General features: G+C 63.9%; 45 protein-coding genes (1 of these 45 running past the window's edge). 16 read left to right on the top strand and 29 right to left on the bottom strand.

Features of this window, described 5'->3' with window-relative positions; all coding sequences use genetic code 11:
- Positions 1–758, bottom strand: the start of a protein-coding gene (locus CSC73_RS08045) for an efflux RND transporter permease subunit (protein WP_163839927.1). 2,443 nt of this gene lie to the left of the window's left edge; the window shows 758 of its 3,201 coding nt (coding positions 1–758); its start codon is at positions 756–758; the stop codon falls past the left edge of the window.
- A gap of 102 nt (positions 759–860) precedes the next feature.
- Entirely contained in the window at positions 861–1,865 is a 1,005-nt protein-coding gene (locus CSC73_RS08040; protein ID WP_425502291.1) for an aldo/keto reductase, read from the bottom strand.
- Between the two features lie 186 nt (positions 1,866–2,051).
- Here CSC73_RS08040 and CSC73_RS08035 point away from each other — a divergent pair, with 186 nt between their 5' ends.
- Positions 2,052–2,996 (top strand): AraC family transcriptional regulator, encoded by a 945-nt coding sequence (locus tag CSC73_RS08035; RefSeq protein WP_163839925.1) that lies wholly within the window; start codon positions 2,052–2,054, stop codon positions 2,994–2,996.
- Here the strand turns inward: CSC73_RS08035 and CSC73_RS08030 are convergent.
- Positions 2,993–3,544, bottom strand: a complete 552-nt coding sequence (locus CSC73_RS08030) for a GNAT family N-acetyltransferase (RefSeq protein ID WP_163839924.1) — start codon at positions 3,542–3,544, stop codon at positions 2,993–2,995. The two genes, CSC73_RS08035 and CSC73_RS08030, sit on opposite strands and share 4 nt — an antisense overlap.
- Positions 3,541–5,292, bottom strand: a complete 1,752-nt coding sequence (gene aspS / locus CSC73_RS08025; RefSeq protein ID WP_163839923.1) for an aspartate--tRNA ligase — start codon at positions 5,290–5,292, stop codon at positions 3,541–3,543. The genes CSC73_RS08030 and aspS overlap by 4 nt, the downstream gene beginning before the upstream one ends.
- Before the next feature lie 152 nt (positions 5,293–5,444).
- Between aspS and CSC73_RS08020 the strand changes: the two genes are divergently transcribed.
- Positions 5,445–6,353 (top strand): DUF3011 domain-containing protein, encoded by a 909-nt coding sequence (locus CSC73_RS08020; protein ID WP_163839922.1) that lies wholly within the window; start codon positions 5,445–5,447, stop codon positions 6,351–6,353.
- Positions 6,354–6,407: 54 nt separating this feature from the next.
- On the opposite strand, the gene CSC73_RS08015 is transcribed toward CSC73_RS08020, so the two are convergent.
- From CSC73_RS08015 to CSC73_RS08005, 3 genes are all read right to left on the bottom strand, one after another.
- Entirely contained in the window at positions 6,408–7,040 is a 633-nt protein-coding gene (locus CSC73_RS08015; RefSeq protein ID WP_163839921.1) for a hypothetical protein, read from the bottom strand.
- 230 nt (positions 7,041–7,270) lie between these two features.
- Positions 7,271–7,639: an FmdB family zinc ribbon protein gene (locus CSC73_RS08010; protein ID WP_163839920.1), complete on the bottom strand. Its 369-nt coding sequence runs from the start codon at positions 7,637–7,639 to the stop codon at positions 7,271–7,273.
- A 68-nt stretch (positions 7,640–7,707) separates the two neighbouring features.
- Positions 7,708–9,564: an ABC-F family ATP-binding cassette domain-containing protein gene (locus tag CSC73_RS08005; RefSeq protein WP_163839919.1), complete on the bottom strand. Its 1,857-nt coding sequence runs from the start codon at positions 9,562–9,564 to the stop codon at positions 7,708–7,710.
- A 210-nt stretch (positions 9,565–9,774) separates the two neighbouring features.
- Between CSC73_RS08005 and CSC73_RS08000 the strand changes: the two genes are divergently transcribed.
- Both CSC73_RS08000 and ybaL read left to right on the top strand, forming a co-directional pair.
- Positions 9,775–12,159, top strand: coding sequence for a TonB-dependent receptor plug domain-containing protein (locus CSC73_RS08000; RefSeq protein WP_163839918.1), 2,385 nt, complete (start codon positions 9,775–9,777; stop codon positions 12,157–12,159).
- 156 nt (positions 12,160–12,315) lie between these two features.
- Positions 12,316–14,016, top strand: a complete 1,701-nt coding sequence (gene ybaL / locus CSC73_RS07995) for a YbaL family putative K(+) efflux transporter (protein WP_163839917.1) — start codon at positions 12,316–12,318, stop codon at positions 14,014–14,016.
- Between the two features lie 86 nt (positions 14,017–14,102).
- Here ybaL and CSC73_RS07990 read toward each other — a convergent pair whose 3' ends face one another.
- From CSC73_RS07990 to CSC73_RS07970, 5 genes are all read right to left on the bottom strand, one after another.
- Complete coding sequence (locus CSC73_RS07990) at positions 14,103–14,732, bottom strand: DUF3011 domain-containing protein (protein WP_163839916.1); 630 nt, start codon at positions 14,730–14,732, stop codon at positions 14,103–14,105.
- Between the two features lie 284 nt (positions 14,733–15,016).
- Positions 15,017–15,451, bottom strand: a complete 435-nt coding sequence (locus CSC73_RS07985) for a hypothetical protein (RefSeq protein ID WP_163839915.1) — start codon at positions 15,449–15,451, stop codon at positions 15,017–15,019.
- A 104-nt stretch (positions 15,452–15,555) separates the two neighbouring features.
- Positions 15,556–18,141, bottom strand: coding sequence for an ATP-dependent chaperone ClpB (clpB, locus tag CSC73_RS07980; RefSeq protein ID WP_163839914.1), 2,586 nt, complete (start codon positions 18,139–18,141; stop codon positions 15,556–15,558).
- Positions 18,142–18,417: 276 nt separating this feature from the next.
- Positions 18,418–20,004, bottom strand: a complete 1,587-nt coding sequence (locus tag CSC73_RS07975; protein WP_163839913.1) for a SulP family inorganic anion transporter — start codon at positions 20,002–20,004, stop codon at positions 18,418–18,420.
- A 412-nt stretch (positions 20,005–20,416) separates the two neighbouring features.
- On the bottom strand, positions 20,417–20,893 hold the full coding sequence (locus CSC73_RS07970; RefSeq protein ID WP_163839912.1) for a DUF3574 domain-containing protein: 477 nt from the start codon (positions 20,891–20,893) through the stop codon (positions 20,417–20,419).
- A gap of 347 nt (positions 20,894–21,240) precedes the next feature.
- On the opposite strand from CSC73_RS07970, the gene CSC73_RS07965 reads away from it, so the two are divergent.
- A complete protein-coding gene (locus tag CSC73_RS07965; RefSeq protein WP_163839911.1) occupies positions 21,241–23,679 on the top strand; it encodes a TonB-dependent receptor plug domain-containing protein in 2,439 nt (812 codons plus the stop codon).
- Positions 23,680–23,794: 115 nt separating this feature from the next.
- On the opposite strand, the gene CSC73_RS07960 is transcribed toward CSC73_RS07965, so the two are convergent.
- Genes CSC73_RS07960 through rluD form a run of 3 tightly spaced genes read right to left on the bottom strand, consistent with a single transcriptional unit; the run spans position 23,795 to position 26,203 of the window.
- Complete coding sequence (locus CSC73_RS07960) at positions 23,795–24,346, bottom strand: DUF4166 domain-containing protein (RefSeq protein WP_163839910.1); 552 nt, start codon at positions 24,344–24,346, stop codon at positions 23,795–23,797.
- Between the two features lie 10 nt (positions 24,347–24,356).
- Positions 24,357–25,202, bottom strand: a complete 846-nt coding sequence (gene pgeF / locus CSC73_RS07955; RefSeq protein WP_163839909.1) for a peptidoglycan editing factor PgeF — start codon at positions 25,200–25,202, stop codon at positions 24,357–24,359.
- Positions 25,199–26,203, bottom strand: a complete 1,005-nt coding sequence (gene rluD, locus CSC73_RS07950) for a 23S rRNA pseudouridine(1911/1915/1917) synthase RluD (RefSeq protein WP_163840021.1) — start codon at positions 26,201–26,203, stop codon at positions 25,199–25,201. The genes pgeF and rluD overlap by 4 nt, the downstream gene beginning before the upstream one ends.
- A 98-nt stretch (positions 26,204–26,301) precedes the next feature.
- Between rluD and CSC73_RS07945 the strand changes: the two genes are divergently transcribed.
- Entirely contained in the window at positions 26,302–27,189 is an 888-nt protein-coding gene (locus CSC73_RS07945) for an outer membrane protein assembly factor BamD (protein WP_246197428.1), read from the top strand.
- Positions 27,190–27,392: 203 nt separating this feature from the next.
- Here CSC73_RS07945 and CSC73_RS07940 read toward each other — a convergent pair whose 3' ends face one another.
- The 4 genes from CSC73_RS07940 to sucC all read right to left on the bottom strand — a co-directional run bounded on the left by CSC73_RS07940 (position 27,393) and on the right by sucC (position 31,818).
- Positions 27,393–29,024 (bottom strand): NAD+ synthase, encoded by a 1,632-nt coding sequence (locus tag CSC73_RS07940; RefSeq protein ID WP_163839908.1) that lies wholly within the window; start codon positions 29,022–29,024, stop codon positions 27,393–27,395.
- Complete coding sequence (locus CSC73_RS07935) at positions 29,021–29,392, bottom strand: endonuclease domain-containing protein (RefSeq protein WP_163839907.1); 372 nt, start codon at positions 29,390–29,392, stop codon at positions 29,021–29,023. The genes CSC73_RS07940 and CSC73_RS07935 overlap by 4 nt, the downstream gene beginning before the upstream one ends.
- A gap of 286 nt (positions 29,393–29,678) precedes the next feature.
- Positions 29,679–30,554, bottom strand: coding sequence for a succinate--CoA ligase subunit alpha (gene sucD / locus CSC73_RS07930; protein ID WP_163839906.1), 876 nt, complete (start codon positions 30,552–30,554; stop codon positions 29,679–29,681).
- Between the two features lie 100 nt (positions 30,555–30,654).
- Complete coding sequence (gene sucC, locus CSC73_RS07925; protein ID WP_163839905.1) at positions 30,655–31,818, bottom strand: ADP-forming succinate--CoA ligase subunit beta; 1,164 nt, start codon at positions 31,816–31,818, stop codon at positions 30,655–30,657.
- A 201-nt stretch (positions 31,819–32,019) separates the two neighbouring features.
- Here sucC and CSC73_RS07920 point away from each other — a divergent pair, with 201 nt between their 5' ends.
- From CSC73_RS07920 to CSC73_RS07910, 3 genes are all read left to right on the top strand, one after another.
- Positions 32,020–33,627: a sensor histidine kinase gene (locus tag CSC73_RS07920; protein ID WP_163839904.1), complete on the top strand. Its 1,608-nt coding sequence runs from the start codon at positions 32,020–32,022 to the stop codon at positions 33,625–33,627.
- A 139-nt stretch (positions 33,628–33,766) separates the two neighbouring features.
- Entirely contained in the window at positions 33,767–35,161 is a 1,395-nt protein-coding gene (locus CSC73_RS07915; RefSeq protein ID WP_163839903.1) for a sigma-54-dependent transcriptional regulator, read from the top strand.
- A gap of 283 nt (positions 35,162–35,444) precedes the next feature.
- Positions 35,445–37,220, top strand: coding sequence for a hypothetical protein (locus CSC73_RS07910; protein WP_163839902.1), 1,776 nt, complete (start codon positions 35,445–35,447; stop codon positions 37,218–37,220).
- On the opposite strand, the gene CSC73_RS07905 is transcribed toward CSC73_RS07910, so the two are convergent.
- Positions 37,201–40,251 (bottom strand): spermidine synthase, encoded by a 3,051-nt coding sequence (locus tag CSC73_RS07905; RefSeq protein ID WP_163839901.1) that lies wholly within the window; start codon positions 40,249–40,251, stop codon positions 37,201–37,203. The two genes, CSC73_RS07910 and CSC73_RS07905, sit on opposite strands and share 20 nt — an antisense overlap.
- 332 nt (positions 40,252–40,583) lie before the next feature.
- On the opposite strand from CSC73_RS07905, the gene CSC73_RS07900 reads away from it, so the two are divergent.
- From CSC73_RS07900 to CSC73_RS07890, 3 genes are all read left to right on the top strand, one after another.
- The gene (locus tag CSC73_RS07900; RefSeq protein WP_163839900.1) at positions 40,584–41,018 is read left to right on the top strand and encodes a pilin; all 435 of its coding nucleotides are present in this window, start codon (positions 40,584–40,586) and stop codon (positions 41,016–41,018) included.
- A 131-nt stretch (positions 41,019–41,149) separates the two neighbouring features.
- Positions 41,150–41,581, top strand: a complete 432-nt coding sequence (locus CSC73_RS07895) for a pilin (RefSeq protein ID WP_163839899.1) — start codon at positions 41,150–41,152, stop codon at positions 41,579–41,581.
- A gap of 169 nt (positions 41,582–41,750) precedes the next feature.
- The gene (locus tag CSC73_RS07890) at positions 41,751–43,259 is read left to right on the top strand and encodes a hypothetical protein (RefSeq protein WP_163839898.1); all 1,509 of its coding nucleotides are present in this window, start codon (positions 41,751–41,753) and stop codon (positions 43,257–43,259) included.
- An 8-nt stretch (positions 43,260–43,267) separates the two neighbouring features.
- Here the strand turns inward: CSC73_RS07890 and rffA are convergent, their stop codons facing one another.
- The 5 genes from rffA to CSC73_RS07865 form a co-directional block, all read right to left on the bottom strand.
- Positions 43,268–44,413 carry a dTDP-4-amino-4,6-dideoxygalactose transaminase gene (gene rffA, locus CSC73_RS07885; RefSeq protein WP_163839897.1) on the bottom strand — a complete coding sequence of 382 codons (1,146 nt, stop codon included), beginning with the start codon at positions 44,411–44,413 and terminating at the stop codon, positions 43,268–43,270.
- Positions 44,406–44,777 carry a DMT family transporter gene (locus CSC73_RS07880; RefSeq protein WP_163839896.1) on the bottom strand — a complete coding sequence of 124 codons (372 nt, stop codon included), beginning with the start codon at positions 44,775–44,777 and terminating at the stop codon, positions 44,406–44,408. Before CSC73_RS07880 ends, rffA begins: the two co-directional genes overlap by 8 nt.
- Positions 44,774–45,547 carry a GNAT family N-acetyltransferase gene (locus CSC73_RS07875; RefSeq protein ID WP_163839895.1) on the bottom strand — a complete coding sequence of 258 codons (774 nt, stop codon included), beginning with the start codon at positions 45,545–45,547 and terminating at the stop codon, positions 44,774–44,776. The genes CSC73_RS07880 and CSC73_RS07875 overlap by 4 nt, the downstream gene beginning before the upstream one ends.
- A complete protein-coding gene (locus tag CSC73_RS07870) occupies positions 45,544–46,491 on the bottom strand; it encodes a glycosyltransferase family 2 protein (protein WP_163839894.1) in 948 nt (315 codons plus the stop codon). Before CSC73_RS07870 ends, CSC73_RS07875 begins: the two co-directional genes overlap by 4 nt.
- 215 nt (positions 46,492–46,706) lie before the next feature.
- A complete protein-coding gene (locus CSC73_RS07865) occupies positions 46,707–47,516 on the bottom strand; it encodes a class I SAM-dependent methyltransferase (RefSeq protein ID WP_163839893.1) in 810 nt (269 codons plus the stop codon).
- A 425-nt stretch (positions 47,517–47,941) separates the two neighbouring features.
- On the opposite strand from CSC73_RS07865, the gene pilB reads away from it, so the two are divergent.
- The 4 genes from pilB (at position 47,942) to coaE (ending at position 52,738) form a co-directional block, all read left to right on the top strand.
- Positions 47,942–49,672 (top strand): type IV-A pilus assembly ATPase PilB, encoded by a 1,731-nt coding sequence (pilB, locus tag CSC73_RS07860; protein WP_163839892.1) that lies wholly within the window; start codon positions 47,942–47,944, stop codon positions 49,670–49,672.
- 202 nt (positions 49,673–49,874) lie between these two features.
- Positions 49,875–51,134 carry a type II secretion system F family protein gene (locus CSC73_RS07855; protein ID WP_163839891.1) on the top strand — a complete coding sequence of 420 codons (1,260 nt, stop codon included), beginning with the start codon at positions 49,875–49,877 and terminating at the stop codon, positions 51,132–51,134.
- A gap of 7 nt (positions 51,135–51,141) precedes the next feature.
- On the top strand, positions 51,142–52,005 hold the full coding sequence (locus CSC73_RS07850) for a prepilin peptidase (RefSeq protein ID WP_163839890.1): 864 nt from the start codon (positions 51,142–51,144) through the stop codon (positions 52,003–52,005).
- 118 nt (positions 52,006–52,123) lie between these two features.
- Positions 52,124–52,738, top strand: a complete 615-nt coding sequence (gene coaE, locus CSC73_RS07845) for a dephospho-CoA kinase (RefSeq protein WP_163839889.1) — start codon at positions 52,124–52,126, stop codon at positions 52,736–52,738.
- 109 nt (positions 52,739–52,847) lie between these two features.
- Here coaE and CSC73_RS07840 read toward each other — a convergent pair whose 3' ends face one another.
- From CSC73_RS07840 to CSC73_RS07825, 4 genes are all read right to left on the bottom strand, one after another.
- Positions 52,848–53,303 (bottom strand): REP-associated tyrosine transposase, encoded by a 456-nt coding sequence (locus tag CSC73_RS07840; protein ID WP_425502288.1) that lies wholly within the window; start codon positions 53,301–53,303, stop codon positions 52,848–52,850.
- A gap of 170 nt (positions 53,304–53,473) precedes the next feature.
- Positions 53,474–54,430, bottom strand: a complete 957-nt coding sequence (locus CSC73_RS07835; protein ID WP_163839887.1) for a Nudix family hydrolase — start codon at positions 54,428–54,430, stop codon at positions 53,474–53,476.
- Positions 54,431–54,565: 135 nt separating this feature from the next.
- Positions 54,566–57,298: a preprotein translocase subunit SecA gene (secA, locus tag CSC73_RS07830; protein WP_163839886.1), complete on the bottom strand. Its 2,733-nt coding sequence runs from the start codon at positions 57,296–57,298 to the stop codon at positions 54,566–54,568.
- 216 nt (positions 57,299–57,514) lie between these two features.
- On the bottom strand, positions 57,515–57,671 hold a 157-nt coding region (locus CSC73_RS07825), incomplete at its 5' end, for a M23 family metallopeptidase (protein ID WP_163839885.1).

The following is a 57,671-nucleotide window of genomic DNA, read 5'->3' as shown; positions in this document are numbered from 1 at the left end:
ACATTACCGTCGCGGCTGACGATGGGCAGGTCCAGGAAACCGGCAGCGGACACCGGGCTGGTTTCCAGCGCGATCTGCATCTCGCGCCCGCCTTCGCGGATCACGCCCGAAGGCAGGGTCGGGCTGCCGCGCTCCAGCGCGCCGGTGACGTCGGCCGGGGTCAGGCCGTAGGTCCGCAGCGCGCGCGGATCCAGATCGACCATGATCTGCCGCGCGGCGCCGCCGTAGGGCAGGGTCATGCGGATGCCGGGAATGGTCTGGATCTGCGAGCGCAGCTGCAGGCGCGCGTAGTCGTACAGCTGCGCCTCGGTCAGCGAATCGGAGGACAGCACCAGCTGCAGCACCGGCGTGCTGGAAACGTTGTTGCGGATCACCAGCGGCGGCGAAGTGCCCGGCGGCATGCGCCGCAGGATGGTCTGCGACACCGCGGTGATCTGGCCCAGCGCGCGCTCCAGGCTGACGTTGGGCTGGAAATCGATGCGCACGATGGCCATGCCGTTCAAGGTCTGCGAGCTGACTTCCTTCAGGTCGTCGACGGTGTTGAGGATGGCCGCTTCGGAGAACGAGGTCATCTTGGCCGCCACTTCGGCGGCGGGCAGGCCGCTGTAGGTCCAGATCAAGTTGATCGACGGAATGCCGACTTCCGGCAGGATGTCGGTAGGCATGCGCCGCGCCGCCAACGTGCCGAACAACAGGATCAGGATGGCCAGCACCCCGATGGTGTAGCGGCGGTTCAAGGCGTACTGGACTATCCACATGGGGGTTGCGGCTCCGAATCTTTTCTTGGTTGCGCTGTCGCCGGCAATGAAAAGGCCGGTTCGTTACGCGCCGATTGCGCGTGCATTCCTGATCCGCTCGCTTCAACCGTTGAGCAGCGAACGCCCAACCGCTGCATAGCGCTCGCCGACCACGGCCTGCGTGTCCAGCACGCCATCGATCTGCCGGCGTTCGGCATCGCTCAATCGGATCAGGGCCGCCGCCGCGTTTTCGTCCAGGCGCGAAATCCTGCGCGTGCCCGGAATCGGCACCACGTCCGGCGCGCGGTCCAGCAACCAGGCCAGCGCCAATTGCGCCGGCGTGCAGCCGCGCGCTTGTGCGATCGCACCGAGCGCATCGACCAGATTGCGGTTGACCTCGATGTTGCCGGGCAGGAAGCGCGGATTCTGGCGACGGAAATCGTCCGCGCTGAGATCGTCCGGAGCCTGGATGGCACCGGTCAGGAAACCGCGCCCCAGCGGGCTGTAGGCGACCACGCCGATGCCCAGTTCCTGGCAGGCCGGCAGGATCTCTTCTTCGATATCGCGCGACCACAGCGAGTATTCGCTCTGCAGCGCGGTGATCGGGTGCACCTGGCTGGCGCGGCGCAGGGTGGCGGCTGACGCTTCCGACAGGCCCAGGTGGCGCACCTTGCCGGCCTTCACCAGGTCGGCCATTGCGCCCACCGTTTCCTCGATGGGCACGTTGGGGTCCACGCGGTGCTGGTAGTACAGATCGATGTGTTCGACGCCCAGGCGTTGCAGGCTGGCGTCGGCGGCCTGCTTCACGTATTCGGGGCGGCCGTTGACGGGCCGGGCGCCCGGATCGTTGGGGTCGCGCATGAAGCCGAACTTGGTCGCCAGCACCACTTCGCTGCGACGGGTCTTCAGCAGTTTCGCCAACAGGCGCTCGTTGCCGCCGCTGCCGTACATGTCGGCGGTATCGAGGAGATCCACCCCGATATCCAGCGCATGGTGCAGGGTTTTCAGCGACTCGGCATCGTCGCTGGGGCCGTAGAACTCCGACATCCCCATGCAGCCCAGGCCGATGGCGGAGCATTCCAGGGGAGGCAGATCCAAAGCGCCGCGGCCTAGCCTGCGGCGGGGAATCGATACGTGCATGGGTAAGTCCGTGGGGGAGGACGTGAGGCACGTCCAAACTAGGCTTCCTGCCCCGCCATGCGTTAGTTCATTGCTGGCGAAAACTTGCCCGATCCTGCAATTCGGACCGAACGGCCGTGCAAATCGCGCCGCTGTGCCGATAATCGGAAAACCCCAGCCCCCACGCTGAAAGCCATGAGCCATGTGATTTCTTCCGAGCTGATCGCCCAGCACTCGCTGAATGCGCAGCAGAACGAGTTGGCCGACCGGATTGCCCGATTGGCGACCGAGGACGGCCTTCACGACACCGCGCTGGCGCCTTTGAAGCTGGCGCGGCGCAGTGCGCCCACGCCCTGCGCGCCCAATCTGTACGAGCCATGCCTGTGCATCGTCGTGCAGGGCAGCAAGATCGCCATCCTGGGCAAGCAGATCTATCAGTACGACCCGCTGAATTACCTGGTGGTGTCGATGACCCTGCCGATGCTGGGCCAGGTGACCGAAGCCACCCCGGAAAAGCCCTACCTGAGCCTGCGCCTGAACATCGACCTGGAGCAGATCGCCGCATTGATCCTTGATGTCGACGCGCAGGCCGAAGCCGAACGCTCCGCGCCGACCAGCGCCGCCTATGCGGCCCGGGTCAGTCCCTCGCTGCTGGAAGCGGTGCTGCGGCTGATGCGGCTGCTGGACACGCCGGAAGACCTGCGCGTGCTGGCGCCGGCGGCGATACGCGAAGTCCTCTACCGGGCGCTGTTGGGCGACCTGGGCCACCGTCTGCGCGATCTGGTCGTCAGCGACAGCCGTTCGCACCGCATCGCCCATGCGGTGGAGCTGTTGCGCCAGAACTATCTGGAACCCCTGCGCATCGACGCGCTGGCCCAGGCCGTGCACATGAGCGCCTCGTCCCTGCACCACCATTTCAAGTCGGCCACCGCCATGTCGCCGCTGCAGTTCCAGAAGCAGCTGCGCCTGCACGAAGCGCGCCGGCTGATGCTGGTGGACGGCCTGGAGGCCAGCACGGCCGCGCACCGCGTGGGCTACGAAAGCCCTTCGCAATTCAGCCGCGAATACAAGCGCCTGTTCGGCGCGCCGCCGCGTTCGGAAATCGTGCAGGTGCGCAGCAGCGCCGCTTCTTCGGCCTAGAGGATTTTCCGGCTCGAAGCCCGCTCGCCGGCAGCTCGCCGAAGGATGAATTCGTCGTCCATGGTGTTGCCCACCGGAAATTTGTACTCGCCCGCCCGCTCGAAGCCGTAACGCCCGTAAAACCGCTGCGCGCCCAGGTTCTCCGACCACACGCCGATCCACAGCGTGCGCGGACCGTCCTTCTCCAGCCACGCCAGCGCGGTTTCGAACAGCTTCGATCCCCAGCCGCCGTTGTGCGCTTCGCGCAGCACGTAGAGCCGCTTGAGTTCACCGTCTTCGGGCTTGGCATCGGGATGCGGCAGCCCGCAGCCGCCCGCACAGGCGTGCCCGACGGGCACGCCGTCGCGTTCCAGGAACCACATCGCCACCGACTCCTTCTCCAGCATCTCCCGTTGCGCCGCCGGCGAGTAGGAGTTCTGCAGGAAATACGCCAGGTCTTCGGGCGGATACAGCGCGCCGAAGGTTTCGACGAAGGTATCGGTGGCGATGCGCGACATCGCCTCGGCGTCGTCCGGCGTGGCCCGGCGTATGAGCAACCCGTCGCTCATGGCTGCTTCGGGCGCACGGAAATGTGCACTTCGGCCAGCTGGGCGTCCGGGATCGGCGACGGTGCGCCGGTCATCAGGCATTGCGCGGTGGTGGTCTTGGGGAAGGCGATGACGTCGCGGATCGATTCGGTGCCCGCCATCAGCGCGGCGATGCGGTCGATGCCGAAGGCGATGCCGCCATGCGGCGGCGCGCCGTATTTCAGCGCGTCCAGCAGGAAGCCGAACTTGGCTTCGGCCTCTTCCGCGCCGATGCCCAGCAGTTCGAACACCGCACTCTGCATGTCCGGGCGATGGATGCGGATCGAACCGCCGCCGATCTCGTTGCCGTTGAGCACCATGTCGTAGCCGCGCGACACGGCAGTCTTGGCATTGGCGCGCAAGTCGGCGATGTCGTCCACGGCCGGCGCAGTGAAAGGATGGTGCAAGGCCACGTAGCGCTGCGCTTCCTCGTCCCACTCGAACATCGGGAAGTCGGTGACCCACAGCGGCGCCCAGCGGTCTTCCACCAGGTTCATGTCTTTGCCGACCTTCAGGCGCAGCGCGCCCATGAAGTCGCTGACCGTGTTGTATTTGCCCGCGCCGAAGAACACCAGGTCGCCGTTCTGCAAACCGGTGGCCTTGATCAGTTCGGCGAAGGCGGCTTCGGCGAAGAACTTGGCGATGGGCGAAGTCGCTTCGCCGTTTTCGCCCAGCTTGATGTAGGCCAGGCCCTTGGCGCCGTACTTGGCCGCGTGCGCGCCCAGGTCGTCGATCTGCTTGCGCGACAGCACCGCGCCGCCGGGAATGCGCAGCGCGGCGATACGGCCTTCGGGGTTCGACGCCCAATCGGTGAACACCTTGAACTCGCTGTCTTTCACCAGGGCCGCGACGTCCACCAGTTCCAGCGGATTGCGCAGGTCGGGCTTGTCCGAACCGTAGCGGCGCATCGCCTCGGCGTAGGTCATGCGCGGGAATTGCGCGGCCAGTTCGACCTGCATGACTTCGCGGAACACCGTGCGGATCATCTCCTCGGTGGTGTCCTGCACGTCGCGTTCCTTGACGAAGGCGAACTCCATGTCCAGCTGGGTGAACTCCAACTGGCGGTCCGCGCGCAGCGCTTCGTCGCGAAAGCAGCGCGCGATCTGGTAGTAGCGGTCGAAGCCGGCCACCATCAGGATCTGCTTGAACAGCTGCGGCGACTGCGGCAGCGCGTAGAACTCGCCCGGATGCATGCGCGCGGGCACCAGGAAGTCGCGCGCGCCCTCGGGCGTGGCCTTGGTCAGGATGGGGGTTTCGATGTCCTGGAAGTCGCGCGCGTCCAGCCACTGGCGCAATGCGGCCACCAGCTTGGTGCGGGTGCGCATCATCCGCTGCATCTCGGGACGGCGCAGGTCCAGGTAGCGGTACTTCAGGCGGGTTTCCTCGCCGGCGTTCTCATGCGCGTGGAACGGCAGCGGCTGCGCCTTGTTGAGAACGGTGATCCGGGTAGCCACCACTTCCACCTTGCCGCTCTTGAGCTTGTCGTTGACGCTCTGGCGCGCACGCACCACCCCTTCGACCTGCAGCACGTCTTCGTAGCCCAGGCTGGCGGCGACCTTGAAAACATCGACCTGCTCTGGTTCCACCAGCACCTGCACGATGCCGTGGTGGTCGCGCAGGTCGATGAAGCAGACCCCGCCGAGGTTGCGGGCGACGTCGGTCCAGCCGCACAGGGTGACGGACTGGCCGGTCAGGGCCTCGTCGATGAGGCCGCAGAAATGGGTACGCATGGGGGCTCCGGAAGACGGTTCCGGCAATCAGGGCCGGAAAGCCCGCTATTTTGAGGCCGTGGCCCTGCCCGGGCAAATCCGCGCCATCATCGGGCCTGAATAAGCCGGGTGTATATTCCCGCGCACCATCCTTGGCCCCTCTGGAGACTGCCATGTTGCGCACGCTGTCAGCCATGCTCGTAGTGCTCGCTCTATTCATCGCAGTCCCCTCCCCGGCCCAGGCGCAGATCCAGACCAAGGCCTACGCACCGGAGAACCTGCGCACCCTGTCGCGCCAGGATCAGGAAAGGGTCATCAGCCTGGAGTACTCGGAACAGTCCCGCGGCCGCCGCATTCCCGACGACCAGCTGCGTTTCTATCTGGACCAGGTCAACCGTTCCAACTGGACCTTCAGCCGGATCAAGCAGGACATCGCCACTTCGCTGGGCGGTGGCGGCGGTTGGAACCCCGGACCCTCGCCCGGCGGCTCGGTCCTGTGCGAAAGCAGGGACAACCGCCGCAGCATCTGCAATACCGGCTTCCGCGGCCGCGCCGCGCTCAGCCAGAACCTGTCCAGCACCCGCTGCGTCGAAGGCCAGAACTGGGGCAGCGGCAATGGCGTGGTCTGGGTCGACCGCGGCTGCCGCGGCCGCTTCGTGCAGGGCTCTTTGGGCGGCGGCGGCGGGACCATCCGTTGCGAAAGCGTCGATGGCCGCTACCGCGAATGCCCCACCGGTTTCCGCGGCAATGCGGTGCTGACCCGCAAACTGTCCGACGCGCGCTGCACCGAAGGCGACACCTGGGGCCAACGCAACGGCATGATCTGGGTCAACCGCGGCTGCCGCGCCGAATTCAGCGCCGGCGGCGGCAACTGGAATCCGGGCGGTGGCAGCGGCTACAACGTCACCTGCAGCAGCGAAGACAACCGCCGCCGCACCTGTGCCTGGAACAGCCGCTACGGCCGCCCGGTGCTGATCGAACAGCTGTCCAACAACAGCTGCCGCGAAGGCTCCACCTGGGGCTACATGGGGGATCAGATCTGGGTGGACCGCGGCTGCCGCGGACGCTTCGGCGCTCGCTGATCGCACCCGCTGGAAGCTGTGAAGAAACGCCGCCTTCGAGGCGGCGTTTTCTTGTCAGGGCGACGCGCCCCAAGGCGCCGGTGGGTTCGGCACCGTTTGGGTCAGGTCGAAACTCACCCGGAACAAACGGCCGCCGGGACGGCTGAGTTCGTAGACGAATTCTGAGACACCCGCCTGTTCCGGCTGGATTTCCATCGCCCAGGTATTGGTCAGCGACGCCTGCATGCCCTGCGCCCGGAACATGGCGACCGACTCTGCATCCACCGGAAACTCCTGGCGCCGTCCGCTGCCGGCAGTGCGCGTGTCGCCGCCGTACATCGTGGTCGCATCGGGGCTGCCGTCGGCATGGCGATGGTCGTGCTTCAGACGCAGGCCATCCGTTCGCCGGGTGATGACCCAAGTGCGGGAATGATCGTCGCCCACGTGGAAGGGAATACGCAGCTCGTTCTCGTTGCAATCGCGCACGTGCATCACTAATGCCTTACCTTCGAAAGGATCGGGCGCGGCCGATGCAGGCGTATTGGCGACTATCTTGCCGGCGAACGAGCGGCCACAGAGCGCGGCGATGCTTTGGTAGAACTTGTCCGCCGAAGTCACCGCCTTGTCGGACGCAGCAGGAGCCGCTGCATCCGGCGTTGCGCAGGCAGTGAACAGCAGGGTCGTCGCGAGTAGTAGGGACTTGGTCATGCCTGCACCCTAACGGTTAGGCAAACCTTCCATCAAGCCAAAAAATGAATCGTCATTCCCGCGAAGGCGGGAATCCAGGGACTTTGCTCTGCCGTAGGGACCGGACAACACCACGCTAGAGCAAAGCAGTGTCCTTGGATTCCCGCCTTCGCGGGAATGACGGCTTTCGGGTTATTGCGTGCTCTGAATGACGTGAGCTCTGAATAATGCGAGCTCTGAAAAAGACTGCTTCAGGCCGAAGAAGAAGGCGACGACGAAGGCGCAGCAGCAGGCGCCGCCGGCTTGGCTTCGGTCTTGCTCTCGCTCTTCGGCGCGGCGGCGGTTTCGGTAGCGGCCGGCTTGGCATCGCCCGAAGGCTTGCTCTCCGACTTGCCGATGCCTTCGCTGCCTTCGGTGAGGTTGCGCTTCTTGTCGCCGTCCTTCTTGAAGTCGGTCTCGTACCAGCCGCTGCCGGACAAACGGAACGCGGGCGCGGTCAGCTGGCGCTTGACCTGGTGCGCGCCGCAGGACGGGCAGGTTTCCGGGTCCGGATCGGACATCTTCTGCAGGCGGTCGAAACTGTGGCCGCATTCGGCGCACTGGAAAGCATAGATAGGCATGGATGACGTCGGTTGAGTGCGGTGGCTTGTTTCTGGGGGCAGGCGGCCGGCGAAGCAAGGGGGTGAGTCTAGTCGTAAAGCGCCGACCACTCGGCCTCGGCGGTGGCCAGCGCGTCGCGCAGCTGGGTTTGCTGACGGCCGATCTCGGCGACCCGGGCGCCACCCTGCGCATAAACCGCAGGATCGGCCAGCTCGGTTTCCAGCGCGGCCAGCTTGCCTTCCAGTTCGGCCACCCGCGCCTCGGCCTGGGCCAGTTTGTGCGGATTGACCTTTTTCGCCGGGGCCGCCGGCTTGGCCGCAGGCACTGACGGCAGCGGTGTTTCGGGAATCTTGGGCGGCTTGTTGCCCTGGGCGGTGGCGCGGCTGCGCAGCCAGGCGGCGTATTCGTCCAGATCGCCGGCGAACGGCTCGACCACGCCGTCGGCCACGCGCCAGTAGGTTTCGCAGACCAGGCCGATCAGGTGGCGATCGTGCGAGACCATGACGATGGCGCCTTCGAACAGGCTCAGCGCTTCGGCCAGCGCCTCGCGCATCTCCAGGTCCAGGTGGTTGGTGGGTTCGTCCAGCAGCAACACGTTGGGCTGGCGCCAGGCGATCAGCGCCAGGGCCAGGCGCGCGCGTTCGCCGCCGGAGAAACCATCGACGCTTTCGAAGGCGCGGTCGCCGGGGAAATTCCATTTGCCCAGGAAGTCGCGGAACGACTGCGTCGGCGCATCCGGCGACAGGTCGCGCAAATGGTCGATGGGCGATTGCGCGGGCTTCAGCGATTCCACCGTGTGCTGGGCGAAGTAGCCGATGCGCACGTCGGGGTGGCAGCTGCGGTCGCCATGGATCGGTTCCAGGTCGCCGACCAGCGTCTTCACCAGGGTCGACTTGCCCGCGCCGTTGACGCCGAGCAGGCCGATGCGGTCGCCGGCTTCCAGGCCGAAGGCGACATCTTTGAGGATGACCGTGTCGCCGTAACCGGCATCGACGTGGTTGAGCCGGATCAGCGAGAACGGCAGGCGCTGCGGCTGGGCGAATTCGATCACCAGCTCGCGCTCGGCGCGCACCGCCTCGGTGCCGGCCATCTTGGCCAGGCGTTTGACCCGCGATTGCGCCTGCTTGGCCTTGGCCGCGCTGGCGCTGAAACGGTCGATGAAACTCTGCAGGTGCGCGCGCTCGGCCTGCGCCTTCTCGTGGGTGATCTGCTGCAGGCGCAACTGCTCCGAACGCTGGCGTTCGAAGGCGGTGTAATCGCCGGTGTACAGCTTGGCCTTGCCGCCATGCAGATGCAGGGTATGGGTGGTGACGTTGTCCAGGAACTCGCGGTCGTGCGAGATCAACAGCAGCGTGCCGGGATATTTCAGCAGCCATTGCTCCAGCCACAGCACCGCGTCCAGGTCCAGGTGGTTGGTCGGTTCGTCCAGCAACAGCAAGTCGCTTGGCGTCATCAGCGCGCGCGCCAGATTCAAGCGCACACGCCAGCCGCCGGAGAAGGAAGACACCGCGCGCTGGTGGGTATCGCCCGGGAAGCCCAGACCGTGCAGCAACTTGCCGGCGCGCGCGGAAGCATCGTAACCATTGACCTCTTCCAGCCGGTGGTGGGCCATGGCCACCGCTTCCCAGTCCTCGGCAGCCAGCGCGGCGGCTTCGGCGCGCAAAGCGGCGGCGACATCGACATCGCCGGACAGCACGAACTCGATGGCCGGATCCGGCAGCGACGGGGTTTCCTGGGCCACGCTGGCGATGCGCACCTTGCCCGGCAGGTCGATATCGCCCTTGTCGGCCTCGATCTCGTTGCGGATGGCGGCGAACAGGCTGGACTTGCCGGTGCCGTTGCGGCCGACCACGCCCACCCGGTAGCCGGCGTGCATGGTCAGGTCGACGTCGGACAGGAGCAGGCGTTCGCCCCTGCGCAGGGCGAAATTACGTAAGGAAATCACGGGATGAGCCAGGGTTATTAACGGAATTGCGCCGCATAGTTTAACTATTACAGCCCGTCACACGTTTGTTAATAAATCATTGACATGGATGTCATATGCCTGTAATCCAGACTTTGATGCGCCGCAACAGCTCCTGCACGGCGGGTCCAGCGACAAGAACCGAATCCACCCTGAAGTCTCTTGAACCCTGAAAATCTTTTTGGAGTAGCCATGAACCGCAAGCCCGCCCCGCTCGCCGCCGCGATCTTCCTCGCGCTGCTCACCTCTCCCGCCCTGGCCCAGGAAACTCCCGAAGAGGCCAAGACCCTGGACACCCTGATCGTCACGGGTACCCGCGTCTCCGACCGCACCGTGGCCGAATCGACCGCACCGATCGACATCATTACCCCCGAAGTACTGCAGTCCACTGGCACCGTGGAGCTGGCAACCGCGCTTTCCCGCGCGATCCCGTCGCTCAACTTCCCACGCCCTGCCATCAACGACGGCACCGACGCGATGCGCCCGGCGCAGCTGCGCGGCCTGTCACCCGACCACACCCTGGTCCTGGTCAACGGCAAGCGCTACCACCCCGGCTCGCTGGTCAACGTCAACGGCAGCCAAGGCCGCAGCTCCTCGCCGGTCGACCTCAACACCATTCCGATCTCCGCGATCGAACGGGTGGAAGTGCTGCGCGACGGCGCTTCGGCGCAGTACGGTTCCGACGCCATCGCCGGCGTCATCAACATCGTGCTGAAGGGTTCGGACAGCGGCGGCAGCGCCAGCGCGACCTACGGCCTCTACAGCGCCGGTGACGGCGAGCAGTACCAGGTGCAGGGCGACGCCGGTTTCAAGCTGGGCGAAGCGGGCAAGGTGCACTTCGCCGTCCAGGGCGGCCACCAGGACCAGACCGACCGCGCCGCGCCGTACCTGGGCGTGGTCACCCCCACCAGCGCGCCGGCCGGCAAGGTCGTGCAGCGTCTGGGCGATCCGGAAGTGGACAACGGCTCCTTCCTCTACAACGGTGAAATCGCCGTCGCCGACTACCTCACCTTCTATTCGTACGGCCTGTACACCAAGCGCGAATCGCTTTCCAACGGCTTCTTCCGGCCGGCCGGCGATTCGCGCAACATCCCGTCGATCTATCCCGATGGCTTCTTGCCGCAGATCTTCAATACCTCCACCGATGTCAGCTTCTCTGGCGGCCTGAAGACCTACACCGCCGGCGGCACCAACATCGACATCAGCTACACCTACGGCTCCAACAAGCTCGAATTCGACATCCAGAACACGCTCAACCGCAGCATCGGCCCGACCTCGCCGACCGAGTTCTACGCCGGCTCGCTGGAATTCAAGCAGCACGTATTGAACTTCGACTTCAACAAGCAGCTGGACTGGGGACTGGCCTATCCGCTCACACTGTCCTACGGCGCCGAGTGGCGCGGCGAGGAATACACCATAGGACCGGGCGAGCCTGGCTCATACATCAACGGCGGCGAATTGATCGCCGGTGCGCCGGCGCCTTCCGGCTCGCAGGTGTTCCCGGGCTTCCGTCCCAGCGACAGCGGCACCTTCGACCGCAACAACCTTTCGTACTACGTCGGCCTGGAAGGCGATCTCACCGAGAAGCTGTCGGCCGGCATCGCGGTACGCTACGAGGATTACAGCGACTTCGGCGACACTGCCACCGGCAAACTAACCGGCCGCTACGCGTTCAACGACGCCATCGCCCTGCGCGCCACCGCCTCGACCGGCTTCCACGCGCCATCGCTGCAGCAGCAGTACTACCAGACCACTTCGACCAACTTCATCGGCGGCATTCCTTTCGACCTGGTGACTTTCCGCGTGACCAATCCAGCCGGCATCGCGCTGGGCGCCGAACCGCTGAAGGCCGAGGAATCGGACAACTTCAGCCTGGGCCTGGTGCTGACGCCGGTCGAAGGCCTGTACGTGACCATCGACGCCTACCAGATCAAGGTCAAGGACCGCATCACGCTGTCGGAAAACCTCACCAGCACGGCGGTGCGCACCTACCTCAACACGCACGGCTTCCCCGACGTGGCGGGAGGCCGCTACTTCACCAACGCGCTGGATACCACCACCACCGGCATCGACATCGTCGGCACGTACACGTGGAACTTGGCGTCAAGCAAGCTCGACTTCACCACCGGCTACAATTACAACAAGACCGAGATCGACCGCGTAGCCCCCAACCCGGCGGCGCTGGAATTGATCGATCCGGCAGCGGTACGCTTCGGCCGGGTAGAGCTGGGACGCTTCGAAGTGGGCGCGCCGCGCGACAAGTTCTTCCTCAACAGCGTCTGGACCAAGGGCGGCTTCAGCATCGGCGCCACTGCGACGCGGTACGGCGAGTTCACCATCCGCAACGCCAATCCCACACTTGACCAGACCTTTGGCGCGAAATGGCTGCTCGACCTGTCGCTCGCCTACAAGCTGGACAAATGGGAGTTCACTGTCGGCGGCGACAACGTGTTGAACGAGTATCCGGACGAGGTGATCTTCGCCAATTCCACCTCCGGGCAGCTGCCGTGGCCCACGCAGAGTCCGTTCGGCTTCAACGGCGGCTACATCTACGCGCGCGTCGGCTACAAGTGGTGACGGTGAAGCGTTGAGTCAAGCAAGAAAAGCCCCGGCATGCCGGGGCTTTTCATTTGACGGCGACTGCGTCCGAATGAACGTACCGGTCAGTTCCGGTTTGCCCCGGATCCAGGCATCGGCGACACTTGTTTCCACTCGGACGATGCTGGATAGCGAATGCCCCATGACACCGACCTGATCGACCTCATTGCGGTCGGCCTGGCGGTCGCGTTCGTACTGGGCGCACTGGCCAACCGCTTCAAGCTGTCGCCGCTGGTCGGTTACCTGCTGGCGGGGATGGTGGTGGGGCCGTTCACGCCCGGATTCATCGCCGACCAGGGGCTGGCCACGCAATTGTCGGAACTCGGCGTGATGCTGCTGATGTTCGGCGTAGGTCTGCACTTTTCGCTGGCCGACCTGATGCGGGTCAAGTCCATCGCCATTCCCGGCGCCATCGTGCAGATCGCGGCGGCGACGCTGCTGGGCTGGGCGCTGGCCTGGTACATGGGGTGGCCGCATCTGCAGGGCTTCGTGTTCGGCCTGGCGCTTTCGGTGGCCAGTACCGTGGTGCTGCTGCGCGCGATGGAAGACCGCCGGCTGCTGGATACCGGCCGTGGCAAGATCGCCGTCGGCTGGCTGATCGTGGAAGACCTGGTGATGGTGCTTGCGCTGGTGTTGCTGCCCGCGCTGGCCGGTGCGCTGGGCGGCGATGCCGTCGAGGCGGCGCAGGAGCAAAGCGGCCCCGTGTGGGCCATCGCCAAGGCGCTGGGCATCACCCTGCTGCAGGTCACCGCATTCGTGGCGGTGATGCTGGTGGTGGGCAAGCGCGTGATCCCGTGGACGCTGGAGAAGATCGCCGCCACCGGTTCGCGCGAATTGTTCACGCTGGCGGTGCTGGCCATCGCGCTGGGCGTGGCGTTCGGTTCGGCGAAATTGTTCGGCGTCTCTTTCGCGCTGGGCGCGTTCTTCGCCGGCATGCTGTTGAACGAATCCGAACTCAGCCACAAGGCCGCCAACGATTCGCTGCCGCTGCGCGACGCCTTCGCGGTGCTGTTCTTCGTTTCGGTCGGCATGCTGTTCGACCCGACCATCGTGGTGAACTATCCGTTGCAGGTGCTGGCCACGTTCCTGATCATCGTGGTCGGCAAGTCGCTGGCCGCGTTCGTGATCGTGCGCGCGTTCGGCCATCCCACCGGCACCGCGTTGACGATTTCCGCCAGCCTGGCGCAGATCGGCGAGTTCTCCTTCATCCTCGCCGGCCTGGGCTTGCAGCTGAAGATCCTGCCGCAGGAAGCGCACGACATGGTGCTGGCCGGGGCGCTGCTGTCCATCGTGGCCAATCCCTTCCTGTTCGTCGCGCTGGACAAGTGGAAGGCGCGCAACGAGAAGGAAGCCCCCGCGCCGGAGGAAGCCGAACCGCCGCCGGGCCCGCCGCTGGTCGCCGAAGACCACGCCATCGTGATCGGCTACGGGCGCGTCGGCAGCATCCTGGCGCAGGTGCTGCGCGAACGCGGCGTGCCGCTGGTGGTGATAGACGACAACGGCCACAACATCGAACGCGCGCACGCCAACGGCATACCGGGCATCCGCGGCAGCGCCGCCTCCGACCGTGTGCTGGCCGAAGCGCAGCCGGAAAAAGCGAAGATCGCCGTGCTGGCCATCCCGCAACCGCTGGAAGCGGGCGAAGCCATCGCCAAGCTGCGCGCGATCAACCCGTCGCTGACGGTGCTGGCGCGCGCGCACAGCGATGCGGAAGTGAAGCATCTGCTGGAACACGGCGCAGACGGGGCGATCATGGCCGAACGCGAACTGGCCTACTCGCTGGCGGAGATGATCATGTCCACTCCGCCATACCGCGCGCTGCGCAAAAGCAGCTGACAAGACGCATCCAACCTTACGTCCTCCGTCCGACAAAAAAAGCCCGGCATCGCCGGGCTTTTCATCGCACGGATCCGTCCTCCCAGTCAGTTGTTGTCGGGATTATCGACCAGGCAGCCTGCGCCATGGCAGCCCTGCCAATTTCCTTTGGTGTCGAAATTCGGATTGCCGTCCCTGTCGAACGACGGCCGCGGGTCGATGTCCTGGCTGGTGTCCCGGTCCGGGTTGTCGACCATGCAGCCGACACCGTGGCAACCGCTGTAGTTGCTGGAGCTGTCGTAGCGAACATTGCTGGTGGTGTGGCGGTGGTCCTTGTGCGAATCGCTGGCCGCCCCGGCCAGGATCGCGCCGAGCACCGCGCCGGCGACCACGGCGCCGCTGTCATGTCCATGTTCGTCGTAGTGGCGCGCGCCCGGGTCGTAGGTGTCGCCGCGTCCGTGGTGATAACCGCCCACATCGGCGAAAACGCCCGCGCAGCCATTGGCTACCCAGATGTATCCGCTGCGGCGGTTATAACCCCAGCTGCGGTTGATGATGCAGGCGCTGTTGGAAATCTGGTGGACGAGCTGCGGCGCGCGCAGAGGTCCTGCCCAGCATTCGTCGTATTGGTAATCGCGCGATTGGCATTCGACCGTGGACTGGGCCTGCGCCGTCGACGCAGGCGCGTAAACAATCAAACCAAGAACCGCTAGTACGGCAAGCTTTGGAATGTGCATGGTGGTTCCCCTCGGGTGGAAAGGTGAAAGTAGCCCTGAGCCGCCGAGGATATCGGTACATTTCTCACAATTCCACCGCACCCGCCCGCCCCGGAGAGGCCGCGCCCATGTCAGTTGCGACAGAGGTGAATACGGGTAGCTCCAATGGGCAGGCGGCAGGCCCCCGGCAGTCGTAATCATCCTGGCACGGACTCACGGTCTTCATATGACAGGCCAAAAAAGGCCCCGCTCATGCGGGGCCTTGAATCCTGCTTGCGTCGCCGTGGCCGGCGACGGGAGGAGCGTCAGCGCGCCTTCAGGGTGAACTTGCTGAAGGCAACGCCCAAGTCCCAGCCTTCGCCCTTGCCGGCCAGCGCCAGCGACACCTTGCCGTTGGTCATGGCTTGCGCGTTGGCCGACCTCACGGTGCCGGCATGGGCTTCGGCCGCCGCGTAGCTGCCCAGCACGTCGCGGATGTTCCTGACCTCGGCGAATTCCCCGAAGCCGTTGGTGATCTTGGACTTGCCCACGGTAAGCCCGCCGCCCTTGGCCGTGATCTTGACCGGCAGGCTCTGGCCGTTGCTGCAGGTCACTACACCGGTGCCGGAAGTGGTCTTGTAGAAGATCGACCAGCTGGAAGAACTGAAGGTCAGCTTGCAGGTCATGTTCTGCGCCGCTGCGGGCAGTGCCGTCAGCGCAAGGCCGAGCGCCAGCGCGCCGCCGAAAAGAGTCTTGTGCATCGTGTTTCTCCATGAGAAAGCATTTGAACGGGGATGGCCGCGAAACCGCGGCCATGTGCCTGTAATGCAACTACAGATCGCGACGCGATGCTAACGCCCGTGGATTAACCGCGCGTAAAAACCAGGCCACCGCCGCTGGCCCCTACCCGGATGGTGTCGCCGCCGGCGAACTCGCCCGCCAGGATCTTCTGCGCCAGCGGATTCTCCAGCTGCTGCTGGATGGCGCGCTTGAGCGGACGCGCCCCGTACACCGGGTCGAAGCCCACATTGCCCAGCAACTGCAAGGCGCTGTCTTCCAGTTCGATCCGCAGCCCGCGTTCGCCCAGGCGCTTCTCCAGGCCTTTCAACTGGATTCGGGCGATCTCCCGTATCTGCGCCTTGTCCAGCGGATGGAAAACCACGATGTCGTCCAGCCGGTTGATGAACTCCGGGCGGAAGTGCGCCTGCACCACGCCCATCACCGCGGCCTTCATCTGCGTGTACGCCTCGGCGGAGTCGTCGCCGGACATCTCCTGGATCATCTGCGAACCGAGGTTGGAGGTCATCACGATGACGGTATTGCGGAAATCCACCGTGCGGCCCTGTCCGTCGGTCAGGCGGCCGTCGTCCAATACCTGCAGCAGGATGTTGAACACATCGCTGTGCGCCTTCTCCACTTCGTCCAGCAGGATCAGCGAATACGGGCGGCGGCGCACGGCTTCGGTCAGATAACCGCCTTCTTCGTAGCCGACATAGCCCGGAGGCGCGCCGATCAAACGTGCGACGCTGTGCTTCTCCATGAACTCGCTCATGTCGATGCGGATCATGGCGTCGCTGCTGTCGAACAGGAATTCGGCCAGCGCCTTGCACAGCTCGGTCTTGCCCACGCCGGTCGGGCCCAGGAACAGGAACGAGCCGGTGGGACGGTTGGGATCGGACAGGCCGGCGCGCGAACGGCGCATCGCATCGGATACGACCTTGATCGCTTCCTCCTGCCCGACCACGCGCGTATGCAGCTGCGACTCCATCTTCAGCAGCTTCTCGCGCTCGCCCTCCAGCATCTTGCTGACCGGAATGCCGGTCCAGCGCGACACCACTTCGGCGATCTCTTCGGCGGTCACCCGGTCCTGCACCAGCTTGAAATCCTTCTGTTCCACTTCCTGCGCTGCCTTGAGCTGTTTCTCCAGCTCCGGCAGCAGTCCGTACTGGATCTCGCTCATGCGCGCGTAGTCCTGGTGGCGCTGCGCGGCTTCCAGGTCCAGCTTGGCCTGTTCGATCTGCTCCTTGACCTTGGTCGCGCCCTGCAGCGCGGCTTTCTCCGATTTCCACACTTCGTTTAGGTCGGAGAATTCGCGTTCCAGCGATTCGATATCGGCTTCCAGGTCGGCCAGGCGCTTCTTCGATTCGTCGTCCTTTTCCTTCTTCAGCATCTCGCGCTGGATCTTCAGCTGGATCAGGCGGCGTTCCTTGCGGTCCAGCTCCTCCGGCTTGGAGTCGATCTCCATGCGGATGCGCGAGGCGGCTTCGTCCATCAGGTCGATGGCCTTGTCGGGCAGCTGTCGGTCGGCGATATAGCGGTGCGAAAGCGTGGCGGCGGCGACGATGGCCGGGTCGGTGATCTCCACGCCGTGATGCACCGCGTAGCGTTCCTTCAGCCCGCGCAGGATGGCGATGGTGTCTTCCACCGTGGGTTCGCCCACGAAGACTTTCTGGAAGCGGCGCTCCAGCGCGGCGTCCTTCTCCACGTATTTGCGGTATTCGTCCAGGGTGGTGGCGCCGATGCAATGCAGCTCGCCACGCGCCAGCGCCGGCTTGAGCATGTTGCCGGCGTCCATGGAGCCTTCGGCCTTGCCCGCGCCGACCATAGTGTGCAGTTCGTCGATGAACAGGATCACCTGCCCCTCGGTCTTGGACAGATCGTTGAGCACCGCTTTGAGTCGCTCTTCGAACTCGCCGCGGAACTTGGCGCCGGCGATCAGCGCGCCCATGTCCAGCGAGAGCACGCGGCGGTTCTTCAAGCCTTCGGGCACTTCGCCGTTGACGATGCGCTGGGCCAGGCCCTCCACGATCGCGGTCTTGCCTACGCCGGGTTCGCCGATCAGCACCGGGTTGTTCTTGGTGCGGCGCTGCAGGACCTGGATGGTGCGGCGGATCTCTTCGTCGCGGCCGATGACCGGGTCGAGCTTGCCGGACTCGGCGCGTGCGGTCAGGTCGATGGTGTATTTCTCCAGCGCCTGGCGCTGTTCCTCGGCGTTTTCGGACTGCACGCTCTCGCCGCCCCGTACTTTTTCTATCGCCGCCTCCAGCTTGGCCTTGTCCGCGCCCGCTGCGCGCAAAGCCATGCCCAGCGTGCCCTTGTCTTCCAGCGCGGCCAGCACGAACCACTCGCTGGCGATGAACTGGTCGCCATGCTGCTGGGCCAGTTTGTCGGTGACGTTGAGCAGGCGGTTGAGATCGTTGCCGATGGACAGGTTGCCGGCCTGGCCGGAGACCTTGGGCAGCTTGTCCAGCGCTTCGGTCAGGCGCTCGCGCAGCACCGGCACGTTGACGCCGGCCTGGGCCAGCAGCGGACGGGTACTGCCGTCGGACTGGTCCAGGAGCGCGGTCAGCACATGCACCGGTTCGATCATGTTGTGGTCGCGGCCAACAGCCAGCGATTGCGCGTCGGCCAGCGCCTGCTGGAAGCGCGAAGTGAGCTTGTCCATGCGCATCGGGATTACCTCTGGAAAGGGTGGCCGGCGTGCCGGCGATGTTATCCAGATGCGGTTGAACGGCCGTGTTTCAAGGCAGGGCGAGACGCCCGTTGGGGCGGCAGAAGGCCCCAAGATGCTGGAAATCGACCTCCCGCTTTGAAAAAGGGGGACCGAGGGGGATTTGCTTTTCGCGAAATGCAGGAAGCAAGAACAGGAGCAAAGTCAAAAGCGAATCCCCCGTAGCCCCCTTTTTCAAAGGGGGCAAAGCAACCGCGAAGGCGGGCAGTGCCCGCCCTACGTTTCTTCCTTTTGCAGCGACAGCAGCCCCAGCAACACCGCCAGCGCCACGTACGCACCGAAGAACTGCCACATGATGACCTTCGGCAAGCCAACCAGGTCCCACGGCAGATAGATGCCGCCACGCGGATCCACCGAATGGATGAAGCCGAACAGCGTCAGCGCCGCGCCGAACAACAGCGCCAGCACCGCATGCAGGTGGCGCCGGTCGATCATGGCCACCAGCGCGGTGGTCCAGATCATCGCCGTGATGATGAAACCGTTGCCCAGGGTCACGATGGTGGCCAGATCCGGCAGGCCATGCCCGTCCGTGCCGCTGTAGAGCGCGGCGAATTTCTCCGGTGGAATCCACGCCGGGTTGCCGAACTTGATGTTGAGCAGATACGCGATCGAAGGCAGGAAACCCAGCGCCACCGCGATGGCGTGCTTGCGCGGGGTTTCGTTGAACGCCTGCACGGTGATGTCCAGGCCCACGTAGACGATGATCGGCGCCAGCACCGCCAGCGGCAGCCACTGCACCAGCCCCGATACGTAACCCAGGATCCCGCCCAGGCCGATGAAGATACCGGTCAGCAGCGTATAGCCGCTGCGCGCGCCCATGTGCTTGTAGGCGGGCTGACCGATGTAGGGCGTGGTCTGGGCCACGCCGCCGCAGAAGCCTGCGACCAAAGTGGACACCGCTTCGGCCAGCAGCACGTCGCGGGTGCGGTAGTCGTCGCCGGCCGCGCGCGCGCTTTCGCTGACGTTGATGCCGCCCACCACCATCAGCAGACCGAACGGCAACAGCAAGGGCAGGTAGGGAACGGTAGCCGGAAGTCCGTCGATGAAACCGAGCGTGGGCAGCGGCAAAGTGAAGCTGAGCGGCACCGCTTCGGGCAAGGCGAACCCGGGCGTGCCCAGGCCGGCCAGTCCCAACCCGTAGTAAAGCGATGTGCCGACGATGAAGGCCAGCAGCACGCCGGGAATCTTCACCGGCAAGCGGCCCTTGGCCACCAGTACGTACAGCAGCAGGCCGAAGGTGACAAAGCCGACGATGGGCGAGCGCAGGGTTTCGATCAATGGCAGGAAGCCCAGCAGCGTCAGCGCCGCGCCGCCGATGGAGCCCAGTAGGCCGGCGCGCGGCACGATCCGCGTCACCGCATCGCCGAAGAACGAGAGCACCAGCTTCAGCACGCCCATCACGATCAACGACGCCATGCCCAGCTGCCAGGTGGCGATGGCCGCGGCCTGCGGCTCCAATCCCTGTTGCTTGAAGGCCAGGAACGCCGGCCCCAGCACCAGCAGCGCCATGCCGATGCTGGTCGGTGCGTCCAGACCCAGCGGCATCGCGGTGACGTCGTCGCGACCGGTCTGGGCCGCCAGCCTTCGCGCCATCCACGTGTAGATCAGGTTGCCGACCAGCACGCCCAGCGCGGTACCCGGAAACATGCGCTGGTACACCACCTCGGCTGGGAATCCGAAGATCCCGATCAAGGCCATGGCGATGAAGCCCAGGATCGACAGGTTGTCGACCACCAGGCCGAAGAAGCCGTTGAGGTCGCCTGCTACGAACCAGCGGCGGGAGGGTGCGGGAGTTGAGGGCATTCTTGGCTCGCAGGTTGGATTTTGTCGTTGATCTTGATCTTGATCTTGCACTACCAATGCCCCGTGAGTCGCGGCAAGTGGCGCAGGTAAACCCCGAAGGGGCGGCGCACAGGGATGTGCGCCGTTTCCGGAGGCGCAGGATGCGCCTTACGGAAATTCCTGCGCCACTTGCGGACCCGACGGCTTCATCGTCGGGCGCGACGTTAGGGCGGCTTTCTTTTGGTTACTTTTCTTTGCCGTTCAAAGAAAAGTGACTCGCGCGTAGCGCGAAATGCTTTTGCTTTGATGGGATGAGACTCCGCCAAGAGCGCCCCCATCCGCCTTCGGCACCTTCCCCCGCAAGCGAGGGAAGGGTTCTTCGATCGGCACCTAGCAAACCTTCAGCTATGTGTCTTCAATCAGCCATGTGCCTTCAAAAAGAAACTTCCGCCGCCTGCTTCGACCACAACACCGACTGATGCTTGGTCGCCTGCTTCCACGCCAGCCGGATCGCCTCGATATCCGCAGTCCGCTGTGGGGTGTCCTCATGCAGAATCACCAGCACTTTAGTACTTAACCGGTTCGGCTCCTTGGCGCCGCGGAACAGCCACTGGCCGTACGCATCGAACACGGTCAGACCGTCGGGAAAACGGGATGTCACCTCCTTGTCCAGGAACGCGCGCCACTGCGCCTCGCTGATCGGCTCGGCCTGCGGCCGGTCGGCCGGGCCGCTTTCCTCCCCCACGCCGAAATAAAGCTCGCTGCGCACCCAGCCCCGCGCCTGCGCCGGCCGCGCCGCGTCGCCCTGCATCGTCGCATTGACCTGCGTGGAGGACGACGGCGCTTGCGGCAGCGTCGCGCACGCGCCCAAACCCAGCAGCAGTGCCAATGCGATGCCGCGAACAACCATGCCCTCACTCCCGTGGTCAAAAAAAGAGCCGCCAGCATAGGCCGCATTCGCGCCCACCATTGTTGCCGCTGACGGAATACTGTATCGCTTTATCCGGATGGATGTTGACATTCCCTTCCGGCGTGTGGGATTAATGCCTCCTACAGTCGCTCCCACGCGATGATTCCAAGAGTCGGACTGCGATGAACACACTGCCTGCACGCATTCCCATGAGAACGCCCGGCGGCCGCCCTGGCGACATGGCCGATCGCATGCGCGGTCGTTGTTGAGGCGAAAGTCCCTCGCCTTTGCGGCGAGTCGCGTCACGACCTTTTCGTTTGCCGTTAACCCCCCACCCAGGAGTTCCCATGTCCCGTCACCTCGTGACGCCGCTCGGCGTCGCCATCGCGCTGGCGCTCGCCAGCCCCGCCTTCGCGCAAGACGCCATCGAAACCGCAGAAGCCACCAATCTCGATACCGTCATCGTCACCGGCACCCGCGCCACCGACCGCACCGTGCTGGAGTCCACCTCGCCGATCGACGTGCTGACCGCCGAAGACATCCGCAAAGCCGGCGTGTTGAACGGCGAACTCGGCAGCGCCCTGCAGGCCTTGCTGCCGTCGTTCAATTTCCCGCGCCAGTCCAACTCCGGCGGTGCCGACCATATCCGCGCCGCGCAACTGCGCGGCTTGAGCCCCAACCAGATCCTGGTGCTGGTCAACGGCAAGCGCCGCCATACCAGCGCGCTGGTCAATACCGACAGCAAGATCGGCAAGGGCACCACGCCGGTCGATTTCAACGCCATCCCGGTCAGCGCGATCAAGCGCATCGAAGTGCTGCGCGACGGCGCCGGTGCGCAATACGGTTCCGATGCGGTGGCCGGCGTCATCAACGTCATCCTCAACGACGCGCCCGAAGGCGGATCGTACGAAGCGAGTTTCGGCGCGCACCACACCGATGTGGAGCCGATCGACGAAACCGTCACCGACGGCCAGACCAGCTTCGCCAGCGCCCAGGTCGGCAGCCGCATCGGCGACGACGGTTTCTTCCGCGTCGGCCTGGAACTGAAGAACCGCGAAGCCACCAACCGCGCCGGCTTCGACCAGATTCCGTTCTTCGAGGAACAGACTCCCGACAACCTGGCCCTGGCCGGCCAGCGCAACTACCACCTGGGCGATGGAGAATCCAAGGCGCTCAATGCCTGGCTCAACAGCGCGCTGCCGGTCGGCGAAAACGCGGAACTCTACGCCTTCGGCACCTTCAATCAGAGCGACACCCGAGGCGCCAACTATTTCCGTTATCCCGATGGCGTGGCGAACTGGAAAGAGGTGTATCCGGACGGCTACCGGCCGATCTCCATCGGCGAGAACCGGGATCTGGCCGGCGTGGCCGGCCTGCGCGGCCAATGGGGCGATTGGGACTACGACGCCAGCCTCAACTACGGCCGCAATTCCTTCACCTATCGGCTGGAGAATTCGCTCAATGCGTCGCTGGGACCGGGCAGCCCGACCAGATTCAAGACTGGCGACTATGAATTCAAGCAAGCGCTGGCCAACTTCGACGTCAGCCGCGGCTTCGATGCCGGCGACAACCGCCATACCTTCGCCGCCGGCGTGGAATTGCGCCGCGAGGAATACGACACCGGCGCCGGCGACCCGGCTTCCTATGCGGCCGGTCCATTCACAGACCGGCCGACCGGTTCGCAAGCCGGCGGCGGACTGACCCCGCAGGACGTCGCCCACCTGTCGCGCGACGTGTCCAGCGCGTACGCCAGCCTGTCCAGCAACTTCGGCGAGAAATTCACCACCGACATCGCCGCACGCTACGAGCACTACGACGACTTCGGCGGCGAACTCACCGGCAAGCTGGCGGCGCGCTACGAATTCGCGCCCGTCTTCGCCCTGCGCGGCTCGGTGTCCAACAACTTCCGCGCCCCGTCGCTGAGCCAGATCGGCTACGAAGCCACTTCCACCGGCTACGACGCGTCCGGCCAGCTGCTGCAGGGCCGCCTGCTGTCGGTCAACAATCCCATCGCGCAGGCCTTGGGCGCCAAGCCGCTGGAGCCGGAGAAGTCGGTGAACTTCAGCCTGGGCTTCACCAGCAAGATCGGCGAGCACTTCGATCTGTCGCTGGATGTGTTCCGCATCGACATAGACGACCGCGTGGCCCTGACCGAACGCATCAGCGGCGATGCGCTGACCGAGTTCGTGGAAGAAGAGTTCGGCGTGTCCGGCGTGCAGAGCGTGAATTTCTTCATCAATGCCGCCGACACGCGCACCGAAGGCGCCGAGTTGGTAGCCAACTGGCGCCAGAAACTGGGCAGCGGCGATCTACTGCTCAGCGGCACCTACAGCTACGCCAAGACCGAAATCAAGCGCATCACCCCCACCCCGGCCGAGCTGACCGCGCTGGATCCGGATTACGTGCTGTTCGGCATCGAGGAGAGCAACACGCTGACCGACGCCGCGCCGCGCACCCGCGCGTTGTTGTCGGCCAACTGGAACAGCGACAAGTGGAACCTGTTGGGTCGCGTCAGCCGCCATGGCAGCGCCACGCGCGTGTTCAACTTCGGCGGGGGTTTCGAGCCGCGTCAGACCTATGGTGCGGAATGGCAGCTGGATGCGGAAGTGGAATACCGCATCACGCCGAAATGGAGCGTAGCGCTGGGCGGACAGAACCTGACCGACGAATACCCGGACCGCTCCATCGACGACATCGCCTATTTCGGCAACCTGCCCTACGACGTGCTCTCGCCGATCGGCAGCAACGGCGCGTATTACTACTCGCGGATCCGCTACACGTTCTGACCCGCGAGATGCGCTTGTGTGACGTAGGAGCGACGTAAGTCGCGAAGGAATTCCACGGATTCTCATTTCCAATGGCATTCGTTTCAGTCGCGACTTACGTCGCTCCTACGTCGCCCTACGTCGCCCTACGTGGCATTGCGGCCTGCTCTACGCGCAGCCAACCCCGGTAACGCACCAGCAGGCCGATCATCGGAATTGCGGCAGCGACGTCGAAAAGATAACGGCCGTCGGCTTCGGATTCGCGCGCCAGCACTTGCGCAAACCAATGCGCAGGCAACGGCAGGCCCAGCGCCGCGACGCGCTCCACCCGCCAGACGATGGCGCCCTGCTCCACCGTCAGCCGGAATCCGAAACGCACCAGCCCCAGTTGTTCGCACAACAATCCATCCCGTTCCCACAAACGCGAGGGCATCGCATGGCCGCCGATATGGCGCGTCCACCTTTCCTCCCCGCCGCTTGCGTCTATCTCCACTTCCACTTCGCCCTGTCCGGCGGGCGGCAAGCGCGTGGCCCAGGCGAACAGGCGCGCCAACGGATTCCCGCCGCGCACCACTTCCACCTGCCCGTGGTAGCGGCGATGGCCGCTTGCCGTATGCAGCGCCTTGACCGCAGACGGCAAGGTTTCGAATTCCGCGCCCAGCACGCGCTGGAACAGCGGCGTGCTCATGACAACGTGCTCACGGCTGCATCCACACCAGCGTGGCCATGCGTCCGGTTCTCGCATCGCGGCGATGGGAGAAGAAGCGTTGCGGGTCGGAGATGGTGCACAGATCGCCGCCGTGCACGCGGGTAATGCCGAGTTTGGCCAGGCGCTGGCGAGCGAGCGCGTACAGATCGACGCGCCAGTGGCCCGGACGCGTGGCCACGAAGGCGGAAGCTGCGTTTCCGTCCTGCGAAACGAATGCGTCGAACACTTCTGCGCCGATCTCGTAGGCCTGCGGCCCGGCGGCCGGCCCGAGCCAGGCCACGATCCTGTCCGGCGGCGATCGCATCGCGGCGACCGTGTTCTCCAGTACACCGGCGGCCAAGCCGCGCCAGCCCGCGTGTGCGGCGCCGATTTCGCTGCCGTCTTCGTTGGCGAACACGACGGGGAGGCAATCGGCGGTGAGGATGGCCAGGACTACGCCAGGGGTGGAGGTGACGGAAGCGTCGGCGATGGGTTCCACCCCCTCTCCTGCGAAGGCAGGGGAGGGATGGGGAGGGGTTGCATCAGGTGCACGTGGGGCTGACAGCACCCTCTCCCAACCTCCCCCTGCCGTCGCAGGGGGAGGGGCCAAAAACCGCAGCACTTCAATCCCATGCACCTGCCGCAACCAGTGCGGCGCGCAAGGCAGCGCAAAGCGCTCGACCAGCTCGACACGATTGCGCTCGACCGTCGCCGGATCGTCCCCGTCGGCAGCGGTGCGATTGCCCAGGTTGAAATGGTCGAACGGCGGCAACGAGATGCCGGCGCCATGCCGCAGCGTAGTGAAGGCGCGCACTTTTCCCGGCACCGCCCACTGCGCCCATACCGCCGCGTTCATCGCCGCTTCTGCGCCTCGCCGTCGGCGCGCAGCGCTGCCAGCAGGTTCAGCATGTCGGCCGGCACCGGTGCGGACACGCGCACCGGTTCGCCGCTGATCGGGTGCTTGAACTCCAGGATTTCGGCATGCAAAGCCTGGCGCTTGAACCCGCGCAAAGCGGCGATGAGTTCTTCGGTCGCATGCTTGGGCAGCTTCAGCGGACCGCCGTACAGCGGATCGCCGATGATCGGGTACTTGAGATGCGCCATGTGCACGCGGATCTGATGGGTGCGGCCGGTTTCCAGGCGGCACTCCAGTGCGGTGTGGGCGCGGAAACGTTCGCGCAGGCGGTAATGGGTGACGGCGTCGCGGCCTTCCTCGCGCACGGCCATGCGGATGCGGTCGCGCGGGTGGCGGTCGATCGGCGCGTTGACGGTGCCGCCAGAAACCATGGAACCGACCACGATGGCCAGGTACTGGCGATGCACTTCGCGCGAGGAGAGCTGTTCGACCAGGGCGGTATGCGCCGGCAGCGTGCGCGCCACCACCATCACCCCGCTGGTGTCCTTGTCCAGGCGGTGCACGATGCCCGCGCGCGGCACCAGGGACAGCGACGGGTCGCGGAACAGCAGCGCGTTGACCAGGGTGCCGGTGGGATTGCCCGCGCCCGGGTGCACCACCAGCCCGGCGGGCTTGTTGAGCACCAGGACGTCGGCATCCTCGTACAGCACCTCCAGCGGGATGTCCTCGGGCAGCGCATGGGTCTGGGTGTCCAGCACCACGCCCAGGCTGGCGGTCTCGCCGCCGCGCACCGGGTCGCGCCCGCGCACGATTTCGCCGTCCAGACGGGCGTCCCCGGACTTGATCCACTCGGAGAGCCGGGTACGCGAGTATTCGGGGAAGAGTTCGGCCAGCACCGCGTCGAAACGGCGGCCTGCGGCGCTGCCGGGGACCACGGCGGTACGCAGGGTGGTGTCGTCGGACGAATCGTCCGGGAGGTCGATCTGGGTGGGTTCGGTCATGCTTTGCAGGCGGCGCGTTGGCCGCACGTTCATGGCTTGGGCAGCGCCTAGGCTATCATCGCCGTTCCGAATTCCCTGCCGCGGCCTTCCGCCAGCCCATGACCCAGCGCCCCACGACCCGTTCCGCCGCCGCCCGTCCCGCTTTCCTGCGCATTCTCGCCCTGATGCTGGTGGTGGCCTTCACCGGTACCGGTTGCGGCAAGTTCTTCAAGAAGGACAAGGACTCCGTCGAAGGAAAGCCGGTCGAGGAGATCTACGAGAAGGCGCACGCCTCCATGGTCGGCGGCAACTGGGACCGGGCCGAAATCACCTTCCGCCAGCTGATCGCCCAGTATCCGTACGGCCCCTATACCGAGCAGGCGCTGATGGAAACGGCCTACGCGCAGTACAAGGCCGGCAAGATGGACGACACGGTTTCCACCGTGGACCGCTTCATCCGCACCTACCCGACCCAGCGCAACGTTCCCTACATGTACTACCTGCGCGGCCTGGCCAACTCGGGGCGCGACACGGTGTTCCTGCAGAGGGTATGGAAGCTCGATCCTAGCCGCCGCGACCTGGCCACGCCTTTGCAGGGCTACAACGACTTCAACCTGCTGGCCGAGCGCTATCCCAACAGCCGCTACGCCGCCGATGCGCGCCAGCGCATGGTCGCGCTGCGCAACCTGTTCGCTCGCCACGAGCTGGACACCGCGCTGTACTACCTGCGCCGCGATGCCTGGGTATCGGCCGCCGCCCGCGCGAAATACCTGCTGGAAACCTACCCGCAGAGCGAATTCCAGAACGACGCCGTGGCCGTGCTGGGCGAAGCCTATACGCACCTTGGCAACGAAACCCTGGCCGCCGACGCCCGCCGCGTGCTGCAGCAGAACGATCCGCAGCACCCCTGGCTGAGCGGCGAATGGCCGGACTACCCGTCTCCGATCCGCAAGCTCAACCCGTTCGCCGGGGAGAAGTCGGCGGTGGACATGAAGAAGAAGGATTGAAGAAAAAGGGGCCGCAAGGCCCCTTATTTATGCTCCCTTCTCCCTCTGGGAGAAGGCGCCCGAAGAGCCTGCCCCGTACTCGATGCGGGGGCGGATGAGGGAATGGGAAATCAGTTTGTACTGAACCCTTCCATAGCAAGTCATTCTCCCTCCCTCATCCGTCGCTACGCGCCACCTTCTCCCAATGGGAGAAGGGAAACCCCTCACCCCAAATACTTGTTGCTTATCGGATAACGCCGCTCGCGCCCGAATGCGCGCCGCGACACCTTCGGTCCGGGCGCGGCCTGATGGCGTTTCCATTCGTTGATGCGTACCAGCCGCAGCATCCGGTCCACCACGTCCGCATCGAAACCGGCCGCGACGATCTCGTCGCGCGATTGTTCCTGGTCCACGTAGCGCAGCAAAATCGCGTCCAGCACGTCGTAGGGCGGCAGAGAATCCTGGTCGGTCTGGTTTTCGCGCAACTCGGCCGAAGGCGGGCGGACGATGACCGCCTCGGGAATCACAGGCGCGCCGCCGACGGTGTTGCGCCAGCGCGCCAGCGCGAACACCTCGGTCTTGTACAGGTCCTTGATCGGCGCATAGCCGCCGCACATGTCGCCGTAGATGGTGGCGTAACCCACCGCGTATTCGCTCTTGTTGCCGGTGGTCAGCAGCAGTCCGCCCAGCTTGTTGGACAGCGCCATCATGATCACGCCGCGGCTGCGCGACTGCAGGTTCTCCTCGGCCGTGTCGGCCTGGCGACCCGCGAAAACCGGCCCCAGGGCCTCGATGAAACCCTTGAAAGGCGCCTCTATCGGAATCGTCTCCAGCTTCACGCCCATCGTCGCGCACTGTTCGGCGGCCAGGTCGTTGGAAAGATCGGCGGTGTAGCGCGAAGGCAGCCGCACCGCGGTGACGTTGTCCGCACCCAGCGCGTCCACCGCGATCGCCAGCACCAGCGCCGAATCTATGCCGCCGGAAAGCCCCAGCCATACTTTCGAGAACCCGTTCTTGGCGCAATAGTCGCGCGTGCCGCGCACCACCGCGCGCCAGGCCAGACCGTCGCGGCTTTCATCCGCTTCGCACGGCCATTCCAGCGGGGTGAATTTGCGCGTATCCGCGTTGTAGTCGGCGATCAGCCAATGATCCTCGAACGCGCGCGCCGCCGGATGCACCAGTCCGTCGCCGTCGGCCAGCACCGAGGCGCCGTCGAACACCAGCGCATCCTGTCCGCCCACTACGTTGAGATAAGCCAGCGCCATGCCGGTTTCGCCGACCCGCTGCGCCAACAGAGCATCGCGCTGGGCATGCTTGTCGCGCTCGAACGGCGAAGCGTTGGGCACCAGCACCAGCTGCGCGCCAGCATCGCGGGTTTCGCCCAGCGGCTCGGCGAACCACAGGTCTTCGCAGATCACCAGCCCGACCGGCACCCCGGCCACCTCGAACACGCAGGCGCCGCCATCGGGATCGACATCGAAATAACGGCGTTCGTCGAACACCGCATAGTTGGGCAGCTCGCGCTTGCGATAGGTGGCTTCCACCCCGCCCTCGCGCAGCACGCTGGCCGCGTTGTAGACCACGCTGCCGGCCGATTGCGGCCACCCCACCACCGCGACGATCCCGTGCACGGAAGCGGCCACACGCTGCAGGGCGGTCTCGCAGTCGCGCAGGAAGCCGGGGCGCATCAGCAGGTCCTCCGGCGGGTAGCCGCTGATCGCCAGTTCGGGGAACAGCACCAGGTCGGCGCCATGCGCATCGCGCGCCTCGGCGATCATCGCAGCGATGCGTTCGGCGTTCTGGGCGACGGCGCCAACGGGGAAGTCGAACTGGGCAAGGGCGATGCGGAGCGTCATGGTGCTGCCCCGTTGCTCGCAATCGGTCCGGCACTTTCCAAAACTTCGAGGATCACGGCTAGTACCACCTGCTGTTGGCGCAAGGCGTCATTGTTCCAGAAACGGAGGACGCGGTAACCGTTTGCCTGGATCCAGCTTGTCCGAGCGGAATCGCTGGCACTGTCGGCATGCTGGCTGCCATCCAGTTCGATCACCAGCTTCCGTTCGACACACGCGAAATCCACTATGTAGGGGCCGATAGGGTGCTGGCGACGGAATTTGCAGCCCATGAGCGTCCTGTTGCGCAGATGATGCCAAAGCGAAGACTCGGCATCGGTCATATGCCGGCGTAAATGCCGCGCGAAGCGGGTCTTCTGTCGTTCGCGCATCCTTGCGCTCCGGCATGGCCGGATTGCAGGTTACCGGCAAAGGAGAGCCAGGGATGTAAGGAAATGCCGCGCCCTCACCCCTGCCCCTCTCCCGCAAGCGGGAGAGGGGTTCTTCGTTTTGGCAACGACTCTCCGACCCAATCCGAACGTTCGCTGCAAGCCAGATAGCAACCCTTCTCCCGCCTGCGGGAGAAGGTGCCCGAAGGGCGGATGAGGGCGCTTCTGCACTGGACAAACAAAAGGCCGCACAGGGCGGCCTTCTGCTCCAAACTCTAGCGATGGAGACTTACTTCTTCACCAACTTAGCAATCGCCGCACCCAGATCCCCCGGCGAACGCACCGTGACCACGCCCGCCGCTTCCATCGCCGCGAACTTGCCCTCGGCCGTACCCTTGCCGCCCGACGCGATGGCGCCGGCATGGCCCATGCGCTTGCCGGCCGGAGCCGAAGCGCCGGCGATGAAACCGACCACCGGCTTCTTGACGTGCTTGGCGATGTAGTCGGCGCCTTCTTCTTCGGCCGAACCGCCGATCTCGCCGACCATGATGATGCCCTCGGTCTGCGGATCTTCGTTGAACAGCTTCAGCGCGTCGACGAAGTTGACGCCGTTGATCGGATCGCCGCCGATGCCGATGCAGGTGCTCTGGCCCAGGCCCACGTCGGTGGTCTGCTTGACCGCTTCATAGGTCAGGGTGCCAGAGCGCGAGACGATGCCGATCTTGCCCGGCAGGTGGATGTGGCCCGGCATGATGCCGATCTTGCACTCGCCCGGGGTGATGATGCCGGGGCAGTTGGGGCCGATCAGGGTGGTGTTCGGATAGCCCTTCAGCGTGTTCTTGACCCGCAGCATGTCCAGCACCGGGATGCCTTCGGTGATGCAGACGATCACGCGGATGCCGGCGTCGGCCGCTTCCAGGATGGCGTCGGCGGCGAACGGCGGCGGCACGTAGATCACCGACGCGTCGGCGCCGGTGGAGGCGACCGCTTCACGCACGGTGTTGAACACCGGCAGTTCGATATGGGTGGTGCCGCCTTTGCCCGGAGTCACGCCGCCCACGACCTGGGTGCCGTATTCGACCATCTGGGTGGCGTGGAAGGTGCCCTGCTGGCCGGTGAAGCCCTGCACGATGACCTTGGTGTTCTTGTTGACCAAAACGCTCATATGAAAATCCTTGGGGCTTTGTAGGAGCGGGCCCTGCCCGCGACGAAGCTTTACAGGTAGAGCCCGGTCGTGGGCAAGGCCCGCTCCTACAGGGTGGTTGTCAGGCGGCGACGGCGGCGACGGCCTTCTTGGCGCCATCGTTGATGTCGTCGGCGGTGATGATGGCCAGCCCGGAATCGCGCAGCAGCGCCTTGCCGGCTTCCACGTTGGTGCCTTCCAGGCGCACGATCACCGGCACCTTGACGCCCACGTCCTTGACCGCGGCGATGATGCCTTCGGCGATCATGTCGCAGCGGACGATGCCGCCGAAGATGTTGACGAAGATCGCCTTGACCTTGTCGCTGGACAGGATCAGCTTGAACGCGGTGGTCACGCGCTCCTTGGTGGCGCCGCCGCCCACGTCCAGGAAGTTGGCCGGTTCGCCGCCGCTGAGCTTGATCACGTCCATGGTGGCCATGGCCAGACCCGCGCCGTTGACCATGCAGCCGATGTTGCCGTCCATGGTCACGTAGTTGAGGTCGTTCTCGCTGGCCAGCACTTCGGTCTCGTCTTCCTGCGACTTGTCGCGCATGGCCACCAGATCGGCGTGGCGGAAGGAGGCGTTGTCGTCGGAATTGACCTTGCCGTCGAGCACGGCCAGGTTGCCGTTGGTGAGGATGGCCAGCGGGTTCAGTTCGACCAGGGCCAGATCCTTTTCGTTGAACAGCTTGTACAGGCCCAGCATGATCTTGCTCAGCTGGTTGACCTGCTTGGCGTCCAGACCCAGGGCGAAGCCCACTTCGCGGGTCTGATAGGGCTGCAGGCCCTGCACGAAGTTGACGTCCAGGGTCTGGATCTTTTCCGGGGTTTCGCGGGCGACGGTTTCGATGTCCACGCCGCCTTCGCTGGAGGTGATGAAGGTGATGGCCTGGCTGGCACGGTCCACCAGCACCGAAAGGTACAGTTCCTTGGCGATATCGGTGCCTTCGGAAATCAGCACGGTGTCGATGGGCAGGGCCACGCCGCCGGACTGGTAGGTCTCCATCCTGGTGCCCAGCATCGCCGCGGCATACTGCTTCACTTCGTCCAGGGTCTTGGCCAGCTTGACGCCGCCGGCCTTGCCGCGGCCGCCCGCATGGATCTGGGCCTTGACCACCCAAAGGTCGCCGGGAATGGCTTTGGCGGCTTCGACCGCTTCTTCCGGCGTGCGCGCGATGCGCCCGGCCGGCACCGCAATGCCGTATTCGGCAAACAACTGCTTCGCCTGGTATTCGTGAAAGTTCATGCGTCACCGTATTTGGAAGAACAGAACGCACCGCGCGCGGAGTCCGGGCTGGCCGGAGGGCGCCGATGGGCCGCCCATTGTCCTCCACCCCGTGCTGCGGTGCAAAACCGACCTTCGGCTTAGGCGGGGTTCCGGACCGGGGCGCATCCTTATCGGGGCACACTCCTTATACTGTGGCCTTCGCCGTCGGGAATCCCCCGCTTGACGCAGCGCCCTTCGATCATCCCTCATCTGGAATCCGCGCCTGCGCGCGAACTCTATTTCTTCACCCTGTACCGGGTGCTGGAAGCCGGTATTCTGGCCGGGCTGCTGTTCAGCCCGCTTTCGGGGATGCTGGGAGAATCCGAGGCCCCGATGCTGGGGACCGTCGTCACGGCTTTCTATCTGGTTTTCGCCGTCCTGATGATGCTGTTCGGGCGCAAGACGCGCTGGCTGACCCCGCTGGTGCTGATCGGCGCCTGCGTGGATATCGTGGTGGCGGGACTGATTACCCATGCCTTGCCCCAGGCCACGGCCGGCGTCGCAATGCTGCTGCTGTTCAACGTAGCGGCCGCTGCGCTGCTGCTGTCCTTCCGCTGGGGAATGGCAGTCACCGTATTGGCGCCGGTGATCATGTCGGTCGAATTCGTGTGGAGTCTGGGCAATGTCGACCGGCCCGTGGCCGAACTCATCATGTTCGCCATCAGCTATCTGGCGGTCGGCTACCTGGCCAGCCGGGCCGGCCAGCGCACCCGTTCCAGCGAGGCCCTGGCCGACCAGCGCGGCCTGGAAGTGGCCAATCTGTTCGAGGTCAACGAACTGATCATCCGCCGCATGCGTACCGGTGTGCTGGTGGTGGACGCCGATAACCGCATCAAACTGGCCAACGAGGCTGCCTCCCTGTTGCTGGGCGACGGCAGCGAAGGCGAGAACGACGGCCACGGCATCCACCTGCCGCAAGTCGCCCCGGAACTGGCCCGCCGCCTGCAGCAATGGCGCAACGGCTGGCAGAACGACGAGACCCCCCTGCAGCTCTCGCCCGACCAGCCCGAAGTACAGCCGCGCTTCGCCCGCCTGCTGGCCGGCAGCGAACTGTCGCTGGTGTTCCTGGACGATGCCAGCGTGGTTTCGCGGCGCGCCGAGTCGCTGACCTTGAGCGCCCTGGGCCGGTTTTCGGCCAGCCTGGCCCACGAAATCCGCAACCCGCTGGCCGCGATCAACTACGCGGTGCAGTTGCTGGAGGAATCCAAGAGCATCATCGACGGCGACCGCCGCCTGCTGCAGATCATCCACCAGCAGTGCCAGCGCACCAACGGCATCGTGGAAAGCGTGCTGGGACTGGCGCGCCGCGAACGCGCCAGCCCGGAGCATGTGGACCTCAACGGCTACGTGCGCCGGTTCGTGGACGAGTACCAGCAGAACATGTCCATCGAGACCGACAGCCTGGAGACGGTGATCGGCGCGCGCGCCGTGCCGGCCCTGGTCGATCTGCGCCACCTGCAGCAGATCTTGACCGTGCTGGTGCACAACGCCCTGAATTACGGCCGCCTGCCCGGTGAGCCGGCGCGCGTGCGGCTGAGGGTATTCCAGGCCGACAACCGCCCGATGATCGATGTGCTGGATCGCGGTCCGGGCATCCCCGAAGCCGTGGCCGCGCAGTTGTTCCGCCCGTTCTTCACCACCTCCGAGCACGGCACCGGGCTGGGTCTGTACATCGCCCGCGAGCTGTGCCGCGCCAACCAGGCCTCGCTGGAATACGTGGCGGTGCCCGGCGGCGGCAGCTGCTTCCGCGTCACCCTGCCCGGCCCGCACTCGTTGCTGCCTGCATGACCCGCCCTTGTAGGGGCGGGCCCTGCCCGCGACCGCTCTTGGTGGCAGATAACCGCAAACGGCGGTCGCGGGCAGGGCCCGCTCCTACAACGGCAATGAACAGTTACACTTCTTGCACAGGGGATTGTGAGGGACCCGAATGAGCGAAAACCGCAGCGCCCTGATCGTCGACGATGAGCGCGATATCCGCGAGCTGTTGACTTTGACCCTGGGCCGCATGGGTCTGCGCATCGATACCGCCGCCAACCTTGGCGAGGCGCGCGAGCACCTGTCCCGGAACACCTACGACCTCTGCTTCACCGACATGAACCTGCCCGACGGCAACGGCATCGAGCTGGTCGGCGACATCAGCCGCCTGTATCCCCGCACGCCGGTCGCCATGATCACCGCCTTCGGCAATGTCGAGCTGGCGGTAGAGGCACTGAAGGCCGGCGCGTTCGATTTCGTCAGCAAGCCGGTGGATATCAGCGTGCTGCGCGGCCTGGTCAAGCACGCGCTGGAACTCAACAACTCCGAACGCGCGGCCCCCGCACCGCCCCCGCCGGAACAGGCCAGCCGACTGCTCGGCAATTCGGCGCCGATGGGCCAGCTGCGCGACACCATCGCCAAGGTGGCCCGCAGCCAGGCGCCGGTCTACATCCTGGGCGAATCGGGCGTGGGCAAGGAGCTGGTCGCCCGCACCATCCACGAACAGGGCGCCCGCGCCGCGGGTCCCTTCGTTCCGGTCAACTGCGGCGCCATCCCGGCCGAGCTGATGGAAAGCGAGTTCTTCGGCCACAAGAAGGGCAGCTTCACCGGCGCCCATGCCGACAAGACCGGCCTGTTCCAGGCGGCCAACGGCGGCACCCTGTTCCTGGACGAAGTCGCCGAGCTGCCGCTGCCCATGCAGGTCAAACTGCTGCGCGCCATCCAGGAGAAGGCGGTACGCCCGGTAGGCGCCTCCACCGAGATACCGGTCGACGTGCGCATCCTCTCGGCCACCCACAAGGACCTGGGCGACCTGGCCAACGACGGCCGTTTCCGCCACGACCTCTATTACCGCATCAATGTGATCGAACTGCGCGTGCCGCCCCTGCGCGAACGCACCGGCGACCTGCCGCAACTGACCTCGGCCATCCTGGCGCGGCTGGCGGGGACGCATGGTCGTAGCGCTCCGCAGCCGACCGCAGGCGCCATCGACGCCCTGGCGGCCTATGGTTTCCCCGGCAATGTGCGCGAACTGGAGAACATCCTGGAACGGGCCATGGCCATGGCCGATGGCGACCGCATCGACGCCGCCGACCTGCACCTGCCGCAGGGCAACGGCTACGGCGGACGCGCGCCTGTCGAAGTGCCGGCACTGGCCGATGAGGCGCCGCTGTCCGGAATCGATCCGGGCGCCGGCGCGCTGCCTTCATACATCGAGCAGTTGGAGCGGGCGGCGATCCAGAAAGCGCTGGAAGACAATCGCTGGAACAAGACCAAGGCGGCCGCGCAGCTGGGCATCACTTTCCGCGCCCTTCGCTATAAGTTGAAAAAATTGGGCATGGAATAATTGCGGAAGCGGCTTTCGGCCGCGGGTCCTTAATTCCGCGAAGAGAAGTCAACAGCAAGAGCACCGGCGCCTTAAGGGCTGCTTCCAGTACCGAGCTTCTGATTCACCGCTCGGGATAAAGCAATCATGGAGCGCCCCCATAGCACCCTATCTTCCACACACTGGCCATGGGCAGTAATTGCCCTGCTGACTATCCCACCCCATGACATCTCTTTCTCCGGCGCACCCATCGCTGACCGATCGCTGTAGCCGCCTCCTAACTCCGTTCACCGTGTTGTGTCTGGTGCTGGCACTGCGCGTCGTGCATCTGCTTTACGCCCTACGTAGTCCGCTGACTTATCAGATCGGGCCCGACGAGGATTTCTACCGGCGCTTCGGTCTGGACGTTGCCTTCGGCAGCGGTGGCATGACCCCGGAATTCGGCTTCATGGACCCGTTATACGGCTATGTCCTGGGCGCGGCGATCAAATTCGGCGGCAGCGTCTTTCCGATGTACCTGTTGCAGGTCGCAGTGGATGTGGGCACCGCATATGCGCTGATCCTCATAGCACGTGAGCTTAATCGCCCCAAGGTGGGACTGCTGGCCGCGCTGATTTACTCTTTGCTGGGGCCGGCGATGGCCTTTCCTATGATGTTGCTCAAGACCACTTGGGTAACGGGATATGTGACCTGGTGGATTTGGCTGGGCCTACGCGTCTTTCGTACCGACCGAGCCCTAGGATGGGTCGGCTTCGGCCTGTACTGTGGGCTGGGTGTGGCTTTGCGCGCCAATCTGATCCTGTTGTTCGGATTGGCTGTAGTGCTGATCCCGTGGTTGCAATGTCGCACACAACCCACTCAAGGACTCCTGCAACTTACCGGCCTGCTGGTGCTGGGTTTGGCGTTGCCGCTGGCGTTGCTGGTTGCGCGCAACGTGGTATTAGCCGATCGCTGGAGTCCGATGCCCACCAACGGCGGCGTGGTCCTGCACCAACTCTACAACCCGGAAAATCCACGTTCGCTGTCGGGCGCACCGTCGTTCGTGCGCTATGGCCATCCCAGCGAAATCCACCGCGCCTATGTCGCTGAAGCGGAACGGCGCGCCGGACATCGACTCACTTCGCAGCAGGTGGACGACTATTGGCGCAGACAGGCCCGCGATTATCTGCTGTCGCACCCAAGCCAGAGTTTTCGCAACGCCACACGCAAACTGGGCGAATTTAGCGCTTACCCTGAGGTCCCCAACAACCGCTCCTATCAGGACGAACGCCGCTTCTCGCCGTTGCTGCGCGTCCTGCCGCAACCTTTCGGTTGGCTGTTCGCACTGGGCCTGCCCGGCTTGCTGTTGTTGGTGCATCACGACCGACGCGGCTGGGTAGTGTTGGCCCCGGTGGCGATGGGACTGGTGACAATCGCAGTGTTTTTCGCCGAGGACCGCTTTCGCTTCAATATCGTCACGCCGTTCGTACTGGGCAGTGCGTTGTGGCTGGCCTGGCTGTTCGAATTGGCGCGGACACGGCGCGGGCAGGCCTTGCTGGCGTGCTTGACGCTATCGGGATTGCTCGGTGCGTTTTCGCTGTGGCAGGCGCAGCGCATCGCGCCCATGCCGATGGATTGGCAGCGCATCGCCAATGGCTACATCCGCATGGGCGAACGCATCGATGCCCGGCGTTTCCTTAACGAAGTAGAACGCGACCAGCCCAATGCGATCGGCCTGCACGAACTGCGTGGGGTAATGGCGGTGCAGGATCAGGATTATCCGCTGGCACGGCACGAACTCGAAGCCGCAATCGCACAACGCCACGACCGGCATGAGGTATGGCACAACTACAGCCTGGTGCTGGAGCACGATGGCGAGATCGAACTGGCGCTGGCAGCCGAGGCGCGCGCAGAAGCACTCTCGCCGTTGCCGGATTACCAGTTCCGGATGGCGATGTTGCTGGAACAACTTGGCCGCAACGCGGATGCAGCCGAACTCTATACCGCTTTAGTACAAAGCCCGCCATCGCAAAGCGATGGCAAGGCTTGGGCGGCACAGGCCGCCGCCCGCTTGCGGGTGATCAATTCGCTTGCGCGGTGAGCGGTTTGCGCGCCATGCACACCTGTGCCGGACTGTCGGCCCAGGCCATCAAGAAACCGCGGACCGAGGCGAAATTGTTGCTCACGTCACCACGCACGCCGTAGAGTTTCTCCATAGCCGGCAGCGCCGCACGATCACCGCTACCTAACGCACCCAACATGGCGATGACTAACATCTGTTCGCGCATTTCCGGCGCCATGGAATTGCTTGGCATACCCAGCACCACTCTGGCATTGGCGCGCATCGCCGCCGGGTCGCGCATCGCCGCAGCCTCATAGGCCTGCAACACTGCGCTCACTTGCGGCAATTGTCGGGCCTGTGGCGATAGCCAAGTTGGCGCGGCCCACAAATCAGCCACATCTTCGCTGGGCAAGTGGCCGATGGTGGAGCTGGCCAGCACCGATGCCGCCTTGGTCCATGCCTTGAACGCCACCGGGTCGGCTAGTTCGAAACGCGATAATGACAATGCGTATTCCACCTCCTTGGCGCTGACCTCGGATCGCTGCCGCAGCTCCGTACTCGCTCGACCCTCACGCATGGCTTTGGCGATCAGCAAGGACACGGCCCGCCATTGGCTGAAGGTCGACTCCTCGGTCACCGCGACCTGGGCGGCAGCGCCCAGTGGTTTGCGGCACTCCACTACATCAAGCACCGGCAATCCGTTGACGACCAGTTGCTGCAGGAACTCGGAGTTTTTCTTCTCGAAGCGTGTCTTCGGCGCCTGCAACGACACTGTGGGGAAATAATCCGAATGCGGCACCACATTGCTCATACGCACGAATTGACGTATTAGTTCTGCGCTACCAATGCGGCGCAGCTCGACTTCATCGGGCATGCCCAACCCCACGCGCCTAAGTTCGGCCGCCAACACTTGCTCCTGCCACGGGCCCGCGTTGAGCGGCTGCGCTTTGCCCTTGCTCGCCACAATCAACATGTCCGCGCCATTGGTCAGGTACAGCTGGGCATCGGGAAACTGTTCCGCCAGCGCCGCCAACATGGTGCCGACCAGACGATCGTCGAGTTCGTAGGTATGCAGCCATTGCACCAGTATGCCGTCATTCCTCAGGTGACTTTTCATGAAACCGTAGAATTCGCGCGTGAACAGACTGGCGACTCCGCTCACCCAGGGATTGGAAGGCTCCGAAACTATCACGTCGTACTGACGTGCGCCGGTGGAAAAGAAAGTGCGAGCATCGTCAACGCGCAAATGCGAGCGCGGATCCTCGTAGGCGCGCGCGACCCGGTTGCCGAACAGCTTTGCACCCTCGTACATCACTTGTTCGATCTCGATAGTGTCGACGTTGCGTGGCACCGGGCTACCCAGCAGCGTGTGCGTTGTCAGACCAGACCCCCAGCCGATCACCGCCACGTCACGCGGTGCAGGATGCAAGGCAAGCGGTATGAGTCCAGCCATCATCATTGTCACTTCATCGCTGGTGGGCGGGTCTCGCAAGGTCGTCAATGCCGCATCGGGCTTGCCATTGGTGGCGATGCCCATTTGCAGTGGGTTCTCGGAACGGTAAACCGCGACCGTGGCCGTCTTGCCATCCTTCAGGAACGGCACCGTGGTGCTCTCATTGCCCACCATGGTCTTGCCGGTGCGGAACACCCCAGATACCTGCATGCGCGGCTCCACTTGCCCCAGCTGCAGACTGGCGCACAACACCACAACCGCCGCGCTGGTGGCAAAGACCACTCCTTTGGTTAGGCGCGCGGGGTTGACCGCGCGCAACAGGTACAGACCCAGGCCGATGTCGGCCAGCGCGGCCAGCATCACCGACATCTTCACCCCAACCACCGGGATCATCACATGCACCACCAGCATCACGCCGGCGATCGCGCCCAGTGTATTGGCCGCGTAGATGCGTCCGATCACACGTTCGCCCGCACCCGCGCGAAGCAGAGTCACGGTGAACAGCGGCAACGTCATGCCGGCGAAGAACGCTGCCGGGAACATCACCAGCAAGGCGATGCCCGCGGTGCCCAATTCGAACAGGGCGTAGCCATTATCGCTGCGCGATAGCGCATCCAGCATCCAGCCCACCCAGCGGAAGCTCTGCGCGAACACTGGCACCGACACCAGCGCGGCGACGCCCATTAGTACCTGCACGTAACCCACGTAGCGCACCGGTTCGGTCAATGCTGCGCTGCGCCGGCGTATCCACAAGCCACCGAATGCCAAGCCCAGAATGAAGGCTGCCAGCATCAGTTCGAAACTGTGCACGGTCGCACCCAACGCCTGGTTGAGAAGGCGGACCCAGCCTATCTCGTACACGAACGAGGCCGCGCCCGAGACCGCCGTGGCCATCAGGAGTATCCGACCGAGGCGCACGGCTTCTTCCGACTCCTCCGCAGCGACCGCAGTCGCTGCAGGTCGTGACTTGCCCCCTTCATCTTCCTGGTCCAACCACTTACTCACCGCCCACGCACCCATGGCGACTAGGATGTTCAACAATCCGGCAGTCATCACCGTGCCCGGAAGACCAACTGCGGGCAGTAACAGGAAGGTCGCCGCCAGTGCGCCGAGCGCGGCGCCCAGGCTATTGGTGAAATACAACCCGCCCAAGATTTCGCCATCTTCTTGCGGTGCAACGCGCAAGTAGCCGGCGCTCATCAGCGGGAACGTCGCACCCAACAACAGGCTTTGCGGCAAGATCAACAGCGCCGCAGTCGTCCACTGATAGAGGTGTGCAAGGCCAGCATTGCCGATGGCGGGAAGGGCGGTCTGCTGCGAGAATGCGGTATAGCCCTCGAAGATCGGCTGGAAGCCCAGCCCGACCACGCCGATCAGCAGCTCCACTAACGCATAGCCCAGGATCAGGCGCCGCCAGCCGAAACTGCGCCGGCTAACGAACCATGCACCCAATGCCATGCCACCCATGAAAATGGCTAGCACCAGGGTCTGCGCATAGGCCGCATGGCCCAGAGTCAGACCCAGATAGTGCGACCACACCGATTGATAGATCAGTCCGGCGAACCCGGACAACACGAACAGGCCCAGCAAGGCCCAGCCAAGACGATTGGTTTTCAAAGGATTTCCCGGATGCGTGCTCCCCACGGCCACCCTACTCAACTGGCCGGACCGTGTCCATGTGAATGCTTACGGGAAAGCGGGTATTTGGATTCTTCAGCCCTACTGCGTCAGTTTGTGACGCATTGCGTCACTTCACTCCTAACACCCTTTCGTGGATTTGTGCGGTCGGTATAACCCTCCAGTCGCTTTAAGGCTTAAAGTCCTCGTCGGGGAATCTGGCATATATCGTGCGTCGATACTCCGGCACGTGCGTCCGCACGGCACCCACGGAGTGGTAAAACCGTGCGTGGGCATGTGAAACTTAAATCTATCCACCTAGGGGATACCTCATGAAGAAGCAGCAAGGCTTTACCCTGATCGAACTGATGATCGTCGTCGCGATCATCGCCATCCTGGCCGCCATCGCCATTCCGGCGTACCGCGACTACCTCATCCGCACCCAGGTCTCCGAAGGCGCCAGCCTGAGCGGCGGAGCCAAGGTTGCTGTAGACGAGTACTATGCAAACTATGGTGTTGCGCCCGCTACCAATGCCGCGGCTGGCTTGGCGACCAACACCACGATCAAAGGCGACTATGTATCCCAGGTCACTGTGGGTGCAGGTGGCGCGATCACCTCGACCTTCAGCGGCACTAAGGCAAACGCCGCCATCGCTGGCAAGGCCTTGGTTCTGACCCCGACTTTCAATGCGGGTTCGACCTCGTGGTCCTGCGTGGGTAACGGCACCAACATCGACGTCAAGTACCTACCGTCCAGCTGCCGTTAATCGCAATGCGCATCAATTTGAACCCCGGCTCCGGTCGGGGTTTTTTTATGCGACACATGGCCGCCCGGTTGGTACGGACCTTGCGTCGGAAAACGCGGGGAACCATCCGTTTCATCTGACCGGGGCAGAACATGAAACACTCCAGGGGCTTCACCCTGATCGAACTGATGATCGTCGTGGCCATCATCGCCATCCTGGCCGCCCTTGCCATACCGGCTTATCGCGACTACCTGATCCGCGCCCAGGTCAGCGAAGGCGCCAGCCTAGCCGGCCCCGGCAAGATCGCAGTGGACGAGTACTACTGGCATTACGGCGTGGTGCCGGCGAATAACGCAGCTGCCGGGATGGCGTTGGCCGCCGACATCAAGGGCACCTACGTGACCAAGGTGGACATCGCCGGCGGCACCATCTCGGCCACCTTCGGCAACAAGGCCAATGCAGCCATCGCCGGCACCGTGTTGGTCTACCAACCGCTGTGGGCCGACGGTTCCACTCAATGGCAATGCACAGCGGCCAACGGCACCACCGTGGACCCGAAGTACCTGCCTTCGATCTGTCGCTGATCGCAAGCGGCTGCGACAACGCAATCATGCAAACCCGCCCCGGGGGTTTGTCTTTGGCAGCGCCATTCCTAGCGCGAAAAGGCGCCCCAGCGCGGTAACATCCTGCGGACACCGCGCACTGCAATACTGCGAGACAACCATCGACGCCATCCAACCGGCAAGGCCGGCCATGCAATACACGCGACGCCATGGGTGGCTGTTTGCGCTCGCCTGCGTGCTATGCACGCTGCCGCTATGGATGAGCCACTACCCGCCGATGGTGGACATTCCCCAGCACGCCGCGCAAATCGCATCGATCAAAGGCATGCTGCAAGGAGAATGGCCGTTCGCCAGACTATTCGAGCTGAAGTACTTCAATCCTTACTGGCTGGGGTACGGACTGGTGCTGACGCTGTCGTACCCGTTTGGCATCCTGCTGTCGATCAAACTGGTCCTGGCCGTGTCGATGGCCGCGCTGCCATGGTCGGCCGCGCGCTTCTGCCACAGGGCCGGCGTCAACGGGCATTGGACGTGGCTGCTGCTATTGATGCCATTTGGCTTCGCCCATGAGTGGGGTTTCCTCAACTTCATCGTGGCGATGCCGCTGGCATTCCTGTTCCTGTCGGATGCGCTGGACCTGCGCAACCGATCCAATGCATGGCTCGTGGCAAAGATCGTGGTGTGGGCGCATTTCCTGCTCCTTGCCCACATCCTGATCGCCGGATTCGCATGCGCGGTGGCCTGCCTGATGCTATCCACACCGTGGCAGGGAGCGAAGGCCTGGTTGCGCCGCTGCATTCCTCTGTTCTCGGTGTTGCCGGTCACGATCCTGTGGCTCTGGCTGGGTCTGCACGGCTCGGCCCAGGCCAGCGAACCAATCCAATGGTCGCTGGGCCTGCACCGGTTATACGCGCTGGTGCCGCGTATGGTGGCTGCACCCGACGCTTTGGCAGGCTGGGCCGTCGGCTTGTTCGCATTGGCGTCTCCGTGTCTTTTCGGCGCCCGGCCGGATCGCTCCCCCGGCCGCTGGCTGCCCTTCGCTTTCTACCTCGGCTGGATGCTGCTGTTTCCCAACTACGCTGCGGGCAATGCTTTTACCGCGCAGCGCTTTGCGGTGTTCGGTCTGCCGTTGTACTTCCTCTGCTTCAGGCCCGTATCCCCACACGGCCCTGCGCAACGCATTCTGTCCCGGCTCATGCCATTGACCGCGGCCATTATCGTCTGCGCCATGTTGGCCTGGCACTCACTGCGGGCTTCTGTTTTCGATGACCAGACCCAGGGCTACACCGAAGTCATGCAGCATGCCAAACCAGGGGGACGCCTGCTGTCGTTGATGGTGGATAGCCGGAGTCTGGCCTATGCCTCGCCGTCGTTCCTGCATTTCCCCGGCTGGTACCAGGCCGAGCATGGCGGCTTGAGCGAATTTAGCTTCTCCCGCTTCTACGTCACGCCGCTCAAGTTCCGCGACGCGCGAGCCACGTCGATCGAACAGGGCTTCGCATGGAATCCGCAGACGTTCGATTGGCGAGTGCACCACGGCGACCGCTACGACTACGTATTGGTTCGCTCAATGCCCAATCCGGATGGCTGGATCGCGCAACGTTCCACCTGCCGTTTGCAGCCAATCGCTTCGTCCGGTCCCTGGCACCTGTATGGGCGCGCGACCGGTGTCCATGGCGACTGCTCCGCTTCGCCCTGATCGCTTCGCTAACCTACTACTTCGCGCAGCGCCACGTCGGCGGTCTCTAACAAGCGCGGCAGATGTTCTTCGACCCCAAGCCATAGCGGCATGCGCACTAGCCGCGCGCTAAGGTCGTCGGTCAGCGGTAGTACGCCCGCAGTGCGGCCGTACTGCAGTCCCGCCGGTGAACTGTGCAGCGGCACGTAATGGAAAACCACATGGACGCCTGCCGCCTTCATCCGTTCGATGAAGAGCGACCGATGCCGTGCCGAGGGCAGCAACAGGTAATACATGTGAGCATTGTGGCCGCAATGCGCAGGCACCGTGGGACGTCTGATCAATCCATCCTGCTCGTGGCGCAAAGCCCATGCATGGTATCGATTCCATATTGAAAGCCGACGCGCGGTCAATTCTGTCGCCGCGTCCATCTGCGCCGAGAGGAAAGCGGCGGAAATCTCCCCAGGCAGATAGGAGGACCCCTGGTCAACCCAGGTGTATTTGTCCACTTGTCCGCGAAAGAAACGGCTGCGATTGGTCCCCTTTTCGCGAATGATCTCCGCACGCTCCACATGCCGCTCGTCACGGCATAGCAACGCGCCGCCTTCGCCGGCGATGATGTTCTTGGTTTCGTGGAAGCTGAGTGCGCCAAGATCGCCGATTGCGCCCAAACTGGCGCCCTTGTACGTCGACATGATCCCTTGCGCAGCATCCTCGACAACGGCAAGGCCGTATTGGCGCCCAACACACATGATTTCGCCCATTTCGCATGCCACGCCTGCGTAATGTACGACGCAGATCGCGCGTGTACGTGACGTTATCGCTGCCTCTATCCTGGCCTCATCAATGTTCAGCGTATCCGGGCGTATATCGACGAAGACCGGCACCGCGCCGCGCAACACGAAGGCATTGGCCGTGGACACGAAGGTGAACGAAGGCATGATCACTTCATCGCCGGGCTCCAGATCCAGCAGCAAGGCCGCCATTTCCAGTGCGGCCGTGCAACTAGTCGTCAACAGCGCACGGTGCGCGCCGGTGTTCTTCTCCAGCCACGCATTGCAGTATTTGGTGAACTGACCATCTCCGGAAAGATGGCCGTTGGCATGCGCCCGGGCGATGCAAGAAAGCTCGCGCCCGGTCATGTACGGGCGATTGAACGGAATGGCCTCATCCATGGCTGATGGCGACCAGGCCCGCGACCACTAGCAGCACCCCAGCAACCTTCATCAAGCCGAAAGATTCGCCGAACAACGGAATCGCCAGCAGCGACACCAGGATGAAATTCAGCGCCATGAAGGGATATGCACGGCTCAGTTCCAACCGCGTGATAGCGACCATCCAGCACAGCGATGCGGCGAACGCCGCCACGAACGCGGAGATCACCCAGGGCCGCAGCAGCAACTCGGGGATGCTGCGAACGAAGTCTGTTGTGCCGCCGGACCTGATCGCCACCTGCCACTTGAGCACGATCTGGCCATAGGTAGTGAAGGCTATGGTGGCCCCGACCATCGCCCAGAAAAACCAGTTCGATTTGCTCATTCCACGCCTCCCTCGGCCTGGCCGTGCAAGTTGACATGGTAAGTGTCTTCGGCACGCTCGAGTACAAGCCCCAACCGGGCCCATACCCGCTGGACCCGGTAGTTCCACACCTGGGTGGATATGGCGACCGCTTGCATGCCGGCGGCTTGGTATTGCCGCATGATCGATGCGAGCAGTCTGGTATAGACGCCCTTCCCGCTCCAATCCGGATCGACGGCGTTCAACAGGACTTCCACCTTCGACGATTCGCTATCAAGCCTGCACGTGGCGAATCCTCGCACCTTGCCGTCAAATTCCGCCACCCACGCCTCGACTTCATTCGTCGTGGCTTCCGCATGGCTTGTCGCCCACTCCACGTAGCCTTGCAGGATCTTTTCATGATCGAAGAGCGGATTGGCGTGGTAATGCGACTTGTAACCGGAAAAACTCCGTGCGGCGATGGCAGCGATTGCATCACGGTCCCTTGCGCTTGCACGGACAATCGCCACGCTCCCAGACGACACGTCCGCAAAATGGGCCTGGTCCAGGTCGCCACGGTAATGCACCAGGGTATCGGCATGGATCGGGAACAATCCTTCGCTGCGCAACGACTGCATCTGCGTTGAATCCCCGGCCTCGCACCTGAAAATGGCCACGCTTGGTCTCAGGCGGCGGATATCGTGGATCACCGCCCCTGCCGGAGCCTGCGGCGGAACCGTGCCACGGATGACCTTGAAGCCGAATCGGAGTGAATCGGCGCTGGAACAGGAAAGGAATTCCATGTCGGTCATCCACGCCCGCCTGTGGAATCGGAAACGATGAAATGCGGCCTGCCCTTGACCTGGTTGTACAGGCGTCCCAGGTAGAGGCCGGTGATGCCGATGCAAGAGACAACTACGCTGCCCACCAGCCATATCGAAGCGATGATGCTGGTGAAGCCGGCCACCTGAATATCCCCGATCACGTAGCGGTAGACGCTGTAGCCAGCGATGAACAAAGCAAATACCGCAAAGACGACGCTCGACTTGACCACCATCCGCAGCGGCTTGTCCGAATAGGAAAGCGCCACGTTGAGCGCCAGTCTGAGCAAGCGTCCGAAACTGTATCCGCTGCGACCATGGGCCCGCTGCCCATGATTGACGGGCACGATAACGGACTTGAACCCTGTCCACCGGACCAGCAACGGGAAGAACCTGTCCGACTCGGGCATTGCGTTGACCACATCGATCACTTTCCTGGTGTATGCGCCGAAGTTGGCCACTGTCGGGTCGTAGTCGCTTTCCGTGAGTCGCCTGAGGATGGCGTAGAAGGCCGACGAGCCAATCCGCTTGATCAATCCATCCTTGCGTTCCATGCGACTAGCCAAGGCGATTTGGGAGTCTCCCTCCAGCGCAAGGACCAAACCGGGTATCTCCTCCGGCAGGTCCTGAAGATCACAGTCCATCACCACGACCACGCCCCCACGGATCTGCTCCAGGCCTGCAGAAATGGCTGCATGCTGGCCGAAATTCCGCGAAAGATGGAAGCCGCGGACCGCGGGGTTTACCGAGGATATTTCGACGATCCTCTCCCACGCGCCGTCCGGACTGGCGTCATCGACCAGGATGATTTCATGCGAGCGACCGAGCGACGCCATGGCCAATCCGATGCGGTCGACCAGATCCTCCAGGCAGCCGGCGCACCCGTAGACCGGCGACACCACGGAAATATCCGGATTGCCTTCCCCTCCTTGCATGACTCGTCTGCCCCGGCACCGCAACGGACGGTGCTCTCTGTGGTTACCATGGTGATCATCCGTGCAATGCGGTCGCCATGTCCAGTTGCCTGGCTTGGGGACATCGGCAATATATGGCCACGCGCCGGCATATCCACCTTGATGCGGTCGTGTCGCGTTCTTCGAAAATGGGAAAGATCCGCCCATGCCTGCGTGATCCAGGCGATTGACTGGCGCTACTGCGGAGTCTTTGCTACAACCAGGCAACTCGCACCAAACCGCATTGGACGTATATTGCGGATGTTAGCGATTTCCCCGTTCAACAATGCGTTGAGCAGCTTGCCCGCCGGCGCATGTTCGTTCTTCGGACCCGATTTGGCACTCATGCCGAGCAGACGCGGCAAACTGCGCATCAGCAATATGGGAAGGGGCAACGGACGGAAGATGTAGGAAGAGAACTCCACCGCGAAACCCGCGCGCGCTAGAAGAGCGGTGATTCCGGACTTGGTGTATCGCCTGAAATGGCCCGCGGACAAGTCCTCGGCTGACCATAGCAGGGAATGCGCCGGAACCGTGGCGTATAGATATCCTCCAGGCCGCAAGAATTTGCCAATAGAGGAAAGGAACTTCAGGTCCTCCTCGATATGCTCGATCACATCGAAAAGGCCCACGGCGGGCAGCGAGGCAGGCCGGAAGTTGGCTGTTTCGAGAGTTGCGCAGATCACCTGCCTCAACCCCCGAGCTCGCGCGTGCGTTACGCCCGCTGGACCGGGCTCCATCAACACAACCTCGAAGCCAGCCTGCTCCAAGCCCCGCGCAACGTAGCCGTTGCCTCCCCCGATGTCGATTAGCGCCCCATGTGGTGGGAAGGCTCCCACTGCTGCGGCAATGCAGGCGTTTCGGTGCTGGAACCAAAACGACCGATCCTCGACTGCAAAACAGCCGGCATTGCCTTCCTCGGGGTAGGAAACCGCTTGCCGCATGGCGCTGTACCAGACGCCGTCGCCGTGGAGTTTCAGATCGGCACTGAGCGATTCAATATCCATATCGCTGCTTCGCCTGCCAGTTAGAGAATGCGAAGAAGCTGGACAACCATTCAGCCTCGTCCCTGGCCGGCAAGACAATCAAAAGTCGTGTCATTGTTCCCATTCCTACAGGTTAAGCCAGTGTCGTCCATCGGGAAAGGTACGATGGTGCAACGCGGATCTCTTCAACCTTGAAGCAAATCCACTCATCGTTACCCCGGCGCAGATGGCGAGCGAAAGCCGGAATTGCTTGTCCAGAGCCTGCGGACCCGGATGCGGAGACCGACCGGCTGGTCAACCTGCACAGTCTGACCCTATGTGACCACCGGGGGCAGTCTTTGACCGGGCTCACTCTCTGAGAGGCATGGCATACGATAGAGTTGCCGCTGGCCCGGTTCTTGCTTGAATTCTTCGAGCATCACGTTAATTTTGGGGGGAACACTTTGATGAATGCCGCCGTCGCCAACAACGCCAACCTGGTGGGAATCACCGGGATCGCCCGTCGCCTGGTCATGGATGGAGCTCTGGACGAGACCGGCGCGCGCACTGCCATGGCTAACGCCAACGAGGCCAAGATACCACTGGCCCAGTGGATAGGGGAGAAGAAGCTGGTCAGCGCCCCACAGATGGCCGCAGCCAACGCTGTCGAATTCGGCATGCCGCTGCTGGACGTGAGCGCCTTCGACCCCCTCCACAATGCCCTCAAGCTGGTCAGCGAGGAGCTGGTGCAGAAGCACCAGGTACTTCCCCTGTTCAAGCGCGGAAACAAGCTGTTCGTGGGCGTATCCGATCCCACCCGCACCCATGCGCTGGATGAAATCAAGTTCCACACCAACTTGGTGGTGGAACCGATCCTGATCGACGAGGACTCGCTGCGCCGGACTTTGGATCAGTGGCTCAACGCCACCACCTCCACCTTTGGTGGCGATGATGATGACGGCCTGGACAATCTGGAGATCGGCACCGATGACGATGGCGCGGCCAACGACAGCGGCATCGATTCAAAGGGCGACGACACGCCGGTGGTCAAATTCGTGAACAAGGTGTTGATCGATGCGATCAAGCGCGGCGCGTCCGACATCCACTTCGAACCCTACGAAACCGACTACCGCGTGCGTCTGCGCATCGACGGCATCCTCAAGCAGGTGGCCAAGGCGCCGGTGAAATTGAACATGCGCATCGCCGCGCGACTGAAGGTCATGGCCCAGCTGGATATCGCGGAGAAACGCGTGCCGCAGGACGGACGCATCAAGTTGAACCTAAGCAAGACCAAGCAGATCGACTTCCGCGTCAGTACTTTGCCGACCCTGTTCGGCGAGAAAATCGTACTGCGCATCTTGGACGGCAGCGCGGCCAAGCTGGGCATTGAGAAACTGGGCTATGAACCGGACCAGCAGAAACTGTTCGAGGATGCCATCCAACGGCCTTATGGCATGGTTCTGGTCACCGGACCCACCGGTTCCGGCAAGACGGTATCGTTGTACACCGCGCTCGGCATCCTGAACGACGAGGTGCGCAATATTTCCACCGTGGAAGACCCGGTGGAAATCCGCTTGCCGGGGGTTAATCAGGTTCAACAGAACACCAAACGGGGCATGACCTTCGCCGCGGCACTGCGCAGCTTCCTGCGTCAGGATCCGGACGTGATTATGGTGGGCGAAATCCGCGACCTGGAAACTGCCGAGATCGGTATCAAGGCAGCCCAGACCGGTCATATGGTGCTGTCGACCCTGCACACTAACGATGCGCCGCAGACCATTGCCCGCCTCATGAACATGGGAATCGCGCCCTACAACATCACCAGCTCAGTGACCCTGGTCATCGCCCAGCGCCTGGCCCGGCGCCTGTGCAACAAATGCAAGAAGCCGGTGGACCTGCCGGAACACGCGTTGCTGGCCGAGGGTTTCAGCCATGCAGAGGTAGCAGCGGGCTTCACCATTTACCAGGCCGTAGGCTGCGAGGAATGCACCGAGGGCTACAAGGGGCGCACCGGTATCTATCAAGTCATGCCGATGAGCGACGAGATCGCCTCGATCGTCCTGGAGGGCGGCAATGCCATTCAGATTGCCGAGGCCGCGCAGAAAGCCGGCGTGCGCGACTTGCGCCAGTCGGCCCTGTTGAAGGCTCGCCAAGGTATCACTAGCCTGGCGGAGATCAACCGCGTCACCAAGGACTGACCGTAGGGGGCGCCTCTGGGCGCGATGCCCTTCACCTGGCCGTAATCGAAAGCATCGGGAGCAGGGCCCATACCCGCCAAGGGTAAAGCCTGTTCTCAAACCCTGCGGGCCGTCACAGCTGGCAAATACCACTCCCGGCGATTACGGGCTACCATGCTGGCATCATTGCCCGGCGTGGGGATGCCGGATAGGGGATATTAAGATGGCCGTGACCCGTAACGCTGCGAAGAAGATGACCCCGGTGGTTCGTGATACGAACCAGATGGTGACGTTCGTCTGGGAAGGCAACGACAAGCGCGGCGTCAAGATGAAGGGCGAGCAGCAGTCGAAGAACGTGAACTTCCTGCGCGCCGAATTGCGCCGCCAGGGCATTACCCCTACCGTGGTCAAGCCCAAGTCCAAGCCGCTGTTTGGTAGTGCAGGCAAGCCTGTTACTCCAAAGGAAATTGCATTCTTCAGTCGGCAGATGGCGACTATGATGAAATCAGGCGTGCCGATCGTGCAGTCGCTGGAAATCATCGGCAGCGGCCACAAGAATGCGCGCATGAAAAAGATGGTCGAGGAAATCCGGACCGAGATCGAGGGGGGCTCGTCGCTGTACGAAGCCATAAGCAAACACCCCGTTCAGTTCGACGAGTTGTACCGCAACCTGGTTCGCGCCGGTGAAGGCGCGGGTGTATTGGAAACAGTGCTGGACACTATCGCCAGCTACAAGGAAAACCTGGAAACTCTGAAGGGCAAGATCAAGAAGGCCATGTTTTATCCGGCGATGACCATCGCCGTCGCCATTTTGGTCAGCGCCATTCTCCTGATCTTCGTGGTTCCGCAATTTGAGGACATTTTCAAGGATTTTGGTGCGGATCTACCTGCCTTCACCAAGATGATTGTCGGGGCGTCGAGGTTCATGGTGTCGTGGTGGTGGGTGATGCTATTTATCACTGCCGGTTCCATTTTTGCCTTTATTTTTTTTAAAAAGCGCTCACCAGCCTTTCAGCACTTCCTGGACAAGCTGATCCTGAAAGTGCCAGTAATAGGCCAAATCATGCACAACTCGGCTATCGCGCGTTTTTCAAGAACCCTGGCAGTAACCTTCAAAGCTGGCGTACCGTTGGTGGAAGCACTGGAAACCGTGGCTGGCGCCACCGGCAACTCCGTCTATGAGAAAGCAGTGTTGCGCGTGCGTGACGATGTAGCCGTAGGTTACCCGGTCAACATGTCGCTTAAGCAGACCAACCTTTTTCCTCATATGGTCATTCAGATGACAGCCATTGGCGAAGAGGCTGGCGCTCTGGATGCCATGCTGTTCAAGGTAGCCGAGTACTACGAACAGGAAGTCAACAATGCAGTGGACGCCTTGGCCAGTCTGATTGAACCGATGATCATGGTATTCATCGGCGTACTCGTCGGCGGCATGGTTATCGGCATGTACCTGCCCATCTTCAAACTGGCGGCGGTCGTCTAAACCAAGGATGGCATTTCTAGACCAGAGCCCCGCACTGGGGTATCCCCTTGCGGCCGGTTTGGGCCTGCTGGTGGGCAGTTTCCTCAACGTGGTGATCCTGCGGTTGCCGCGGCGGCTGGAGTGGCAGTGGAAGCGCGATGCGACGGAGATCCTGGAGCAGCCGGAGATCTACGACCCGCCTCCGCCGGGCATCGTGATAGAGCCTTCGCACTGCCCGCACTGCAAGCACAGGCTGTCCTGGTACGAGAACATCCCGGTGTTCAGCTGGCTGGCGCTGCGCGGCAAGTGCCGCCATTGCCATGCGCCGATCTCGGCCCAGTACCCGGCGGTCGAATTGTTGACTGCGATCCTGGCCCTGGTTTCGGTCTGGCATTTCGGTTTCGGCTGGCAGGGCTTCGGCGCCATCCTGCTGAGCTGCTTCCTGGTCGCGCTGTCCGGCATCGACCTGCGCACCCAGCTGCTGCCCGACCAGTTGACCCTGCCGTTGATGTGGCTGGGGTTGATCGCCAGCCTGGACAATCTGTACATGCCGGCCAAGCCGGCGGTGCTGGGCGCCATCGCCGGCTACGTGTCGCTGTGGGCGGTGTGGTGGCTGTTCAAGCAGCTGACCGGCAAGGAAGGCATGGGCCACGGCGACTTCAAGCTGCTGGCCGCGCTGGGCGCCTGGGTGGGGCTGAACGGCATTCTTCCCATCATCCTGCTGTCGTCGGTCGTGGGCGCCGTCATCGGTTCGGTCTGGCTGGCCATCAAAGGCCGCGACCGTGCCACGCCCATACCCTTCGGGCCGTATCTGGCCATTGCCGGCTGGATCGTCTTCTTCTGGGGCAAGCAGATGGTCGACGCCTACATGAAGTTCTCCGGCCTGGCCTGAGCCTGTAGGAGCGGGCCCTGCCCGCGACCGCCGTTGGCGTGTGATTCCGGCACCAAGAGCGGTCGCGGGCAGGGCCCGCTCCTACGGGTTTTGCGGGGCGCTCCTACATAATGGGCGCATGAGCGATTATTTCATCGGACTCACCGGCGGCATCGCCTCGGGCAAAAGCGCGCTGGAGCGGGAATTCGTCGCCCGTGGGATATTCGTCGCCGACGCAGACCTGATCGCCCGCCAGATCGTGGAACCCGGCCAACCGGCGCTGGAAGCGGTGGTGGCGCATTTCGGCGCATCGGTGCTGGCGGCGGACGGGCGGCTGGACCGCGCGGGGTTGCGCGCCCTGGTGTTCGGCGACAAGCCGGCCCGGCGCGCGCTGGAAGCGATCCTGCACCCGATCATCCGTGCGCGGCTGCACGAACAATGTCGCGCGGCCGCCAGTGCGTATGCGATCGCCGCGATCCCGCTGCTGACCGAAGGCGGCGGCCGCGACGCTTATCCGTGGCTGGACCGCATCCTGGTGGTGGACGCCCTGCCCGCCACGCAGAAGGCGCGCCTGATGCAGCGCGACGGCATCGACGATGCCCTGGCCGAAAAGATGATCGCCGCCCAGGCCGCGCGCGCGCAGCGACTGGCCATCGCCGACGATATCGTGGTCAACGATGGCGACCTCTCGCGCCTGGGTGCAGCCGTCGATGAGCTGGATGCCCGCTACCGCGCGCTATCCAAACGGGCGTAACGCCCATCCCTCTTGTAGGAGCGGGCCCTGCCCGCGACTGCTCTTGGCAGGTTGCCCCGACTAAGAGCGGTCGCGGGCAGGGCCCGCTCCTACATGGTTGCTGTCCAGGCTATATCCATCCGGAATTCCAGTACGGATAGTGGCCTATGTCCTCGACCAGACCCGCGCGTATCGGATTGGCGATGATGTAACTCGCTACTCTCGCCAGATCGTCGTTCGAGCGCATGGCTCGATCATGATAGGCCTTCTCCCAAAGCGCACCGGTCCGGCCAAGCACGGCGTTTGCTTTTCGCGCGCTGGAGGATTTGAGCCGGCTTACAACCATCTCCAAACTATCCTTGGCGCCGAGTTGCATCAGCCAATGCACGTGATCGGGCATCAGCACCCAAGCCAGCAGACGACAATCGCCCAGCAGCGGGCTTTCGGTAAAACACCGGGCAGCAGCATGGGCCGCATTGCTTGTTCTGAAGAATGGTTCGCGCGCCTTGGTGGCCGTGGTCACGTGGTAGACATGATGAGCCAGCGACCGACGCCCTCGCCGCAGAGCGAGATGGCCTTGACTCATGTCTGGAGACGTTATCCCTTCCATGTTCCAAGATTGGAATAATGTCCAAGGCAGCGTTATCGGCGAACGCCGCAATGCGCTCCAGGAAAACCCTGTAGGAGCGGGCCCTGTCCGCGACTGCTCTTGATCGGGACATTTCTGCCAAGAGCGGTCGCGGACAGGGCCCGCTCCTACAGGGATGGCCAGAGGGCGCGGATTGCAGCGATGCCTTGGGCGCCGTGTTGGCGAGCTTCGGCCACGTGCGCGGGCGAGAGGCCGCCGATGGCGTAGATCGGCAACGAGACCGATTCGCGCAGTCTGGCGAAGCCTTCCCAGCCCAAGGGACTCGTATCCGGATGGGTGGCGGTCGGCAGCACGCTGCCGAGCACGGCGAAGTCGCAACCCAGCGCCTGGGCGGCCCGCAACGCTTCGGCCGTGTGACAGGATGCGGCGACGGCCAGGTTTTCAGGAAGTGGCCGTGCGGACAGGCCTTCCAACTGGGTGGAGCGCAGGTGCACGCCAATGCCCAGCTGCCGCGCAAGATCGATATCGCCGTTGACCAGCGCTTCGGTGCCGGCCTTGCGGCAGAGGGCCGCCGCGGCTTCGGCCAGTTTCCGCCAGCGGGGTTGCGAATCGATGGCGCGCGCGCGCAACTGCACGCGCCTGACGCCGGCGGCCAGCGCGGTGGAAAGCGAGGCGAGCCAGGCGGCATCGTCATCGCCGGGCTCGGGCGTGACCAGATAACGGTCCGGTTGCAGCAGCGCGGCGACCACTGGCCGGTCGGCTGGCGGCATGGGATAGCGCGTCAGCTTTTCGGGCGCGACCCAAGCCAGCGCCTGGCCCTCGACGCCGCGCGGGATGCCGTGCCAGGCCGTGACCTGCCGTACGTCCAGGCGCAGGCGCTTGTCGGGGTACTGCTGCGGAACGCTGATCAGCGGCGGGCCGACTTGCACCGTGATGCCCAGCTCTTCCTGCAATTCGCGGATCAGCGCGTGCTCCGGCGATTCGCCGGGTTCGCACTTGCCGCCCGGGAACTCCCACAGGCCGGCCAGATCGCGGCCGTCGGTTCGGCGCGCCAGCAGGATGCGGCCGCGTACGTCGGTGATGGCCGCGGCGGCGACATGGATGAAGCGCAAGGAAGAAGGCATGCCCTGAGCTTGCCGGGAATCGTGCGGGGAACGCAAATCGATCGCCTGTAGGAGCGGGCCCTGCCCGCGACCGCTTTTCGCGCAATTTCCGCCGAAAGGCGGTCGCGGGCAGGGCCCGCTCCTACAGGTTTTGGGTCAGCTCAACTGCCCGTGGCAGTGCTTGAACTTCTTGCCGCTGCCGCACGGGCAGGGATCGTTGCGGCCGACCTTGGGGCCGTCGCGGGTGACCGGCGAGAAGCCCAGCTGCGCGGCTTCGACATCGGCCGCTTCTTCGTCGGCGCTGTAGCCGCCCGCTTCCTGGTGCTGGAACTGCAACTGCTGCGCGCGGGCCGCCGCCACACGGCGCTCCTCGGCCTCCAGCGCGGCCACTTCCTCTTCGCTGCGGATGCGCACGCGGGCCAGGATGGTGACCACTTCGCGCTTGACCTTCTCCAGCATCTCGGAGAACAGTTCGAACGCTTCCTTCTTGTACTCCTGCTTCGGCTGCTTCTGCGCGTAGCCGCGCAGGTGGATGCCCTGGCGCAGGTAATCCATGCTGGCCAGGTGCTCTTTCCAGTTCTTGTCGAGCACGGTCAGCATGATGTGCTTCTCGAGCGAACGCATGGTTTCCGGGCCCAGCTGCGCTTCCTTCTCGGCGAAGTGCGCGGCCATGGCTTCCTGCACGCGCTGGGCGATGCGTTCGGCGTCCAGTTCCTCGGTTTCCTGCGGCCAGCGGGTGACCGGAAGGTTCAGGCCGGCTTCCACCGCCAGTTCCTGCTCCAGGCCCTGCAGATCCCACTGCTCGTCCACCGAGTTGGGCGGCACGAACTTGGCGACCATGTCCTCGACCACGTCCATGCGGATGCCTTCGATGTTTTCCTTCACCGAGTCGGCGTCCAGCAGCTCGTCGCGCTGGTTGTAGATCACCTTGCGCTGGTCGTTGTTGACGTCGTCGAAATCCAGCAGGTTCTTGCGGATGTCGAAGTTGTGCGCCTCCACTTTGCGCTGCGCCTTCTCGATCTGGCGGCTGACCAGGCGGTCCTCGATGACGTCGTCTTCCTTCATGCCGATCAGCTTCATCGCCTTCTGCACCCAGTCGCTGGCGAAGATGCGCATCAGGTTGTCTTCGAGCGACAGGTAGAAACGCGAGGAGCCCGGGTCGCCCTGGCGGCCGGAACGGCCGCGCAGCTGATTGTCGATGCGGCGCGATTCGTGGCGTTCGGTGCCGACGATATGCAGGCCGCCGGCGGCCTTCACTTCGTCGTGGCGCTTCTGCCACTCGCGCTTGATGCGGACGCGATCGAGATCGGTGGCGTCTTCGGGCAAGGCTTCGTATTCGGCTTCCAGCGAGCCGCCCAGCACGATGTCGGTGCCGCGGCCGGCCATGTTGGTGGCGATGGTGATGGCCTTGGGGCGGCCGGCCTGGGCCACGATGTGCGCTTCGCGCTCGTGCTGCTTGGCGTTGAGCACCTCGTGCGGCACGCCGGCCTTGCGCAGGTGTTCTGACAGCAGTTCGGAGGTCTCGATGGAGGTGGTGCCCACCAGCGCCGGCTGGCCGCGCGCGTAGCAGTCCTGGATGTCGGCCAGCACCGCGTTGAACTTGCCCTTGCGGTTGAGGAACACCTGGTCGGGCGAATCCTTGCGCACGGTCGGGCGGTTGGTCGGGATGACGATCACTTCCAGGCCGTAGATGCTCTGGAATTCGTAGGCTTCGGTATCGGCCGTGCCGGTCATGCCGGACAGCTTCTTGTACATGCGGAACAGGTTCTGGAAGGTGATGCTGGCCAGGGTCTGGTTCTCGCGCTGGACCGGCACGCCTTCCTTCGCTTCGACCGCCTGGTGCAGGCCGTCGGACCAGCGGCGCCCGGTCAGGGTGCGGCCGGTGAACTCGTCGACGATCACCACTTCGCCGTCGCGCACGATGTAATCCACGTCGCGCTGGTAGATGGCGTTGGCGCGCATGGCCGCGTTGAGGTGGTGGACCACGCTGAGGTTGTTGGCGCCGTACAGGCTGTCGTCGTCGCTGGCCAGGATGCCGGCTTCGCGCAGCAGTTCCTCGGCGTGCTGCATGCCCGCCTCGGACAGGTGCACCTGCTTGCCCTTCTCGTCGACCCAGAAGTCGCCTTCGCCTTCTTCGGTTTCCTGCTTGACCAGCTTGGGCACGATGCGGTTGACGCGGATGTAGAGCTCCGGCGATTCGTCGGCCGGGCCGGAGATGATCAGCGGGGTGCGCGCTTCGTCGATCAGGATCGAGTCCACTTCGTCGACGATGGCGTAGTGCAGGCCGCGCTGGTAGCGGTCCTCGCGCGACATGGCCATGTTGTCGCGCAGGTAGTCGAAACCGAATTCGTTGTTGGTGCCGTAGGTGATGTCGGCCGCGTACGCTTCGCGCTTGTCGCTATGCGGCATGCCCGGATACACCACGCCCACGGTCAGGCCCAGCCAGCCGTACAGTTTGCCCATCCAGGCCGCGTCGCGGCGGGCCAGGTAGTCGTTGACGGTGATGACGTGGACGCCCTTGCCTTCCAGCGCGTTCAAGTACACCGGCAGGGTGGCGACCAGGGTCTTGCCTTCGCCGGTGCGCATCTCGGCGATCTTGCCCAGGTGCAGCACCATGCCGCCGATCAGCTGCACGTCGTAATGGCGCATGCCCAGCACGCGGCGCGAGGCTTCGCGGCAGACGGCGAAGGCTTCGGGCAGGATCTTGTCCAGCGCTTCGCCGTCGGCGATGCGCTTCTGGAACTCGGGGGTCTTGGCCTTCAGCGCTTCGTCGGAGAGCTTCTCCAGCTCCGGCTCCAGCGCGTTGATCTTGGTGACGCTACGTTGGAGTTGCTTGAGCAGGCGTTCGTTGCGACTACCGAAGACACGGGTGAGCAGGCTGTTGATCATGTAGGGAACCGGAGTTGAAAGGAGCGTCGGGCGCAGTCGGCGGCTCTCCGAGCCCGCTTCCTGCCGCCCAAAACGAAACAGGGCGCAATGCGCCCTGTTGGCAACACACCATTGTAGCTTGGGGCGGGACCCGGTGAATCAAGTAGGTCGGGGCTACGTCCCCGACGTGCATGAACCGGAGTACCCGTGTGTCGGGGACGTAGCCCCGACCTACATTCAGCCGCGCTTGACCTGCCCTACCGGGGTCGGGCCTTCGCCCAGGAACTTGCGCGGATTGACCACGTTGCCGTTCTCCCACACCTCGAAATGCACGTGCGCGCCGGTGGAACGGCCGGTGGAGCCGGCCTTGGCGATCTCCTGGCCCACCCGCACC

The sequence above is a fragment of the Pseudoxanthomonas sacheonensis genome (assembly GCF_010093305.1).
Classification (GTDB): domain Bacteria; phylum Pseudomonadota; class Gammaproteobacteria; order Xanthomonadales; family Xanthomonadaceae; genus Pseudoxanthomonas_A; species Pseudoxanthomonas_A sacheonensis.
The sequence above is the reverse complement of the archived record's forward strand: the minus strand, read 5'-3'. Positions and strand labels throughout refer to the sequence as shown.

What these genes read in the sequence shown, in the direction of transcription:
- CSC73_RS08035 (WP_163839925.1), top strand. Translation starts at nt 2,052, where the DNA reads ATGAGCCATGTGATTTCTTCCGAGCTGATCGCCCAGCACTCGCTGAAT.
- CSC73_RS08030 (WP_163839924.1), bottom strand. Translation starts at nt 3,544, where the DNA reads ATGAGCGACGGGTTGCTCATACGCCGGGCCACGCCGGACGACGCCGAG.
- aspS (WP_163839923.1), bottom strand. Translation starts at nt 5,292, where the DNA reads ATGCGTACCCATTTCTGCGGCCTCATCGACGAGGCCCTGACCGGCCAG.
- CSC73_RS08020 (WP_163839922.1), top strand. Translation starts at nt 5,445, where the DNA reads ATGTTGCGCACGCTGTCAGCCATGCTCGTAGTGCTCGCTCTATTCATC.
- CSC73_RS08015 (WP_163839921.1), bottom strand. Translation starts at nt 7,040, where the DNA reads ATGACCAAGTCCCTACTACTCGCGACGACCCTGCTGTTCACTGCCTGC.
- CSC73_RS08010 (WP_163839920.1), bottom strand. Translation starts at nt 7,639, where the DNA reads ATGCCTATCTATGCTTTCCAGTGCGCCGAATGCGGCCACAGTTTCGAC.
- CSC73_RS08000 (WP_163839918.1), top strand. Translation starts at nt 9,775, where the DNA reads ATGAACCGCAAGCCCGCCCCGCTCGCCGCCGCGATCTTCCTCGCGCTG.
- ybaL (WP_163839917.1), top strand. Translation starts at nt 12,316, where the DNA reads ATGCCCCATGACACCGACCTGATCGACCTCATTGCGGTCGGCCTGGCG.
- CSC73_RS07990 (WP_163839916.1), bottom strand. Translation starts at nt 14,732, where the DNA reads ATGCACATTCCAAAGCTTGCCGTACTAGCGGTTCTTGGTTTGATTGTT.
- CSC73_RS07985 (WP_163839915.1), bottom strand. Translation starts at nt 15,451, where the DNA reads ATGCACAAGACTCTTTTCGGCGGCGCGCTGGCGCTCGGCCTTGCGCTG.
- clpB (WP_163839914.1), bottom strand. Translation starts at nt 18,141, where the DNA reads ATGCGCATGGACAAGCTCACTTCGCGCTTCCAGCAGGCGCTGGCCGAC.
- CSC73_RS07975 (WP_163839913.1), bottom strand. Translation starts at nt 20,004, where the DNA reads ATGCCCTCAACTCCCGCACCCTCCCGCCGCTGGTTCGTAGCAGGCGAC.
- CSC73_RS07970 (WP_163839912.1), bottom strand. Translation starts at nt 20,893, where the DNA reads ATGGTTGTTCGCGGCATCGCATTGGCACTGCTGCTGGGTTTGGGCGCG.
- CSC73_RS07965 (WP_163839911.1), top strand. Translation starts at nt 21,241, where the DNA reads ATGTCCCGTCACCTCGTGACGCCGCTCGGCGTCGCCATCGCGCTGGCG.
- CSC73_RS07960 (WP_163839910.1), bottom strand. Translation starts at nt 24,346, where the DNA reads ATGAGCACGCCGCTGTTCCAGCGCGTGCTGGGCGCGGAATTCGAAACC.
- pgeF (WP_163839909.1), bottom strand. Translation starts at nt 25,202, where the DNA reads ATGAACGCGGCGGTATGGGCGCAGTGGGCGGTGCCGGGAAAAGTGCGC.
- rluD (WP_163840021.1), bottom strand. Translation starts at nt 26,203, where the DNA reads ATGACCGAACCCACCCAGATCGACCTCCCGGACGATTCGTCCGACGAC.
- CSC73_RS07945 (WP_246197428.1), top strand. Translation starts at nt 26,302, where the DNA reads ATGACCCAGCGCCCCACGACCCGTTCCGCCGCCGCCCGTCCCGCTTTC.
- CSC73_RS07940 (WP_163839908.1), bottom strand. Translation starts at nt 29,024, where the DNA reads ATGACGCTCCGCATCGCCCTTGCCCAGTTCGACTTCCCCGTTGGCGCC.
- CSC73_RS07935 (WP_163839907.1), bottom strand. Translation starts at nt 29,392, where the DNA reads ATGCGCGAACGACAGAAGACCCGCTTCGCGCGGCATTTACGCCGGCAT.
- sucD (WP_163839906.1), bottom strand. Translation starts at nt 30,554, where the DNA reads ATGAGCGTTTTGGTCAACAAGAACACCAAGGTCATCGTGCAGGGCTTC.
- sucC (WP_163839905.1), bottom strand. Translation starts at nt 31,818, where the DNA reads ATGAACTTTCACGAATACCAGGCGAAGCAGTTGTTTGCCGAATACGGC.
- CSC73_RS07915 (WP_163839903.1), top strand. Translation starts at nt 33,767, where the DNA reads ATGAGCGAAAACCGCAGCGCCCTGATCGTCGACGATGAGCGCGATATC.
- CSC73_RS07900 (WP_163839900.1), top strand. Translation starts at nt 40,584, where the DNA reads ATGAAGAAGCAGCAAGGCTTTACCCTGATCGAACTGATGATCGTCGTC.
- CSC73_RS07895 (WP_163839899.1), top strand. Translation starts at nt 41,150, where the DNA reads ATGAAACACTCCAGGGGCTTCACCCTGATCGAACTGATGATCGTCGTG.
- CSC73_RS07890 (WP_163839898.1), top strand. Translation starts at nt 41,751, where the DNA reads ATGCAATACACGCGACGCCATGGGTGGCTGTTTGCGCTCGCCTGCGTG.
- rffA (WP_163839897.1), bottom strand. Translation starts at nt 44,413, where the DNA reads ATGGATGAGGCCATTCCGTTCAATCGCCCGTACATGACCGGGCGCGAG.
- CSC73_RS07880 (WP_163839896.1), bottom strand. Translation starts at nt 44,777, where the DNA reads ATGAGCAAATCGAACTGGTTTTTCTGGGCGATGGTCGGGGCCACCATA.
- CSC73_RS07875 (WP_163839895.1), bottom strand. Translation starts at nt 45,547, where the DNA reads ATGACCGACATGGAATTCCTTTCCTGTTCCAGCGCCGATTCACTCCGA.
- CSC73_RS07870 (WP_163839894.1), bottom strand. Translation starts at nt 46,491, where the DNA reads ATGCAAGGAGGGGAAGGCAATCCGGATATTTCCGTGGTGTCGCCGGTC.
- CSC73_RS07865 (WP_163839893.1), bottom strand. Translation starts at nt 47,516, where the DNA reads ATGGATATTGAATCGCTCAGTGCCGATCTGAAACTCCACGGCGACGGC.
- pilB (WP_163839892.1), top strand. Translation starts at nt 47,942, where the DNA reads ATGAATGCCGCCGTCGCCAACAACGCCAACCTGGTGGGAATCACCGGG.
- CSC73_RS07855 (WP_163839891.1), top strand. Translation starts at nt 49,875, where the DNA reads ATGGCCGTGACCCGTAACGCTGCGAAGAAGATGACCCCGGTGGTTCGT.
- CSC73_RS07850 (WP_163839890.1), top strand. Translation starts at nt 51,142, where the DNA reads ATGGCATTTCTAGACCAGAGCCCCGCACTGGGGTATCCCCTTGCGGCC.
- coaE (WP_163839889.1), top strand. Translation starts at nt 52,124, where the DNA reads ATGAGCGATTATTTCATCGGACTCACCGGCGGCATCGCCTCGGGCAAA.
- CSC73_RS07840 (WP_425502288.1), bottom strand. Translation starts at nt 53,303, where the DNA reads ATGAGTCAAGGCCATCTCGCTCTGCGGCGAGGGCGTCGGTCGCTGGCT.
- CSC73_RS07835 (WP_163839887.1), bottom strand. Translation starts at nt 54,430, where the DNA reads ATGCCTTCTTCCTTGCGCTTCATCCATGTCGCCGCCGCGGCCATCACC.
- secA (WP_163839886.1), bottom strand. Translation starts at nt 57,298, where the DNA reads ATGATCAACAGCCTGCTCACCCGTGTCTTCGGTAGTCGCAACGAACGC.